Origin of the sequence: Pseudooceanicola nanhaiensis (genome assembly GCF_020171315.1) — a bacterium.
GTDB classification, from domain to species: Bacteria; Pseudomonadota; Alphaproteobacteria; order Rhodobacterales; family Rhodobacteraceae; genus Pseudooceanicola; species Pseudooceanicola nanhaiensis_A.
The window spans coordinates 226973-282061 of the sequence record NZ_JAIUZP010000001.1; the positions used below are offsets into that span (position 1 = coordinate 226973).

Annotated in this window: 55 protein-coding genes and 1 other RNA gene (2 of these 56 only partly in view); 28 read left to right on the top strand and 28 right to left on the bottom strand. The window is 67.3% G+C overall.

Translation table 11 applies throughout. From position 1 onward, the window contains the following. The 7 genes from LCM32_RS01005 to LCM32_RS01035 all read right to left on the bottom strand — a co-directional run. A protein-coding gene (locus LCM32_RS01005; RefSeq protein ID WP_224819199.1) for a TFIIB-type zinc finger domain-containing protein crosses the window boundary here: on the bottom strand, window positions 1–375 show its 5' end (the start). 759 nt of this gene lie to the left of the window's left edge; the window shows 375 of its 1134 coding nt (coding positions 1–375); it begins with the start codon at window positions 373–375; its stop codon lies beyond the left edge, outside the window. A gap of 4 nt (window positions 376–379) precedes the next feature. Then, complete coding sequence (locus tag LCM32_RS01010) at window positions 380–1498, bottom strand: SPFH domain-containing protein (protein WP_224819200.1); 1119 nt, start codon at window positions 1496–1498, stop codon at window positions 380–382. Between the two features lie 134 nt (window positions 1499–1632). Beyond that, the gene (locus LCM32_RS01015; RefSeq protein WP_224819201.1) at window positions 1633–2595 is read right to left on the bottom strand and encodes a DUF2927 domain-containing protein; all 963 of its coding nucleotides are present in this window, start codon (window positions 2593–2595) and stop codon (window positions 1633–1635) included. Window positions 2596–2601: 6 nt separating this feature from the next. Beyond that, on the bottom strand, window positions 2602–3795 hold the full coding sequence (locus LCM32_RS01020; protein ID WP_224819202.1) for a toxic anion resistance protein: 1194 nt from the start codon (window positions 3793–3795) through the stop codon (window positions 2602–2604). A 7-nt stretch (window positions 3796–3802) separates the two neighbouring features. Then, window positions 3803–4699, bottom strand: a complete 897-nt coding sequence (locus LCM32_RS01025) for a 5-bromo-4-chloroindolyl phosphate hydrolysis family protein (RefSeq protein ID WP_224819203.1) — start codon at window positions 4697–4699, stop codon at window positions 3803–3805. Window positions 4700–4842: 143 nt separating this feature from the next. Continuing rightward, the gene (locus LCM32_RS01030; RefSeq protein ID WP_224819204.1) at window positions 4843–5433 is read right to left on the bottom strand and encodes a hypothetical protein; all 591 of its coding nucleotides are present in this window, start codon (window positions 5431–5433) and stop codon (window positions 4843–4845) included. Between the two features lie 219 nt (window positions 5434–5652). After that, the gene (locus LCM32_RS01035) at window positions 5653–6135 is read right to left on the bottom strand and encodes a GNAT family N-acetyltransferase (RefSeq protein ID WP_224819205.1); all 483 of its coding nucleotides are present in this window, start codon (window positions 6133–6135) and stop codon (window positions 5653–5655) included. 204 nt (window positions 6136–6339) lie between these two features. On the opposite strand from LCM32_RS01035, the gene smc reads away from it, so the two are divergent. Next, window positions 6340–9795, top strand: coding sequence for a chromosome segregation protein SMC (gene smc / locus LCM32_RS01040; RefSeq protein WP_224819206.1), 3456 nt, complete (start codon window positions 6340–6342; stop codon window positions 9793–9795). Window positions 9796–9910: 115 nt separating this feature from the next. After that, complete coding sequence (gene hisC, locus LCM32_RS01045; RefSeq protein ID WP_224819207.1) at window positions 9911–10969, top strand: histidinol-phosphate transaminase; 1059 nt, start codon at window positions 9911–9913, stop codon at window positions 10967–10969. Window positions 10970–11281: 312 nt separating this feature from the next. Here the strand turns inward: hisC and LCM32_RS01050 are convergent, their stop codons facing one another. Further along, a complete protein-coding gene (locus LCM32_RS01050; RefSeq protein WP_224819208.1) occupies window positions 11282–12457 on the bottom strand; it encodes a lytic murein transglycosylase in 1176 nt (391 codons plus the stop codon). An 86-nt stretch (window positions 12458–12543) separates the two neighbouring features. Further along, window positions 12544–13452, bottom strand: a complete 909-nt coding sequence (gene cbiB / locus LCM32_RS01055) for an adenosylcobinamide-phosphate synthase CbiB (protein ID WP_224819867.1) — start codon at window positions 13450–13452, stop codon at window positions 12544–12546. A gap of 250 nt (window positions 13453–13702) precedes the next feature. Between cbiB and LCM32_RS01060 the strand changes: the two genes are divergently transcribed. Continuing rightward, window positions 13703–14065, top strand: coding sequence for a hypothetical protein (locus LCM32_RS01060; RefSeq protein ID WP_224819209.1), 363 nt, complete (start codon window positions 13703–13705; stop codon window positions 14063–14065). 43 nt (window positions 14066–14108) lie between these two features. Here LCM32_RS01060 and LCM32_RS01065 read toward each other — a convergent pair whose 3' ends face one another. After that, a complete protein-coding gene (locus LCM32_RS01065) occupies window positions 14109–15095 on the bottom strand; it encodes a glutathione S-transferase family protein (RefSeq protein ID WP_224819210.1) in 987 nt (328 codons plus the stop codon). A gap of 243 nt (window positions 15096–15338) precedes the next feature. On the opposite strand from LCM32_RS01065, the gene LCM32_RS01070 reads away from it, so the two are divergent. The 8 genes from LCM32_RS01070 (at window position 15339) to LCM32_RS01105 (ending at window position 23350) form a co-directional block, all read left to right on the top strand. Next, window positions 15339–15593 carry a DUF6732 family protein gene (locus LCM32_RS01070; protein ID WP_224819211.1) on the top strand — a complete coding sequence of 85 codons (255 nt, stop codon included), beginning with the start codon at window positions 15339–15341 and terminating at the stop codon, window positions 15591–15593. 178 nt (window positions 15594–15771) lie between these two features. Beyond that, window positions 15772–16128: a hypothetical protein gene (locus tag LCM32_RS01075; protein WP_224819212.1), complete on the top strand. Its 357-nt coding sequence runs from the start codon at window positions 15772–15774 to the stop codon at window positions 16126–16128. Between the two features lie 367 nt (window positions 16129–16495). After that, on the top strand, window positions 16496–17179 hold the full coding sequence (locus LCM32_RS01080) for an adenylate kinase (protein WP_224819213.1): 684 nt from the start codon (window positions 16496–16498) through the stop codon (window positions 17177–17179). A 113-nt stretch (window positions 17180–17292) separates the two neighbouring features. After that, on the top strand, window positions 17293–17553 hold the full coding sequence (locus LCM32_RS01085; RefSeq protein ID WP_222491691.1) for a DUF4212 domain-containing protein: 261 nt from the start codon (window positions 17293–17295) through the stop codon (window positions 17551–17553). A gap of 6 nt (window positions 17554–17559) precedes the next feature. Continuing rightward, window positions 17560–19329, top strand: a complete 1770-nt coding sequence (locus tag LCM32_RS01090; protein WP_224819214.1) for a sodium:solute symporter family protein — start codon at window positions 17560–17562, stop codon at window positions 19327–19329. Window positions 19330–19507: 178 nt separating this feature from the next. Then, window positions 19508–21328, top strand: a complete 1821-nt coding sequence (locus LCM32_RS01095) for a DUF294 nucleotidyltransferase-like domain-containing protein (RefSeq protein WP_224819215.1) — start codon at window positions 19508–19510, stop codon at window positions 21326–21328. A gap of 65 nt (window positions 21329–21393) precedes the next feature. Continuing rightward, the gene (locus tag LCM32_RS01100; RefSeq protein ID WP_224819216.1) at window positions 21394–21915 is read left to right on the top strand and encodes a hypothetical protein; all 522 of its coding nucleotides are present in this window, start codon (window positions 21394–21396) and stop codon (window positions 21913–21915) included. Between the two features lies 1 nt (window position 21916). After that, entirely contained in the window at window positions 21917–23350 is a 1434-nt protein-coding gene (locus LCM32_RS01105) for an exonuclease domain-containing protein (RefSeq protein ID WP_224819217.1), read from the top strand. 79 nt (window positions 23351–23429) lie between these two features. On the opposite strand, the gene LCM32_RS01110 is transcribed toward LCM32_RS01105, so the two are convergent. Together LCM32_RS01110 and LCM32_RS01115 are read right to left on the bottom strand one after the other, a co-directional pair. Next, complete coding sequence (locus LCM32_RS01110; protein ID WP_224819218.1) at window positions 23430–24260, bottom strand: 3-keto-5-aminohexanoate cleavage protein; 831 nt, start codon at window positions 24258–24260, stop codon at window positions 23430–23432. A 381-nt stretch (window positions 24261–24641) separates the two neighbouring features. After that, window positions 24642–26330 carry an acyl-CoA dehydrogenase family protein gene (locus LCM32_RS01115; protein ID WP_224819219.1) on the bottom strand — a complete coding sequence of 563 codons (1689 nt, stop codon included), beginning with the start codon at window positions 26328–26330 and terminating at the stop codon, window positions 24642–24644. A 146-nt stretch (window positions 26331–26476) separates the two neighbouring features. On the opposite strand from LCM32_RS01115, the gene LCM32_RS01120 reads away from it, so the two are divergent. Continuing rightward, a complete protein-coding gene (locus LCM32_RS01120) occupies window positions 26477–27247 on the top strand; it encodes a sulfite exporter TauE/SafE family protein (protein WP_224819220.1) in 771 nt (256 codons plus the stop codon). A gap of 22 nt (window positions 27248–27269) precedes the next feature. Here the strand turns inward: LCM32_RS01120 and LCM32_RS01125 are convergent, their stop codons facing one another. Together LCM32_RS01125 and LCM32_RS01130 are read right to left on the bottom strand one after the other, a co-directional pair. Further along, window positions 27270–27824 (bottom strand): DUF3859 domain-containing protein, encoded by a 555-nt coding sequence (locus tag LCM32_RS01125; RefSeq protein ID WP_224819221.1) that lies wholly within the window; start codon window positions 27822–27824, stop codon window positions 27270–27272. After that, the gene (locus LCM32_RS01130; RefSeq protein WP_224819222.1) at window positions 27824–29422 is read right to left on the bottom strand and encodes a phosphoenolpyruvate carboxykinase; all 1599 of its coding nucleotides are present in this window, start codon (window positions 29420–29422) and stop codon (window positions 27824–27826) included. The genes LCM32_RS01125 and LCM32_RS01130 overlap by 1 nt, the downstream gene beginning before the upstream one ends. 363 nt (window positions 29423–29785) lie before the next feature. On the opposite strand from LCM32_RS01130, the gene LCM32_RS01135 reads away from it, so the two are divergent. From LCM32_RS01135 to LCM32_RS01165, 7 genes are all read left to right on the top strand, one after another. Beyond that, complete coding sequence (locus tag LCM32_RS01135) at window positions 29786–30487, top strand: response regulator transcription factor (RefSeq protein ID WP_224819223.1); 702 nt, start codon at window positions 29786–29788, stop codon at window positions 30485–30487. Beyond that, window positions 30487–32199, top strand: a complete 1713-nt coding sequence (locus LCM32_RS01140) for a sensor histidine kinase (RefSeq protein ID WP_224819224.1) — start codon at window positions 30487–30489, stop codon at window positions 32197–32199. Before LCM32_RS01135 ends, LCM32_RS01140 begins: the two co-directional genes overlap by 1 nt. 7 nt (window positions 32200–32206) lie before the next feature. Further along, window positions 32207–32653: an HPr kinase/phosphorylase gene (locus tag LCM32_RS01145; protein WP_224819225.1), complete on the top strand. Its 447-nt coding sequence runs from the start codon at window positions 32207–32209 to the stop codon at window positions 32651–32653. Between the two features lie 30 nt (window positions 32654–32683). Next, the gene (rapZ, locus tag LCM32_RS01150) at window positions 32684–33637 is read left to right on the top strand and encodes an RNase adapter RapZ (RefSeq protein ID WP_224819226.1); all 954 of its coding nucleotides are present in this window, start codon (window positions 32684–32686) and stop codon (window positions 33635–33637) included. A gap of 31 nt (window positions 33638–33668) precedes the next feature. Beyond that, window positions 33669–34061 carry a PTS sugar transporter subunit IIA gene (locus LCM32_RS01155; protein ID WP_224819227.1) on the top strand — a complete coding sequence of 131 codons (393 nt, stop codon included), beginning with the start codon at window positions 33669–33671 and terminating at the stop codon, window positions 34059–34061. A 5-nt stretch (window positions 34062–34066) separates the two neighbouring features. After that, the gene (locus LCM32_RS01160; RefSeq protein WP_224819228.1) at window positions 34067–34345 is read left to right on the top strand and encodes an HPr family phosphocarrier protein; all 279 of its coding nucleotides are present in this window, start codon (window positions 34067–34069) and stop codon (window positions 34343–34345) included. A gap of 85 nt (window positions 34346–34430) precedes the next feature. After that, entirely contained in the window at window positions 34431–35291 is an 861-nt protein-coding gene (locus LCM32_RS01165) for a lysophospholipid acyltransferase family protein (RefSeq protein ID WP_224819229.1), read from the top strand. A 21-nt stretch (window positions 35292–35312) separates the two neighbouring features. Here LCM32_RS01165 and LCM32_RS01170 read toward each other — a convergent pair whose 3' ends face one another. The 10 genes from LCM32_RS01170 to LCM32_RS01215 form a co-directional block, all read right to left on the bottom strand. Continuing rightward, on the bottom strand, window positions 35313–36077 hold the full coding sequence (locus LCM32_RS01170) for a TIGR02186 family protein (protein WP_224819230.1): 765 nt from the start codon (window positions 36075–36077) through the stop codon (window positions 35313–35315). A 1-nt stretch (window position 36078) separates the two neighbouring features. Then, window positions 36079–36987, bottom strand: a complete 909-nt coding sequence (locus LCM32_RS01175; protein WP_224819231.1) for a sulfite exporter TauE/SafE family protein — start codon at window positions 36985–36987, stop codon at window positions 36079–36081. A gap of 89 nt (window positions 36988–37076) precedes the next feature. Continuing rightward, a complete protein-coding gene (locus LCM32_RS01180; RefSeq protein WP_224819232.1) occupies window positions 37077–38042 on the bottom strand; it encodes an ABC transporter permease in 966 nt (321 codons plus the stop codon). A 3-nt stretch (window positions 38043–38045) separates the two neighbouring features. Continuing rightward, window positions 38046–39143 carry an ABC transporter permease gene (locus tag LCM32_RS01185; RefSeq protein ID WP_224819233.1) on the bottom strand — a complete coding sequence of 366 codons (1098 nt, stop codon included), beginning with the start codon at window positions 39141–39143 and terminating at the stop codon, window positions 38046–38048. A 40-nt stretch (window positions 39144–39183) separates the two neighbouring features. Continuing rightward, window positions 39184–40821, bottom strand: a complete 1638-nt coding sequence (locus tag LCM32_RS01190) for an ABC transporter ATP-binding protein (RefSeq protein WP_224819234.1) — start codon at window positions 40819–40821, stop codon at window positions 39184–39186. 4 nt (window positions 40822–40825) lie between these two features. Beyond that, window positions 40826–41815 (bottom strand): BMP family lipoprotein, encoded by a 990-nt coding sequence (locus LCM32_RS01195; protein ID WP_224819235.1) that lies wholly within the window; start codon window positions 41813–41815, stop codon window positions 40826–40828. Window positions 41816–41973: 158 nt separating this feature from the next. Beyond that, a complete protein-coding gene (locus LCM32_RS01200; RefSeq protein WP_224819236.1) occupies window positions 41974–42390 on the bottom strand; it encodes a GNAT family N-acetyltransferase in 417 nt (138 codons plus the stop codon). 37 nt (window positions 42391–42427) lie between these two features. Continuing rightward, window positions 42428–43006: a tRNA (adenosine(37)-N6)-threonylcarbamoyltransferase complex dimerization subunit type 1 TsaB gene (gene tsaB / locus LCM32_RS01205; RefSeq protein ID WP_224819237.1), complete on the bottom strand. Its 579-nt coding sequence runs from the start codon at window positions 43004–43006 to the stop codon at window positions 42428–42430. 9 nt (window positions 43007–43015) lie between these two features. After that, entirely contained in the window at window positions 43016–43579 is a 564-nt protein-coding gene (locus tag LCM32_RS01210; protein WP_222491827.1) for a NifU family protein, read from the bottom strand. Between the two features lie 107 nt (window positions 43580–43686). After that, the gene (locus tag LCM32_RS01215; protein ID WP_224819238.1) at window positions 43687–44142 is read right to left on the bottom strand and encodes a universal stress protein; all 456 of its coding nucleotides are present in this window, start codon (window positions 44140–44142) and stop codon (window positions 43687–43689) included. A gap of 166 nt (window positions 44143–44308) precedes the next feature. Between LCM32_RS01215 and rnpB the strand changes: the two genes are divergently transcribed. The 4 genes from rnpB (at window position 44309) to LCM32_RS01235 (ending at window position 46745) form a co-directional block, all read left to right on the top strand. After that, an RNA gene (gene rnpB / locus LCM32_RS01220) (RNase P RNA component class A) lies at window positions 44309–44727 on the top strand. Between the two features lie 238 nt (window positions 44728–44965). Next, on the top strand, window positions 44966–45727 hold the full coding sequence (locus LCM32_RS01225) for a PRC-barrel domain-containing protein (RefSeq protein ID WP_224819239.1): 762 nt from the start codon (window positions 44966–44968) through the stop codon (window positions 45725–45727). A 236-nt stretch (window positions 45728–45963) separates the two neighbouring features. Beyond that, window positions 45964–46131 carry a 50S ribosomal protein L33 gene (gene rpmG / locus LCM32_RS01230; protein ID WP_008885060.1) on the top strand — a complete coding sequence of 56 codons (168 nt, stop codon included), beginning with the start codon at window positions 45964–45966 and terminating at the stop codon, window positions 46129–46131. Window positions 46132–46235: 104 nt separating this feature from the next. Continuing rightward, a complete protein-coding gene (locus tag LCM32_RS01235) occupies window positions 46236–46745 on the top strand; it encodes a GNAT family N-acetyltransferase (protein ID WP_224819240.1) in 510 nt (169 codons plus the stop codon). Window positions 46746–46951: 206 nt separating this feature from the next. Here LCM32_RS01235 and LCM32_RS01240 read toward each other — a convergent pair whose 3' ends face one another. Both LCM32_RS01240 and LCM32_RS01245 read right to left on the bottom strand, forming a co-directional pair. Then, complete coding sequence (locus tag LCM32_RS01240; protein WP_224819241.1) at window positions 46952–47689, bottom strand: Bax inhibitor-1 family protein; 738 nt, start codon at window positions 47687–47689, stop codon at window positions 46952–46954. Between the two features lie 265 nt (window positions 47690–47954). Next, a complete protein-coding gene (locus tag LCM32_RS01245) occupies window positions 47955–48173 on the bottom strand; it encodes a DUF1127 domain-containing protein (protein ID WP_224819242.1) in 219 nt (72 codons plus the stop codon). A 125-nt stretch (window positions 48174–48298) separates the two neighbouring features. On the opposite strand from LCM32_RS01245, the gene LCM32_RS01250 reads away from it, so the two are divergent. Beyond that, complete coding sequence (locus LCM32_RS01250; protein WP_224819868.1) at window positions 48299–49150, top strand: LysR family transcriptional regulator; 852 nt, start codon at window positions 48299–48301, stop codon at window positions 49148–49150. Between the two features lies 1 nt (window position 49151). Here LCM32_RS01250 and LCM32_RS01255 read toward each other — a convergent pair whose 3' ends face one another. Further along, window positions 49152–50111, bottom strand: coding sequence for an NADPH:quinone oxidoreductase family protein (locus LCM32_RS01255; RefSeq protein ID WP_224819243.1), 960 nt, complete (start codon window positions 50109–50111; stop codon window positions 49152–49154). Between the two features lie 326 nt (window positions 50112–50437). Here LCM32_RS01255 and LCM32_RS01260 point away from each other — a divergent pair, with 326 nt between their 5' ends. From LCM32_RS01260 to LCM32_RS01275, 4 genes are all read left to right on the top strand, one after another. Next, complete coding sequence (locus LCM32_RS01260; protein WP_224819244.1) at window positions 50438–50806, top strand: helix-turn-helix domain-containing protein; 369 nt, start codon at window positions 50438–50440, stop codon at window positions 50804–50806. Window positions 50807–50861: 55 nt separating this feature from the next. Beyond that, window positions 50862–51671 carry a histidinol-phosphatase gene (gene hisN, locus LCM32_RS01265; RefSeq protein ID WP_224819245.1) on the top strand — a complete coding sequence of 270 codons (810 nt, stop codon included), beginning with the start codon at window positions 50862–50864 and terminating at the stop codon, window positions 51669–51671. Between the two features lie 126 nt (window positions 51672–51797). Further along, the gene (locus tag LCM32_RS01270; RefSeq protein ID WP_224819246.1) at window positions 51798–53132 is read left to right on the top strand and encodes an 8-oxoguanine deaminase; all 1335 of its coding nucleotides are present in this window, start codon (window positions 51798–51800) and stop codon (window positions 53130–53132) included. Window positions 53133–53276: 144 nt separating this feature from the next. Next, on the top strand, window positions 53277–53717 hold the full coding sequence (locus tag LCM32_RS01275) for a CAP domain-containing protein (protein ID WP_224819869.1): 441 nt from the start codon (window positions 53277–53279) through the stop codon (window positions 53715–53717). 348 nt (window positions 53718–54065) lie between these two features. Here LCM32_RS01275 and LCM32_RS01280 read toward each other — a convergent pair whose 3' ends face one another. Beyond that, on the bottom strand, window positions 54066–55089 hold the 3' portion of the coding sequence (locus LCM32_RS01280; RefSeq protein WP_224819247.1) for a DNA polymerase III subunit gamma/tau. The gene runs 806 nt beyond the window's last position; only the last 1024 of its 1830 coding nucleotides appear in the window; its start codon lies beyond the right edge, outside the window — the gene reads right to left on this strand; the stop codon is at window positions 54066–54068.

The following is a 55089-nucleotide window of genomic DNA, read 5'->3' on the forward strand; positions in this document are numbered from 1 at the left end:
CGGCTTGATCACACGGGTGGTGCCGGTGTCCACCACCACGGGCGTGGCGCAGAAGGGGCAGTCCTTGGAATGGGTGTCGCCGTCGAATTCCAGCCGGGCGCCGCAGTTCGGACAGGAGGTGGTGCGGACCTCCTGCGTCTCGGCCTGCGGCAGGCGGGCCTCCAGCGCGGCGCGGAAATCCAGCTCGCGGATCGCCTGCGGATGGGTCGCGTGGGGCGCGGGCGCGCCCTCGATCGCCTCCGTGTGCCCGCAAAAGTCACAGACCAGGCGGCCCGCGGCGGGATCGAAGCGGTAATCGGCGCCGCATTGCGGACAGGGGAAGCGGTGCTCCTCCTCCGGGGTCGGAGGCGGCGGCGTGCCGTCGTAATCGCTCATGCCGTCAGATCCCGGGCGGCGGGGGCGGGGGCAGGATGGTGAAGAGCTGCGCCAGTTCGGTCACATCCCCGGCCTTGAGCCAGCCGTCCTGCCCGGCGGTCCAGACGTAGGTCTCCCGCGTCAGGGCGCCATCGGCGGCCATCCGGCCAAGCGTCGCGCGCGAGAAGGGGCCCTTTGTCTGCCCGTTCTCGGCAAGGTGCCAGACCTTCTCGACCGGGGGCGGGGGCGGCGCGGCCACAGGGGCGGCAGCGGCGGGGCGGGGGCCCCAGGGCCCGGCGGCGCCCGCCATCTGGCTGCCCATGGCCATGCCCATGCCTGCGCCCATTCCGGCCGCCATGCCGGAATTCGGCGTGGTGGCGGCGGCGGTCATGGCTTCTGCGGCGGAGAATTGCGTGTACTTGCCCAGATCGCCCGCCAGCCCGACCGAGGTGCGCTTGTCCAGCACCGCCTCGACCGCCTCGGGGAGCGAGATGTTCTCGATGTAGAGCTCGGGGATCTCCAGCCCGTAGTCGGTCAGCGTGGGCGCGATCTCCTTCGCCACCAGCTTGCCGAGGTCGGCGGTATTGGCGGCCATGTCCAGCACCGGGATACCCGAGGACGCGATGGCGCGGGAGAATTCCTGCACGATGATGTTGCGGATCTGGTAGCTGATCTCGTCCATCGTGAATTCGCCGTCGGTGCCCACGATCTCGCCGAGGAAGCGGGCGGGATCGGAGACCCGGATCGTATAGGTGCCATAGGCGCGCAGGCGCACCGGGCCGAACTCCGGATCACGCGCGATGATCGGGTTCTTGGTGCCCCACTTCAGGTCGGAGAACCGCGTCGTGTTGACGAAGTAGACCTCGGACTTGAAGGGCGACTGGAAGCCGTGATCCCAGTGCTGCAGCGAGGTCAGGATCGGCATGTTGTTGGTCTCGAGCATGTAGAGACCGGGGGTGAAGACATCGGCCAGCTGCCCCTCGTGCACGAAGACGGCGGCCTGCCCCTCGCGCACGGTCAGCTTGGCGCCGTACTTGATCTCGTGGCCTTCGCGCTCGAAGCGCCAGACCATCGTGTCGCGGGTGTCGTCCGTCCAGTGGATGACGTCGATGAACTGTCCGCTGAGAAAATCGAAGATGCCCATGGTGCTGTCCTGCTGGTCGTTCCTGTCAGAGCCGGCCCTCACGGTGCCGGCGTGCCGCCCCGTGGCGGCAGGCTAGCGCCAAGTCCTGCCGAAGGTAAGACCGGCGCGCATGTGTCGTGCAGCGGGGCGGGAGCTCAACCCTCGCCCTCGCCGGTCAGTTCCTTGGCCATCTGCTGTACCATCGGGCGGGCCTCCTCGGCGGTTTCCCCGATCGAGAGGCGCGGATCGTAGAGCATCCGCAGCAGCAACTCGTCATGGCTGGTCAGCAGGGCGAATTCATCGTCGTCGTTGAAGATCGAGGGCCGGGCCGAGAGGCTGTCATTCGCCAGCCCCAGCCCCTGCGCCAGTTCCTCGTGGACGCAGGCGCGCCGCATCAGCGGCGGATGTTCCGTCCGAACGAGGGCGATCGCCCGGCGGTAATCGTATTCGCTGTTGTCGCCCGAGAAGGCCAGCACGAGGCAATGGATCTCGCGGGGCAGGTCCCGGAAGATGTCGAGCGAGCTTTGCGAGATGTTCGGCACCAGCTGCTTGATCCGGCTGATCGCCTGCGGGCGGTCGTCCTCGCTCATGAAGAGCACGTGGAAGTTGCCGCCCCGGCTGACCATGCTGATCGGATGCGATGTCAGCGCGGCGAGGCGGTTCACGTAGGTGGCGACCTCCGCCGTGTCGGAGGCGCGTTCCTCGTCCGAGACGGAGGCGCCGAATTCCACCCGCATCCGCACCGGGCCGGACCAGCGGCGCAGCCCGCCGGGGGCGGCGCCTTCGCCACTGCGCAGACCGCCGCCCCGGGCGTATTCGTCATAGAAGACGATCCGCTCGAAGTTCCGCGCCACTTCCCGCGCGCCATAGGGCGTGTCGGGGCCGCCGCCATCCTGCCGCATCAGCCCCTGCGCCAGCAGGTCTGCCTGTAGCTGCGAATAATAGGTGCGCAGCGCCCGGCTGGCGGCCGAAGGCGCGGCCGGTTTGGCGGGCTTGGCCAGCCCGGCAGGGCGCGCCTGCGGCGGGGTGCTGGGCGTTTTGGGCGGCGTGGACAGGCAGCCCGCGGTGAGTGCCACCGCGGTCAGCCCGGCCATCAGCAGAGGGAGGCGAAAGCGCATCCGCGATCAGGCCTGCGGCACCGAGGTGGAGGCCGTGTCGCCCAGCCCGTCGGCGCGGGCCTTGGCCGCGGCGAGCGTATCGCGCAGCTCGGCCTCCATCTTCTTGAGGTCTTCCTCTGCGGCGGCGCGCTTGGCCTTGCCCTCGTCGGCGATCTGCAGGCTTTCCTGGATCGTGCCGATCAGGTCGGCATTGGCCTGTTTCACGGCCTCGATGTCGAAGACGCCGCGCTCCATCTCGGTGCGGATGACCTTGTTGCTGTCGCGCAGGTTCTTGGCGTTCGCGGTCAGCAGTTCGTTGGTCAGGTCGTTGGCCTCGCGCACGGCCGAGGCCGCCTCGGCGCTGCGTTGGATCGTGACCGCCTGCGCCAGCTGGGTTTCCCACAGCGGCACGGTGTTCACGAGGGTCGAGTTGATCTTGGTGACGAGGCTCTTGTCGTTTTCCTGCACCAGCCGGATCGAGGGCAGCGACTGCATCGTCACCTGCCGCGTCAGCTTGAGGTCATGCACCCGGCGCTCGAGGTCATCGCGGGCGGCGCGCAGGTCGCGCAGCTCCTGCGCCTTCATCACCTGCTCGCCCTCGGGCGCGGCCTGTACCTCGGCCTCCTTGGCGGGGATGTCGGTGCTGTCGAGCTCCGCGATCTTGGCCTCGCCGGCGGCGATGTAGAGCGCCAGTTCGTCGTAGAAGGCCAGCGTCTTCTCATAGAGCAGGTCGAGCGACTTGATGTCCTTGAGCAGCTTGTGCTCGTGGCCCAGCAGGTCCTCGGTCACCTTGTCGATCTGGTCCTGCACCTGTTCGAAACGGGCGGTGAACTGGGCGAAGGGCGCGGCGCGGCCCATGATCTTCTCCCAGAAGCTGCGCTCGCGGCGCACGTCCAGCTCGCTGACGGAAAAGCCGCGGATCGTGCTGACGATGTCGCGCAGGCTGTCGCCCGCCGGGCCCACATCCTTGTTGCGCACCTCGGCCAGCATCGACTGGCTGATCTCCTGCAGCTCCGCCTGCGCGGCCGAGCCGAAGCGCACGATGGAACCGGTGTCGCCCATGTCGAGCTCTGCCATGCGGGCACGGATCGCCTCGCTCTGGGGCGCATCGGCGGCCTCCAGCGGGGTGATCTCGCCGCCGGGTTCAGGCAGGATGACCGCGGTCACCTCGTCGACTTCCTTCAGGCTGGCTTCGGCCTTCTGGCGGATGTTGTCGGTCATGTCGCTGTCACTCCGAGGTGGGGGCCATCGCCACGCCTTCGCGGGCAAGGCGTTCGCGCAATACGTCGATTTCGATATTCATGTCCGCACGGTCGTCGGACAAGAGCTTGCTGGTGCGGGCGGCGAAGTTCTGCTCCAGATCGTCGAGCAGGGCGATGAAGTCGGCACGGGCCGCGGGATCCGGGCGGCGCTGGTAGAGATCGGCGAACTTGATCGCCGCATCCTTGGCCCCCATCAGGTAGACGCTGAGGTAGCGCCGCGCGGCGGTCAGGTCGCGGGGATCGTTCTCCACCGTGCGGAAGAGCGCGCGGGCGGTGGTCTGGAACTGCTCGACCCTCGCGATGACGGTGCGGTCGCCTGCACGCTGGATCGCCTCGGACATGGCGACGAGGTGTTTCTCGGCCTGATCCACGGCCCGGGCGACGCGGTCGGTCTGGTGCAGGTCGACGCCGTCCATGCCCTTGTTGCGCATCGGATCGGGCCCGAAGGCCATGAGATGCAGCGCTGCCCCCACCACGGCATAGATCACCGGCGCGGCAAAGCCGCCGGTGCTGGCCCAGCCGGCGATGGCAAGGCCCGCGCCCGTCAGCAGGGAGCCCGCGATCTTGCGGGGAAAGGCAGGACGGCGGGCCACCTTGCGGGCCTCGTAGGCCTCTTCGGCCTTCAGCCCTTCGCGGGTGAGCCATGCGGAGAGCAGCAGCAGGCCGAGCGCCACGAGGTTCAGCGCCAGCCCGGCAGGGCCGGAGGTGAAGGCGCGCAGCGCCAGCGGCAGCGGCGCGAGGAAGAGCAGGTTGACCCGGCCACCGGCCCGGGTGCGGCGCGCCCCGTGATAGGCACCCGCGGGCGGCGTCATGTCATCCTTGGATGTGTCAGGGGAATAGGTGCCGCCGTAGCGCCGGGCCATCACACGCCTCCCGCAATGGAGACGAAGAGGATGAGGACGATCAGCAGGACGAATGCCAGCTTTTGTAACCCGGTTCCGGACAAGGTGTCCTCCGAACAGCGAAATAACTCTGTCCGAAACCTAAGTCATGGGGCGGCTCAGTACTAGTGGCTCTGCCGCTTTTGTTCCGCTGCGTCGGGCAGTTGCGGCTCCAGCCGCCGGGTTTCGGCCTGCGCGGCAGCGACCGGGCGGGCGGGCACGATGCGCGGCGGCGTCCGCAGGGCGGTCTCGCGGGCACAGGCGGCGCAGAAGGTGTCGAGCCGGTGGGCGAAATCCTCGCGCGCTTCCAGCGTGTTGGCGGCGCGCTGCCGGGCGGCGAAACGCTGCGTGCCTGCCACGGCGTCATCGAGTTGCCGGGCCAGCACGTTGAGCTGGGTCGCATCGTTGCGGATGGTGGAGAAGAGCGCCTCGACCTCTGAGCGGACGCGCTGCATCCGCTGGTTCAGGCCGGCATCGCGCATCGGCGTCAGCTGGCGCTGCATCTCGTCGAGCTTGTTGGCCGTCATCGCGGCCAGCTTGCGTTGGCGCAGGGCGTCGGGCACCGCCTCGTCGGCAGACAGCGTCCGGCTGCGGTGCCAGCTCAGTTTCCCGATCTCGCTTCCGGCGTCAGCATGGGCCTGTCGGCGCAGCTTGTGAACTGCGTACAGACCGGTCGTGCACAGCATGGCGATGGCCAGATGGCTGAGGGAAAACATTCTTCTCTACCCTTAAATTTTTTCTCTTATGCGATCAAAATCCCCGGGGATTGAGACATGAATGAGGCGTGCCGGGTGTAACTTTGGGGCCAATTCGGGCGCGATACTGCGCGGCGCCATCGGGGCGCGTATGGCGCGATCCGGTGCTCAACCTATTGGCGTTCATCGCGAAAACGCGCAGGCATCGCGGTGCCTGCGCGGGCTGCGGGGCGCGGCCCCTCAGGCCAGCCGCTTTTCCATGAACACCGAAACGCCGTTGTCGGGGTAGTCCCCGAAGGCCCCGCGCCGCACGAATCCATGCCGTTCGTAGAGACGGCAGGCCGCATCCAGCGCCTCGCCGGTTTCGAGCCGGAGAATCGTCAGACCGTTGGCCTTGGCCTCCGCCTCGACCCGGGCCACCAGCGTGGCGCCGATGCCCATGCCGCGGGCCTCGGGGGCGACGAAGAAGCTCTTTACCTCGCCATAGCCCTCCTTGATCTGGAGGGCGGCCACGCCGAGCGGTGCGCCCTCCGGTCCGGCGGCAAAGAACCGGATATCGGGCGCGCGCAACGCCTCGTGGGGCAGGAAGTGGTTTTCCTCGGGGTTGAACAGCGCCCGCATCAGCGCGTGGCTCGCATCCAGCAGCGCGGCGCAGCCCGGTTCTGTCGGATCGGCGGCGCGGACATGGGGGGCGGGGGGCGTGGTGCCAGTGGCAGTCGTCATGGGAAACCTCGAAACCTGTGGCTCCTTTCTGACGTGAAGCGGCCCGGGGCTCAAGCGGGGGGACGCAGGGTTCTTCCTCTGGGTGGCCGCAATATCTTGTGGAAAACTCCGCTCATCCTGCCAGATGCAGGGTTGAGGCGTTGACACGGCCCGCGCGGATGCCTCACCTTTTGGGGATGTAACGGAATCAGCGGGATTCTCTCATTGCGCTTCACGCGGCTCAGACTCCAAGGCTTCAAAAGCTTCGTCGACCCGACGGACCTGATCATCCATCAGGGCCTGACCGGCGTCGTCGGGCCCAATGGCTGTGGCAAGTCGAACCTGCTGGAGGCGCTGCGCTGGGTCATGGGCGAGAACCGCCCGACCGCCATGCGCGGCGGCGGCATGGAAGACGTGATCTTTGCCGGGGCCGCCACGCGGCCCGCCCGCAACTTCGCCGAAGTCACCCTGCACATCGACAACGCCGACCGTCTGGCGCCCGCGGGCTTCAATGACGAAGACCAGATCGAGATCGTGCGCCGGATCACCCGCGACGTGGGCTCTGCCTACAAGTCGAACGCGCGGGATGTGCGGGCGCGCGACGTGCAGATGCTCTTTGCGGATGCCTCCACCGGCTCGCATTCGCCGGCGCTGGTGCGGCAGGGGCAGATTTCCGAGCTGATCAACTCCAAGCCCAAGGCCCGGCGCCGCATCCTCGAAGAGGCGGCCGGGATCTCGGGCCTCTACGCCCGGCGCCACGAGGCGGAGCTGAAGCTGAAGGGCGCGGAGCAGAACCTGACCCGCGTCGATGACGTGATCGACCAGCTGGCAGGCCAGCTGGCCCAGCTGGAACGGCAGGCCCGTCAGGCACAGCGCTATCGCGCCATCGGGGCCGAGCTGCGCCAGTCCGAGGGCATGCTGCTCTGGCGGCGCTGGCGCGAGGCCGACGAGGCCCGGGCCAAGGCGCGTGACCAGCTGCGTGAACTGACCGTGGCCGCGAGTCAGGCGGAGGCCGCGGCGCGCAAGGCCGGCGAGGCCCGCGCCAAGATCGAGGAAAGCCTGCCGCCCCTGCGCGAGGAGGAGGCGATCGCCTCGGCCATCCTGCAGCGGCTTCAGGTCGAACGGGATTCCCTGAAGGACGAGGAAGGCCGCGCCCTTCAGGCCATCGAGACCCTGCGCAACCGGATCGATCAGCTGATCCGCGACATGGAGCGCGAGGCCGGGCTGAACCGCGACGCGGGCGACACGATCGCGCGGCTGGAGTGGGAACAGCGCGAGCTGATCAAGGCAAGCGAAGGCCACGCCGAGAAGCTGGAAGAGGCCGCCGAGGCCGCGCAGGAGGCAGGCGATGTCCTGACCGAGCGCGAGGCGGACCTGTCGCAGCTGACCGAGGACGTGGCCCGTCTGGCCGCCCGGCACCAGTCGGCGCAGCGCCTCCTGGAAGACAGCCGCCGCACGCTGGCCCGCGCCGAGGGCGAGGCTGCGAAGGCCCGCGAGGCGGTTCTGGCCAGCCGCGAGGCCGTGGAAGAGGCCGCCGAGGCCTACGAGGCCGCGGTGGAGGAAAGCGAGATTTCGCAGGCCACCGCCGAACGGGCCGAGGAAACCCTGCTGGCCGCCGAAGAGGCCCGCGCCATGACCCAGTCGCGCGAGGCGGATGCCCGCGCCGCGCGCTCCTCCGCCGAAGGCGAGGTGAATGCCCTGCGGGCCGAGGTGACGGCGCTGGCCAAGCTGGTCCAGCGCGACACCGCCGAGGGCGGGCAGATCCTCGACAGCGTGCGGGTCAAGCCGGGCTACGAGAAAGCGCTTGGCGCGGCACTGGCCGATGACCTGCGCGCGCCGGAAGTGGCCGGTGACGGGCCGTCCGGCTGGGTCACGCTCGACGCCTATCCGCAGGCGCAACCGCTGCCTGAGGGTGTGGCGGGGCTTGCGTCCTATGTCAGGGTGCCGGGCGTGCTGGCGCGCCGCATCGGCCAGATCGGCCTTGTCGACGCCGCCGAGGGCCCACGCCTTCAGGCGCTGCTGAAACCCGGCCAGCGGCTTGTGACGATCGAGGGCGACCTCTGGCGGTGGGATGGCTACCGCGCCTGGGCCGAGGATGCGCCCTCTGCCGCCGCGCTGCGGCTGCAACAGCTCAACCGGCTGGAAGAGCTGAAGCAGGAATTGGAGCGCGCCTCCGCCGAGGCCGACAGGGCGCGGGCCGCCCACGAGGCGCTGACCAAGCGGCTCTCCGACCTGACTGCCGCCGATCAGGCCGCCCGTCAGGCGCGCCGCGATGCCGACCGTCTGGTCGCCGAAGCCGCCCGCCGGGTGTCCAAGGCCGAAGCCGAACGCTCCATGGCGGAAAGCCGGCTGGAGAACCTCGGCCTCGCCGTGAAGCGGCACGAGGATGATGCGCTCGCCGCCCGCGCGCAGGTCGCCGAGGCCGAGCGGGGGCTGGAGGAACTGGGCGATCTGGACGCCGCGCGCCACGCCGCCGAGAACATCAAGATGACGGTCGAGGCCGCGCGGATGGCGATGATGGCGCGCCGCGCCGCCCATGACGAGTTGCGCCGCGAAGGCGATGCCCGGCTGCGCCGCACGCAGGAAGTGACCAAGGAACTTTCCGGCTGGCGGCTGCGGCTCGACAGCGCGGGCAAGCGGATCGCGGAACTGGAAGAGCGCAAGCTGGAGAGCCAGGAAGAGCTTTCAGAGGCGTCGGCCCAGCCGGAAGAGATCGCCGCCCGCCGCGAGGAGCTGAGCGCCTCGATCGAGGAGGCGGAGGAACGCCGCGCGGCCGCTGCCGATGCGCTGGCCGGGGCCGAGGCAGAGGCCCGCGAGGCCGTGGCCGCCGAGCGCGACGCCGAGCGCACCGCCTCGGAATCGCGCGAGGGCCGTGCCCGCGCCGAGGCCCGCGCCGATGCCGCGCAGGAGAACGTCGAACACGCCGCCGAGCGGATCGCCGAGGCGCAGGAGATGACGCCGAAGCAGCTGCTCGAAGGCCTCGACGTGGACCCGGACAACATGCCGCCCTCGGACGATATCGAGAACGACGTGAACCGGTTGAAGCGTCAGCGAGACGCCCTCGGTGCCGTGAACCTGCGCGCCGAGGAGGACGCCAAGGAAGTGGCGACCGAGCACATGCAGCTGGTGACCGAGAAGGAAGACCTCGAAAGCGCCATCCGCGAGCTGCGCAACGGGATCGCCAGCCTCAACCGCGAGGGGCGCGAGCGCCTGTTGACGGCCTTCGAGCAGGTGAACTCGAACTTCTCGCTGCTCTTCCGCCACCTCTTTGGCGGGGGCGAGGCGAACCTCGTGCTGGTGGAAAGCGACGACCCGCTGGAAGCGGGCCTCGAGATCATGTGCCAGCCGCCGGGCAAGAAGCTCTCGGTCCTCTCGCTGCTGTCGGGGGGCGAACAGACGCTGACCGCTCTGGCGCTGATCTTTGCCGTCTTCCTCGCCAACCCCGCGCCGATCTGCGTGCTGGATGAGGTCGACGCGCCGCTCGACGATGCCAACGTGACCCGCTTCTGCGACATGCTCGACGAGATGTGCCGCCGGACCGACACGCGGTTCCTGATCATCACCCACCACGCCGTGACCATGGCGCGGATGGATCGCCTGTTCGGTGTCACGATGCAGGAACAGGGCGTGAGCCAGCTGGTCTCTGTCGACCTGAAGAAGGCCGAGTCGCTGGTCGCCTGACCGGCGCGCATGCGGATCGCGGGGGCGCGTTCTGCACGCGGGCAGGGGCTCCCCTCTGGCGTATTCGCGCGCTCCGTGGCAGGACGGGCGCGATACAGCCCGAAAGGATCCCGCCATGAGCCGGTTCTGGAGCCCCCTCGTGTCCACCCTCGTGCCCTACACGCCCGGCGAACAGCCGCGCGATCGGGTGTTCATCAAGCTGAACACCAACGAGAACCCCCATGGGCCCTCGCCCAAGGCGGTGGAGGCGATCCATCAGGCCACGGGCGACGGGCTGCGGCTCTATCCCGATCCGCTGTCGGGCAACCTGCGCGCCTCGCTGGCCGCCGGCATGGGGCTGTCCCCGGATCAGGTCTTCGTCGGCAATGGCTCCGACGAGGTTCTGGCGCACGCCTTCAACGCCTTCTTCACCGGCAAGGCGCCGGTGGCCTTCGCGGATATCACCTATTCCTTCTACCGCACCTATTGCGAACTCTACGGCATCGAGAGCCGTCTGGTGCCGCTGACGGAAGGTTTCGGCATCGACGTGGCCGACTACGTGGGGGAGCAGGGCGGCGTGGTTCTGGCGAACCCCAATGCGCCCACGGGTATCGCCCTGTCGCTCGACGCGGTGGAGCGGGTCCTGAAACAGAACCCCGATTGCGTGGTTCTGGTGGACGAGGCCTATGTCGATTTCGGCGCGGAAAGCGCCGTCTCGCTGATCGATCGCTACGAGAACCTGCTGGTGGTTCAGACCTTCTCCAAGTCGCGGTCTCTGGCCGGGATGCGCGTGGGCTTCGCCATGGGACAGCGCCCGCTGATCGAGGGGCTCGAGCGGGTGAAGGACAGCTTCAACTCCTATCCGCTCGACCGGCTGGCGCAGGTCGGCGCGCAGGCGGCGTGGGAGGATGTCGCCTGGTTCGACGCCACCCGCTATGCCGTCATGGCCGAGCGGGAGCGTCTGACGGTGCGCCTGCGCGGGCTGGGGTTCAAGGTGCTGCCCTCAGCCACGAACTTCGTCTTCGTCTCGCACCCGGATCACGTGGCGGTCGAGCTTCAGGCGGCGCTGCGCGAGGCGGGTATCCTCGTGCGCCACTTCGGCGCCGAGCGGATCCGCGACTGGCTGCGCATCTCCATCGGCACTGCAGAGGAATGCGACGCGCTGGTCGCGGCACTGGACGAGACCCTCGCCTGACCGGCTAACGCCTGATTAACCATGCCCGCCTACCGTCCTTGCGTCGCGACATATCGCGGCGGAAGGAGGTGAGGGACTTTGAGCGATGACGCGTATCGTCGGTGGATGGTGCTGATCGCGGTCGTGACCTTGGTGCTGGCCATCATCCGGCTCTGGATCGGCCGCTAGGCTGAAACAGAAAGGCCCTGCGGAGCGGCAACTCCGCAGGGCCAGATTGTGAAGTGAGGTGATGAGCCCCGTATCGTCGTTGGCTGAGAGTATTCCCGAATCCCTAACGCCAAGTAAACGACGGCGCCGTCACCGCTCCCTGTCTTACATCCGTTGCAGCAGCGCGGGCGTCGGCCAGGCGTCGGCGGGCATGCCAAGCTGTTTCTGCACCGCCTGCACCGCCTCGCGGGTCTTCTCGCCCAGGATGCCGTCCACGCCTCCCACGTCATAGCCGCGGTTCACCAGCTTCTGCTGAAGCTGCTTCATCTGCGCCCCGCTGAGGCCCGCGTCAGGCGTGCCCGCGTTGAAGACCGGCGCGCCCTCCAGCCGGGTGCCGAAATAGGCCGCCGTCAGCACGTAGACGAAGCTTTTGTTCCACTCGAACAGCACGTTGTAGTTCGGGTAGACGAGGAAGGCGGGGCCGTGGCGGCCCTGCGGCAGCAGGATCGAGGCGGGCAGGTTCGGTGCCAGCATCGCGCCCGACCGCGGTTTGACCCCCATGGAAGCCCATTGTGAGGCGCGCAGTTGGGTCTGGAGCCCGGTCTGCGTCCAGTCGAGGTTTTGCGGGACGGTCACCTCCTGCAGCCAGGGCTCATTCGGGCGCCAGCCAAGGGAGTGGAGCATCTTGGCCCCCGACATCAGCGCGTCCGGGGCGCTTTCCTTCAGGCGCACGTGGCCGTCGCCATCGCCGTCGACGCCATTCTCGAGGATGTCCAGCGGCAGCATCTGCACTTGCCCGATCTCGCCCGCCCAGGCCCCGGTCGTCCCCGTGGGGGAGAAGTCGCCCTTCTCATAGAGCTTCAGCGCCGCGAAGACCTGCGGGCGGAACAACTCGGGGCGGCGGCAGTCATGGGCGAGGGTGATCAGCGCATTGCGCGTGTTGAAGTCGCCCTGGAAGCCGCCGAAATCGGTCTCGAAGGCCCAGAAGGCGCTGAGGATGCCGCGGGGCACGCCGTAGGTCTGCTCGATCCTCTGGAACGTGCTGGCGTATTGCTTGCCCTTGGCGGTCCCGTTCTGGATCCGGTTGGCCGAGATCAGGCGGCGCGAGAAGGTGGTGAAGTCGAGCTGGAAGACGCCCTGCGCCCGGTCCGCCTTCAGCACCGACGGGCTCTGCTGGGCGTTGGCGAAGAAGCGGTCGACGGTGGCGCGGTCGTGGCCGCGGCTGACGGCTTCGGACTTCAGCCCGTTCACGAAGCTGGAGAAGCTTCCGCCACATTGCTGCGCAAACGCGGGCGCGCTGCTGAGGGCAAGAGCCGTGAGGGCGGCGGGAAGAAAGCGCATGAAAGACCTCGTCATCAAATCTGGTCCTGAAAGGTTAGCGATCTGGGGACGCGGGGCAATGGCGGATCGGAGGTGACGGCGTGCGGTCAGATCAGCGCCAGCAGCAGGCAGGCTGCCAGCAGGACGGCCCAGACCCGCCAGAGCAGGCGCACCGCGCCTTCGATGGCCTGTGGCCCGGGCTGGCGGTTTCCGGCCGGGTGGACCCAGGGAAAGTCCCGCATCTTGCCGCCATAGGCGCGGGGGCCCGAGAGCGCGGTGTCCAGCGCCCGCGCCATGGCCGCCTCGGGCCAGCCGGCGTTGGGGGAGCGATGCTGCCGTGCCTCGGCCACGATGGCGGGCCAATGGCGCAGGCCCCCGGTCAGGGCGGCGAGGATCAGGGCGGTCAGCCGGGCGGGGATAAGGTTCAGCAGATCATCAGTGCGGGCCGCGGCCCAGCCGAAGCGTTCGTGCTGTTCGGTCCGGTAGCCGATCATGCTGTCGGCGGTGTTCACGGCCTTGTAGATCAGGATGCCCGGCAGCCCCCCGACGAGGAACCAGAAGGCGGGCGCCACGACGCCGTCGGACAGGTTCTCGGCCGCGCTTTCGATGGCGGCGCGGCTGATGGCGGGGCCATCCATCGCAGCGGTGTCGCGTCCGACGATCCGCGCCACGGCAAGCCGCCCGTCCGCAGGGCCCAGACGCAGCGCATCGGCCACCGCCTGCACATGATCGGCCAGCGAGCGCTGTGCCAGCAACACCGCGGCGCAGAGGACCTCGGCCCAGGAGCCGAGGCAGGCAAGCACGCTGCCGATCAGCCCGGCACCAAGGACGAGCGCGAGCAGAAGCGCCACGCCGCGGGCCCGGCGGGCCGCGCCGCGGTTGAAGTACCGGTCGGCCCGGGCGATGGCGCGCCCGATCAGCACCGCCGGATGAGGCAGGCGCGACCAGAGCCAGTCCGGCTCGCCGAAGAGCGCGTCGAGCAGGAGGGCAGGGATCAGCAGCAGAGCATGGGGCATCGGCACCTCGTGGGACGGATCGAGGCGGTTCAAGCGGATTTGCGCCGGTTCGGCAAGCTTCGTTGCCGCCGCACCAACGCGGTTAATGTTTTGTTAAGCATCCTGACCGAAAACTTGACGCAGCCAGCCAGAATGCGGCGTGCCATAAGAAACGACCGGGAACGGGAAGACAAAAGACGGGGGCGGGACATTGGAATGCCGGAGGCGGTCTGCGGGCCGTCCGGTCGTCCGTCAGAATGAGGACAAGAGCATGAGCAGGGTGCTGATCGTGGAAAGCGAGCCGGGCCTCGGAGAGGTGTGGCAACGCTACTTGGAAGCGGAGCATGTGACGGTGTCGCTGGCCCATGGCCAGTCCGAGGCCGTGACGCAGTTGCTCCTGAACGAATTCGACGTGATCGTGCTGGATCTCTTCCTCGCGGAAGGGTCGGCGCTTGCCGTCTCGGACTTTGCCTCCTACCGGCAGCCCGGGGCGCAGGTGATCGTCGTCAGCGGGGAGCCGGTCTTTGCCGACGGCTCGATCTTCCGCCATTGCGGCAATGCCCGCGCCATGCTGCGCAGCGACGCCCCGGTGGAGGACCTCGCCGCCATGGTCGAACATTTCGCCATGCATTAAACGGGCGCAGACCGGGGCACTGACCGGCCCGGTCGCGCGGGGCTCAGCCCCCGATGGCGGCGCGCCCGTGCGGTGCGTCGTAGTCCAGCACCGGGTTGATCGGAATGATCCGGTAGGGGTTAATCGTGTCGTGGCTGTAGTGGTAGTGGCGCACGAAGTGATCCACCTTCACCGTCTCCGCCACGCCGGGCCACTGGTAGAGCTCGCGCAGGTAGCCCCAGAGGTTCGGGTAATCAACGATCCGCCGCCGGTTGCACTTGAAGTGCAGGTGATAGACGGGATCGAAGCGGATCAGCGTGGGGAAAAGCCGCCAGTCGGCCTCGGTCACGCGATCCCCGGTGAGATAGCGCTTGCGGCCCAGCAGGTCCTCCAGCCAGTCGAGACTGTCGAAGAGCGGGCCGACGGCCTCGTCGTAGGCCTCCTGCGTCGTGGCGAAACCCGCCTTGTAGACGCCGTTGTTCACCGTGTCGTAAATCCGGTCATTGAGCGCCTCGATCTCTCCGTGCAGGTCCTGGGGCCAGAAATCCTGACCGTCTCCGGTGATCCCGTCGAAGGCCGTGTTGAACATGCGGATGATCTCGGCGCTTTCGTTCGAGACGATGGTCTCGCGCTGCTTGTCCCAGAGCACCGGCACCGTCACCCGGCCCGAGGTCTTGGGATCGGCCTTGAGGTAGATGTCGCGCAGGTAGGGCAGGCCGAAGAGGTCATCGCCCGTGGTGCCGGGGAAATCCGTGCGGAAGGTCCAGCCTTCGCCCAGCATCTCGGGGTGGACGACCGAGACGCTGATGTGATCCTCAAGGCCCTTCAGCGCACGGAAGATCAGGGTGCGGTGGGCCCATGGGCAGGCATAGGAGACATAGAGGTGATAGCGCCCGCTCTCGGCCTTGAAGCCTGACTCGCCGGAGGGACCGGCGCTGCCATCCGGGGTGACCCAGTTGCGCCACTGCGTCGTGGTGCGCACGAACTTGCCGCCCGTCTTGGCGGTGTCGTACCACTTGTCCTGCCAGATGCCGTCGACCAGAAGTCCCATGTCACGCTCCTTTGCTTGCAGGGCTGACGTAGCGGCGCCCCGGACGCCGGCAAACCCCGATGCGGGCGCAACCTGCGTGCAGGGATGCACAAGCGGCGGGCAGGGAAGGGGGGCGGGGCCCGGAAATGGGGGCGGGGCCGGAAAGTCGGGGTCGAAAGTCCGGGCCGGTGGTGGCGCCGCCGCACCCGAGCCGCTAGAGAGGAGGGGCGCCGGCCCCTTTGCCGGTGCAGGAGGACAGACGACATGCAGACCACCCTCACATCCCTTTTGCGCGGCAGCGCCATGATCGCCCCCGCCCCGCTGATCGCAGGCCCGGCCGCGGCGCACACTGGTCACCTTGCCGAAGCGGCGGGCCATGACCACTGGCTCGGGGCTGCCGCGCTGGGCGCGGCCATCGCCATCGGCCTGTGGCAGGCGCTCAAGCATCGCGACAAGAAGCGGGAGGCGGCAGAGGAGGCCGCCGAGGACGCGGGCGAGGAAGAATTGCAGGAAGCCTGATCTCCTGCCGGTTGTACGGTGTCAGGGTCTGGGCCCTGCGCTGATGCAGCCAGACCACAAGCCGCGCCGCAGCGAGAAACGACTCGGTGGAATTCTTGTGTGCTCCGGCTATCTTAGACGGGTTCACGGCAATTTAAGGATGCGTGAGGCATCCTCCGTGAGTGCCAGGAGGATGGCCATGGAAACCTATCTGCCGAAAGAGATCCGTGAAGGACTGGAGGCGGCCCGCCGCAAGGATGAGCGCCGCAAGAGCCGCCTGCGTGTGCACGTGGGCGAAGAGACGTTCCCGGTGCTGCGCCTGTGGCATGACGGGTTCGCCCTCGCGATCGAGGATGCGCCGCACCTGCGCGGGCTGGTCGATCTCTACGATGGCGGTCGCCACCTCTCGCAATGCCTGATCGTCGCCTCGGGAGAGGAAAACGGCGAGATGGTCTATGAATTCAAGCGTGCGACCGCCGCCGCCGATGCCCCGCCGCTGGACTTTGCCCGCGACGAGGATGCGCCGGTGGCCCTGATCGGCCGCAGCATGGCCTGACGGCACTCCACGACCGACTGCCCGGGTAGCCCCGTAGTCGGGGTGTTTCGGGCGGACGGCAAGGGGCCGGACCAATTTGTCGCAGGCCCCGCCGCGCCCCGTTGGCGCTCACATCCTGTAAAGCCCCGCAGCCCGCCTGCGGGGCTTTGTCTTTTCTGCGCGGAATTTACTTTGAAAAACGGGGGCTTTCGGGTGGAATTTACAAAAATTTGGCTGGTCCGAAAATTGATTGACAGAAAAAACGCAGCAATACCGAAGGTTATAGGATCGTTTTCACCTTGTGTTAATGTGGGGTCAGGAGAATCCGCCGGGGCACCTCGGCGGGGAGGGGCGGGCCATCGGCCCGGAAGGAACGAGGAGGAGTCTCATGGAGGCAGAAACCATGACGCGGCCCGCCGTGCTCATCCTGCTGGGCCCGCCGGGCGCCGGCAAGGGCACGCAGGCGCGGATGCTGGAGGAGCGTTTCGGCCTCGTCCAGCTCAGCACCGGCGATCTGCTGCGTGCCGCAGTGGCCGCGGGGACCGATGCCGGTCAGCGCGCCAAGGCGGTGATGGAAGCGGGCGGGCTGGTCAGCGACGAGATCGTGCTGGCGATCCTGAAGGACCGTCTGGCAGAGCCCGACGTGGCCAAGGGGGTCATCCTCGATGGCTTCCCGCGCACCGAAGGCCAGGCCGCAGCCCTGGATGACCTGCTGGAAAGCACCGGTCAGAAGGTCAACGCCGCCGTCTCGCTGGAGGTAGACGACGCCGCGATGGTCGACCGCGTGGCCGGGCGCTATACCTGCGCCGCCTGCGGCGAGGGCTATCACGACAGCTTCAAGCAGCCCGCCGTCGCCGGCACCTGCGACAAGTGCGGCGGGACCGAGATGAAGCGCCGCGCCGACGACAACCGCGAGACGGTTGGCTCGCGGCTGGCGGCCTACCACGAACAGACCGCGCCGCTGATCGGCTACTATGACGCCCGCGGCGTGCTCAGCCGCGTGGACGCCATGGGCGAGATCGGCGCCATCGCGCAGTCGCTTCAGGACATCGTCGCCGCAGCCACGCGCTGAGGCCCCGATAGATTTCACGACAGGACCGCAGGCCTTTCGGGGCCTGCGCAGGAGGAGGGTGCGCCGTTTGCGGCGTGCCTCGGGATATCACAGAGAGAGGGAGGGGGCCGCCAATGGCCGATAACTCATCCAAGAACAGCTACTGGTCGGCGAACCTGCGGCTGATCATCATCAGCCTCATCATCTGGGCCATCGTGCCCTTCGGCTTCGGCATCCTGCTGCGCCCGGCCTTGATGGGCATTTCCGTGGGCGGGGCCGACTTCGGCTTCTGGGTCGCGCAACAGGGGTCGATCCTCGTCTTCCTGGCGCTGATCTTCTTCTACGCCTGGCGGATGAACAAGCTCGACCGTGAACACGGCGTCGACGAGGAGTGATCGACCATGGACCAGTATACCCTTAACCTGCTGTTCGTGGGCGCCTCCTTCGCGCTCTACATCGGCATCGCGATCTGGGCCCGTGCGGGCTCGACCAGCGAATTCTATGCCGCCGGCCGGGGTGTCCACCCCGTCACCAACGGCATGGCCACCGCGGCGGACTGGATGTCCGCGGCCTCCTTCCTGTCCATGGCCGGCCTGATCGCCTTCGTGGGCTACGACAACTCGACCTTCCTGATGGGCTGGACCGGCGGCTACGTGCTGCTGGCGCTGATGCTCGCGCCCTACCTGCGCAAGTTCGGCAAGTTCACCGTGCCCGAGTTCATCGGCGACCGCTTCTACAGCCCGACCGCGCGCCTTGTGGCCGTGATCTGCCTGATCGTCGCCTCGGTCACCTACGTGATCGGCCAGATGACCGGCGTGGGCGTGGCCTTCTCGCGCTTCCTCGAAGTGTCGAACACCGCGGGCCTGCTGATCGGTGCCTGCGTCGTCTTCGCCTACGCCGTGTTCGGCGGCATGAAGGGCGTGACCTACACCCAGGTGGCGCAGTACTGCGTGCTGATCATGGCCTACACGATCCCGGCCATCTTCATCTCGCTGCAGCTGACCGGCAACCCGATCCCGCCGCTCGGCCTGCTGGGTGAGCATCAGGACTCCGGTCAGGCGCTGCTGAAGACGCTCGACCAGATCGTGACCGACCTCGGCTTCAACAGCTACACCGGCCACCACTCCAACACGCTGAACATGGTGCTCTTCACCCTGTCGCTGATGATCGGCACCGCGGGCCTGCCCCACGTCATCATCCGCTTCTTCACCGTGCCCAAGGTGGCCGACGCACGCTGGTCCGCCGGCTGGGCGCTGGTCTTCATCGCGCTGCTCTACCTGACGGCCCCGGCCGTGGGTGCCATGGCTCGCCTGAACATCATGACCACCGTCTACCCGAACGGCGTGGCCGAACAGCCCATCGCCTATGACTCGCGTCCGGACTGGATGAAGAACTGGGAAGTCACCGGCCTGCTGAAGTTCGAGGACAAGAACGGCGACGGCCTGATCCAGTTCTACAACGACAAGAACGCCGATTTCACCGCCACGGCAGAAGCCAACGGCTGGACCGGTTCGGAACTGGTGGTCAACAACGACATCCTCGTGCTGGCCAACCCCGAGATCGCACAGCTGCCCGGCTGGGTCATCGCCCTGGTCGCCGCAGGCGGTCTGGCGGCGGCCCTCTCCACCGCGGCAGGCCTCCTGCTCGCCATCTCGTCCTCGGTCAGCCACGACCTGATCAAGGGTCAGCTGAACCCGAACATCTCGGAAAAGGGTGAACTGATGTCGGCGCGGGTCGCCATGGCCGTGGCCATCGCGGTTGCGACCTACCTCGGCCTCAACCCCCCGGGCTTTGCCGCACAGACCGTGGCACTGGCCTTCGGGATCGCCGCGGCCTCGATCTTCCCGGTGCTGATGATGGGCATCTTCTCGACCCGGGTGAACAACAAGGGCGCCGTGGCAGGCATGCTGACCGGCCTGATCTTCACCGTGGTCTACATCTTCCTGCACAAGGGCTGGCTGTTCATCCCGGGCACCAACTCGTTCCCCGACACCGTCGATGGCTCGCTTCTGGGCATCACCTCGGTCTCGATCGGTTCGATCGGTGCGATCCTCAACTTCGCGGTTGCCTTCATCGTGTCCAACATGACCGAAGACACCCCGCAGGAGATCAAGGACCTCGTGGAAAGCGTGCGCATCCCCCGCGGGGCAGGTGCGGCCACGGATCACTGATGATCCTCCCCGGTGCGCGGCCTGAATGAGGGCGGGCCGCGCATCGGACAGCCCGGTCCTTCCTCCTGTGGGGATCGGGCGCCGACGGGGGGACTTCGTCATCCCCCTTGTCAGGGACGGCGCGGGCAGTCTTCATGACCCCGCGCCGTTTCCGTCTCTGTAGCTTGGGGAGGGGCTCATGCCCGAGGACACCCAGACATTCCTTGCGGGGATACATCCCTACGACACGCTGCCCGCCGAGGAGCGCGCGCAGCTGTGCGGCATGTTCCGGCGGCTGGACGTTCCGGCAGGGAAGGTGATCTTCCGCTTCGGCGAGCGGCTGGACGGTCTCTACGTCGTGCGCGCCGGTCACGTCCGGATCGAGGGCGAACAGGGCGAGGTCCTTTCGCATCTCATGGCCCGGAACTCTTTCGGCGAACGCGGGCTGATGCGCGACGGGTTCGCCGCCTCCACCGCCATTGCCGAGGAGGACTGCACGCTCTTCCTGCTGCCCGCGGGCCGGTTCGTCGCGCTGATCGAGGCGCACGAGGCCTTCCGCCGCTTCTTCTCGCGCGGGAAGGGGGATGCATCCGCGCCGCGCCGCCCCGCGCTGACCGACATGCGCGTGGCCGAACTGATGGCCGCAGGGCCCACGACCTGCGATGCCGACACGCCGATCCGCGATGCCGCCGCCCTGATGCGCGAGCGCCGCGTCTCCTCTCTGCCGGTGCTGGAAAAGGGCGAGCTGGCCGGGATCGTCACGATCCGCGACATGTCCAACAAGGTCGTCGCCGGGGGCATTGATCCCTCCGGCCCCGTGGCCGGGATCATGACGCGCAACCCTCTGGTGCTTGCGCCCTCCGCCATCGGCTCGGACGTGCTGCACGCGATGATGGAGCACCGGATCGGCCACATTCCGGTGGTCGAGGCTGGCAAGCTCGTCGGCATCGTCACACAGACCAACCTCACCCGGGCGCAGGCCGAAAGCTCGGCCCACCTCGTGCGCGATCTGGCGCAGGCGCAGGATGTGGCCGGGCTGGCGGCCGTCACCGCCAAGATCCCCGCGCTGCTGCGGCAGCTGGTGGGCGCGGGCAACCGGCATGACGTGGTGACGCGGCTGATCACCGACATCGCCGACACGGTCACCCGCCGGCTGCTGGCCATGGCCGAGGCAGAGCTGGGCCCGGCGCCCGTGCCCTACCTCTGGGCTGCCTGCGGATCGCAGGGCAGGCAGGAGCAGACCGGCGTGTCGGATCAGGACAATTGCCTGATCCTCGACGATGCCGCGAGCGAGGCCGACATGGCCTATTTCACCCGGCTGGCGCGGATCGTCAGCGACGGGCTGAATGCCTGCGGCTACGTCTATTGCCCCGGCGACATGATGGCGACCAACCCCCGCTGGTGTCAGCCGCTGGCCACGTGGCGGCGCTACTTCGCGGGCTGGATCGCCAAGGCGGACCCGGAATCGCAGATGCTCTCCTCGGTCATGTTCGACCTGCGCGGGATCGGCGGGCAGGGCGCCCTGCTGACCCGCCTGCAGGAAGAGACGCTGGGTGCTGCTGCCCAGAACACGATCTTCGTGGCGCAGATGGTGGCCAATTCGCTCAAGCATACGCCGCCGCTGGGGCTGCTGAGGGGCTTTGCCACCTTCCGCTCGGGCGAGCACAAGGACACGATCGACCTCAAGCACAACGGCGTGGTGCCGGTGACGGACCTTGGCCGGGTCTATGCGTTGCAGGCGCGGCTGGCCGCGGTGAACACCCGGGCGCGGTTGCAGGGCGCCATGGCGGCGGGCATCGTCAGCCCGGGCGGCGGGCAGGACCTGCTGGACGCCTACGACCTGATTGCCCAGACCCGGCTGGAACATCAGGCGCGACAGGTCGCCGCCGGGGAGGCGGTTGACAATTTCATGGCCCCGGCCCGAGTGTCGGACTTCGAACGCAGCCATCTGCGCGACGCCTTCGTGGTGGTGCGGCGGATGCAATCGGCGGCCGGGTCTGGCCGCGGGGTGCCGGGGTAATGGCCGGGGGAATAACCGGCGAATAACGCGGAAGACCCGGGTCACCGGGGGAGGAGAAGACAGGCATGTTTCTGGAACTGATCGCCACATTCGTGGCCGGGCTTGCCGCGGCGGGTGTCGTGCTGCTGGTGAACCGGATCGCCGGCGGGCGGCTGCCCAAGTGGATGATGCCGGTGGTGGCGGGGCTGGTGATGATCGGCATGACGGTGTCGAACGAATACACCTGGGCGCCGCGCACCAAGGCGACGCTGCCCGACACCGCCGAGATCGTGACCGAGGTGGAGACGCAGGTCTTCTACCGGCCCTGGACCTATGTCAGGCCCTATGTCAGCCGCTTTGCCGTGGTCGATCACGCGGCCACCCTGCGCAACCCCGAACAGCCCGCGCTGCGGATCACCGACGTGGTCTTCTACCAGCGGTGGGGCGCGGTGCAGCGCCTGCGGGTGCTGGTGGATTGCGACGGCCACCGCCGTGCGGCGCTGGAGGACGGTGTGACCTTCGGCGCGGGCGGTGCCGTGGAGGGCGCCGGCTGGATCGACGCCGGGGCAGAGGATCCCGTCACACAGGCGGTTTGCGCGGAGGGCTGAGATGACGCAGCGCTGGGTCGAGAGGATGTCACTGCGCCAGCGGGTGCTGCTCTTCTTCGCCGCGCTCGGCGTCGGTGGGCTGGCCCTGATCGCGCTTGGCCTGTGGTTCGGATGGCGGCATGGGGGCGGGGCCTCGGGCTACGTGATCGCGGGGCTGGTGGCGGGGTTCGGCCTCGCCGGGCTGGTGGCCGGTGTCTGGCTGCTCTTCGACGAGAACGTCGCCAAGCCGATCGAGAGGCTGGCCGCGGACATGCGCACCCGCGCGGTGGCGGGGGTGCGCTCGGACCTCGACGCGGGGCCTGCGCGCTATCTCGGCGATCTGGGGCCCGCGGCATCGGCGCTGACGGCGCAGCTTGGCACGGCAGACCTGCAGGCGGCCGAGACGCTGGCCCGGCACACCTCGCGGCTGGAGACCGAGAAGAACCAGCTTGCCGCCGTCCTCTCCGAGATCCAGCTGGCGGTGCTAATCGTGGCCCCGGACCACCGGATCACGCTCTACGACGGCCACGCCGCCGCCTCGCTGGACGCGATGGGGCCGCTCGCGCTTGGCCAGTCGGTCTTTGACTATTTCGACGAGGCGGCGCTGCGGGCCGCCGTGGCGGACCTCGACAGCCGGGGCTATCGCCGCGACCGGGTGGTGACCCTGCCGCTGGCGGGCAATGCCTCGGGCTGGCGGGTCACGCTGCATCCGCTGAAGGCGGGGGGATACGTGCTCTCCTTCCCGCCGGAGGACGGCATTCATGCGGAGCGCCCGATGGCCTTCGACTTCTCCGCCACGCTGGGGGAGGTTCCAGCCACGATCAGCGACACGCCGCTGCGGCAGCTGATCTACGTGGTGATGGACACCGAGACGACTGGGCTGATCCCGATGCGCGACGACATCGTTCAGATCGGCGCGATCCGCATCGTCAACGGCCAGTGCGTGCCCGGCGAGGTGGTGGATACGCTCGTCGATCCCGCCCGGCCGATCCCACCGGGGGCGACGCGGGTGCACGGGATTTCCAACGCCATGGTGCATGGCGCGCCCACGATCCCCGAGGCGGTGGCCCGTCTACACCGCTTCTGCCGCGGCGCGGTGATCGTGGCCCACAACGCGCCCTTCGACATGGCCTTCCTGCACCGCTACGGCGCGCGGCAGGACCTGAAATTCGACCACCCGGTGCTGGACACGGTGCTGCTCTCGGCGATCCTCTTCGGGGCCTCGGCGACCCATACGCTCGACGCGCTCGCCGGGCGGCTGGATATCGAGATCCTTGACCGCGACCGGCACACTGCCATGGGCGATGCCCGGGCGACGTCGGAGGTGCTCTTGAAGATGATCCCGCTGCTGGAGGCGCGGGGCCTCACGACCTTCGGGCAGGTGCGGGCCGAGATGCGCAAGCATCGCCGCCTGCTGGCCGACGCCAACGACGTGCACGACGCGGGCGAGAGCTGAAGAAAGGGCGCCCCGGGGGCGCCCTTCGCGTGGGTCGATCCGGCGGACGATCCGGCGCTGACGCCGGATATGCCCCCTGTCAGGCCGGGCGCAGGCCCAGCATCTCGCGCGCCTGCGTCGTGGTGGCTACGGGGCGCTCGTACTTCTCGCACAGGTCGGTGATCCGCTTGATCAGCGCCGCATTGGAGGGGGCCAGCGTATCGCGGTCGAGGCGGATGTTGTCCTCCAGCCCCGCGCGGGCATGGCCGCCCGAGGAGACGGCCCAGTCGTTCAGGGTGATCTGGTCCTTGCCGATGCCGGCCGCGCACCATTCGCTGTCGGGCAGCAGGCGCTTCATCGTGGCGATGTAGTAGTCAAAGACATCGCGGTCGACGGGCATGGCGTTCTTCACCCCCATGACGAACTGGACATAGGGGCTGTCGGGCAGGCGGCCGTCCTTGAACATCTTCGCTGCCTGATGGATGTGCGAGAGGTCGAAGGCCTCCACCTCGGGGCGGATGCCGTAGGTCTTCATCTCGGAGGCGAGCCAGTCCACGAGATCCGGCGGGTTCTCGTAGACCCGGGTCGGGAAGTTGTTCGAGCCGACCGAGAGCGAGGCCATGTCGGGTTTCAGCGGCAGCATCCCGCCCCGCGTCTGGCCCGCGCCGGAGCGCCCGCCGGTGGAGAACTGGATGATCAGCCCGGGGCAGTGCTTTTCCAGCCCTTCCTTGAGGGCGGCGAACTTCTCGGGGTCGGAGGAGGTGGTGCCGTCGTCGTTACGCACGTGGGCGTGGCAGATCGCGGCGCCTGCCTCCCAGGCCTCCTGCATGCTTTCCACCTGTTCGGGGACGGTGATCGGCACGGCGGGGTTGTCGGATTTCTGCGGCAGCGAGCCGGTGATGGCACAGCAGATGATGCAGGGTTTGGTCATGGGGCCTCCTCGAAGCTGACCTGTCCTTTATCGGGGCTGTCGGGGCGTTTGCCAAGCATCGGGCCGCCCTCGGCGGAGCTGGAAAATTCTTCGAAGAATTTTCCCAAGAATTTTCGAAAATTCTTGGTCGCGGGGGGAGGGAGTTTGGGCGATCTCGGGGCTGGTCACCCGGCCTCGGCGGTCTCCGTTTTCTTGCAAGAAAACGGGTCGGAATTTTCGAAAACTCGCGGTCACGGGGCGGCGGGGGTGGATTGGCGCCGGTCGTGGTGCGGAGTTGGGGGAGGGGGCTGTCTGCCCCCCTTGGCCCGCTGGTGCGGGCCAATTCCCCCCGAGGATATTTGGGAAACGGAAAGCGGGGCGGCGCCGCTCTCCGGTCCGGGGTCAGGCCAGCAGGCGGCGGGCGATGACCTGTGCCTGGATCTCGGCTGCGCCCTCGAAGATGTTCAGGATCCGCGCGTCGCAGAGGATGCGGCTGATCTTGTACTCCAGCGCGAAGCCGTTGCCGCCGTGGATTTGCAGCGCGTTGTCCGCCGCCGCCCAGGCCACGCGGGCGCCGAGCAGCTTGGCCATCCCGGCCTCGAGGTCGCAGCGGCGGTCGTGGTCCTTTTCCCAGGCGGAGAAATAGGTGAGCTGGCGGGCCACCATGATTTCCACCGCCATCATGGCGAGCTTGGAGGCCACGCGGGGGAAGCTGACCAGCGGCGCGCCGAACTGCTTGCGGTCCTGGGCATATTGCAGCCCGGTGTCCAGCGCCGCCTGGGCCACGCCGATGGCGCGGGCGGCGGTCTGGATGCGGGCGCTCTCGAAGGTCTGCATGAGCTGCTTGAAGCCCTTGCCCTCTTCGCCGCCGAGCAGGTTCTCACCCTTCACCTTGAAGCCGTCGAAGCCGAGTTCGTATTCCTTCATGCCACGGTAGCCGAGCACCTCGATCTCGCCGCCGGTCATGCCGGGGGTGGGGAAGGGATCGTCATCGGTGCCGGGCGTCTTCTCGGCCAGGAACATCGACAGGCCCTTGTAGTCCGACGTCTCCGGGTCGGTCCGGGCCAGCAGGGTCATCACATGGGTGCGCGCCGCGTGGGTGATCCATGTCTTGTTGCCGGTCACCGTGTAATCGCCATCCTCGCCCTTCACCGCGCGGGTGCGCAGCGAGCCGAGGTCGGAGCCGGTGTTGGGCTCGGTGAAGACGGCGGTGGGCAAGATTTCCCCGCTGGCGATGCGGGGCAGCCAGCTGGCCTTCTGCTCCTCGGTGCCGCCGGCGAGGATCAGCTCGGCCGCGATCTCGGACCGGGTGCCGAGCGAGCCGACACCGATATAGCCGCGCGAGAGCTCTTCGGAGACCACGACCATCGAGGCCTTGGTCAGGCCGAAGCCGCCGAATTCCTCGGGTATGGTCAGGCCGAAGACGCCCATCTCGGCCAGTTCCTCGATGATCTCCATCGGGATCAGCTCATCCTTCAGGTGCCATTCGTGGGCGTTCGGCTCCACCCGGTCGAGGGCGTAGCGGCGGAACTGCTCGCGGATCATCTCCAGTTCCTCGTCGAGGCCGGAGGCGCCGACGGTGATATTGGCGGATTGCTCGATCATCAGCTCCACGAGGCGCAGCCGCGCGGCCTGGGTGTTGGCCACGTGCATCAGCATCCGCGTCTCGGCGGTGAAGAGACCGGAGATCTCCTCGCCGCTCAGCCCGAGGTCGGGCAGGCGCATGATCTCGCCCTGGCTCATGGGGATGCCGCCAGCGAGCTGGTTGAGGTATTCACCGAAGGCGATCTGCAGGATCAGCTGTTCGATCTCGCCCAGCTTGCCGGCCTCCTGAAGGCGCAGGGCCCAGGCCTGCATCTGGCGCAGCGCCTCGACATAGGTGGCGAGCCACGCCAGACCGTGGGTCGCGCCCTGCGCGGCCTCCACGGCGCGCGAGGAAATCCGGCCATCCACGCTGAGCTCCGCCGAGAGGCGGGCGCGGGCGGCGTCGAGAAGCGCTTCTGCCGGGGCCACGGAGGCCGCGGTGAGCGAAAGAAGATCGGGAAGAAGTACCGGTCCAGCCATCGGGACCTCCTGTCCATCATGTGCCATGAATCATACCTTTCCTTGGTCGATCTGCACATAGATCATTTTGCAACCGCAGCGCAATATAATTTCTTTGGTGCGCAACATTTGATCGCTTTCTTGCGTGTCGGATTTGCGGTGTCTCCTGCTCCGGGCAGTGATATGAGGCAGGCATGGATATGCTGACCGAACTCATGTCGCCGGGGGCGCTGGCCCTCTGTCTTGCCATCGCGCTGCTGGCGGGGGTGATCAAGGGCATGGTGGGCTTTGCCATGCCGATGATCATGATCTCGGGCCTGTCGTCGGTCGTGGGGCCAGAACTGGCCCTTGCGGGGCTGATCCTGCCGACGCTGGTCACCAACGGCTGGCAGGCGCTGCGGCAGGGGCCGGGGGCGGCCTGGGAGTCCGTGAAGCGGTTCCGGCTCTTCCTGCTGGTGGGGGGCTGCGCGCTGATCGTCTCGGCGCAGCTGGTGCGGCTGATCCCGGCCAACGTGCTGCTGCTGATCATCGGTGCGCCGATCGTGGTCTTTGCGCTCACCCAGCTGATGGGCAAGGCGCTGCGGCTGTCGGGATATCCCTCGCACCGGGTGGAGGCGCTGGTGGGCGGGCTGGCAGGCTTCATCGGCGGCATGTCCGGCGTCTGGGGGCCGCCGACGGTGGCCTATCTGACGGCGATGGAAACCCCCAAGAAGGACCAGATCCGCATCCAGGGCGTGATCTACGGGCTGGGGGCGCTGCTGCTGGCGGTGTCCCACGTGGGCTCGGGCGTGCTGAACCTCAAGACGCTGCCCTTCTCGGTCGCGCTGTTGCCGCTTGCGCTGGTGGGCATGTGGATGGGCTTCCAGGTCCAGGACCGGATCGACGCGGCGGCCTTCCGCAAGGCGACGCTGGTGGTGCTGCTGGTGGCGGGCGCGAATCTGGTGCGCCGGGCGCTGATGGGCTGAGGTCCGCGCGGGGCAGGGGCGCTCAGGACAGCAGCGACGGCCCTTCGCACATCTTGACCGAGATCAGAGTGTCGCCGGCCGGCACGACGGTGAAGCTCTGCCGGAGCAGGGTCTCGTCCTCCGTGACGATCTCCATCACCCAGAGCCCGGTCTGGATCTCGTAATCCTCGGAGAAGACGAACTGCGACAGGGAGGGCGTGGTGTCGAGCGTCACCACCCAGCTTTCGCGGGTGACCTGCGCGGGCCCGATGGGGGGATGGGTGATCACGATCCGGGCCCGCCGGGGCGCTGCGCCCTCGGCCAGCTGGAAACGGATGCCGAAGCCCATGCCCAGCTCTCCCGGCGCGACATGGGTGGCGAAATCGACCCGCGTGCCGGCCGGCACGAGGTTGATATAGCCCAGCTCCGTATCCGGGGCCTCGGCACGGCCATGGCTGTCATGGGGGCAGAAGAGGCCCGATTCGATCAGCTCGAGAGGGGCAGAGACGAAATCGCCGGCCTCGCTCTGTGCGGGGCCGGCGAGCCAGCCCAGAAGGGCTGGCAGGATCAGTACTGGTTGGACGATCCGGGGCAGCATCAGCCGATGGCTGCCGCTTTCACGTCGTCGTCGATGTAGGGCACGTACTGCTCGAAGTTGTCGGCGAACATCTTCACCAGCTTCGCGGCCTGTGCGTCGTAGGCTTCCGGGTCGGCCCAGGTCTGGCGCGGGTCCAGCAGCTGGGTCTTCACGCCGGTCACGGCCACGGGCACGTCGAAGCCGAAGTTCGCGTCCTTGCGGAATTCCGCATCGTTCAGCGAGCCGTCGAGCGCCGCGGTCAGCAGGGCGCGGGTGGCCTTGATCGGCATCCGCGAGCCGGTGCCGAAGCCGCCGCCGGTCCAGCCGGTGTTCACCAGCCAGCAGGTTGCGCCGTGCTTGGCGATCTTCTCGCGCAGCAGGTTGCCATAGGCTTCCGGGCGACGCGGCATGAAGGGCGCGCCGAAGCAGGTCGAGAAGGTCGGGAGCGGTTCCACGACGCCGCGCTCGGTGCCCGGGGTCTTGGAGGTGAAGCCCGACAGGAAGTGGTACATCGCCTGCGCCGGGGTCAGCCGCGAGATCGGCGGCAGGACGCCATAGGCGTCACAGGTCAGCAGGATGATGTTCTTCGGGTGGCCGCCAAGCGCGGTGTCCGACGCGTTCGAGATGTACTCGAGCGGGTAGGCGCAGCGCATGTTCTCGGTCAGCGAGCTGTCTTCGAAGTCCAGCTCGAAGGTCTCGGGATCGTAGACCATGTTCTCGATCACGGTGCCGAACTTCGAGGTCGTGGCGTAGATCTCGGGCTCTGCCTCGGCGCTGAGGTTGATGGTCTTGGCGTAGCAGCCGCCTTCGAAGTTGAAGGTGCCGCGGTCCGACCAGCCGTGCTCGTCATCGCCGATCAGCGTGCGCGAGGGGTCTGCCGAGAGGGTCGTCTTGCCGGTGCCCGACAGGCCGAAGAAGATCGCGGTGTCGACCGGGTTGCCGACGGCGTGGTTGGCCGAGCAGTGCATCGGCATCACGCCTTTCTCGGGCAGCAGGTAGTTCAGCAGGGTGAAGACCGACTTCTTGTTCTCGCCAGCGTATTCGGTGCCGCCGATCAGGATCAGCTTCTTGTCGAAGTTGAGCGCGATCACGGTGTCCGAACGGCAGCCGTGCTTCTCGGGGGTGGCCTTGAAGCTGGGGCAGTTGATGATCGTGAAGTCGGCCATGTAGCCGTCCAGCTCATCGCGCGCCGGGCGGCGCAGCAGGTGCCGGATGAAGAGGTTGTGCCAGGCCAGTTCCGACACGACGCGGACGTTGATCGCATAGGCCGGGTCGGCACCGCCGACGAGGTCCTGCACGTAGTAGTCCTTGCCCTTCATGTGCTCGATCATGTCGGCGTAGAGCGCATCGAAGCCCTCGGGCGACATTTCGGCGTTGTTGTCCCACCAGATCGTGTCCTTGACCGAGTCGGTCTTGACCACGTGTTTGTCCTTGGGGGACCGGCCGGTGTACTTGCCGGTGGTGACGAGGAAGGTCCCGCCGTTACCCAACGTGCCTTCGCCGTTCTTGATGGCGGCCTCGATCAGCGCGGGCTCGACCAGGTTGTAATAGACATCGCCCAGGCCGTTGATCCCCTGATCTTCAAGCCGGAATGCCGGGTTTACCCGTCCAAATGCCATTATCAATGCTCCTGTAGCCGCAGCGCGGGCGGCAGTGTCCGTTCCAGCGGAGCGCGCCCGCCGATCAGCGTCGACGGCGCCGATGAGGGGCCTCATAACATGTCGTTTATAAAAAGGAACAGGACGGTTTTGCGCAGTTAGCGCAACCAAGTTCGGTTTAGCGCAATCACCCGCCGACGCCCTGCTACACCCTGCCGCAGGGGAAGGCGCAGCAGGGCCCGTTCAACCTTGTGTAAGACCTTTTTGCCACATTTTCGCCACGCTCGCAGGGCCGATTCGTGTTTTGGGATTGATCGGGCGTCGCGAAAGGGCGCATATTGAAAGAAAAAATCAGGCAATTAGAGCAGCACGAGGAAATCTTTCATGTCGAAGATCGCTCTGGTCGACGATGACAGGAACATCCTGACATCCGTCGCCATGACCCTTGAGGCGGAAGGGTTCGAGGTAGAGACTTACAACGATGGCCAGGCCGCCCTGGACGCGTTCAACAAGAAACTCCCGGACATGGCTGTCCTGGACATCAAGATGCCCCGCATGGATGGAATGGACCTGCTGCAGCGTCTGCGGCAGAAAACCACCATGCCGGTGATCTTCCTGACGTCCAAGGACGATGAAATCGATGAGGTTCTCGGCCTGCGCATGGGCGCGGACGACTACGTTAAGAAGCCCTTCTCCCAGCGTCTGCTGGTGGAACGCATCCGCGCGCTGCTGCGCCGTCAGGATGCCGTCTCGGGCGAGGTCGTGGCCGAAACCGAGGACACCAAGGTCATGGTCCGCGGGGAGCTGCGGATGGACCCGCTGCGCCACTCCGTCGCCTGGAAGGGCAAGGACGTGTCGCTGACGGTGACCGAGTTCCTGCTGCTTCAGGCATTGGCCCAGCGTCCCGGCTTCGTCAAAAGCCGCGACCAGCTGATGGATGTGGCCTACGACGATCAGGTCTACGTGGATGACCGCACGATCGACAGCCACATCAAGCGCCTGCGGAAGAAGATGCGGACGGCGGATCCCGATTTCTCGGCGATTGAGACGCTGTACGGCATCGGATACAGATACAACGAAGAGTAATGGCACTCGTCGAGAGGTTCAGCTTGCGCGATGTTGCGTCCGAACGCAGCGGCGATGTCGTGCTGGGCGACGATTACGTTGCCCCCAACGCATCCGCCGAAGAGTCCCTGCGCAGCCGTCGTGAGCGGCGCAGTGCCTTTTCGCTGCGGGCGTCCCCGCTCACGCGGAAGATCATCATCTTCAACCTGATCGCGCTCAACGTTCTGGTTGCGGGTATCCTCTATCTCAACGCCTCGCGCGATTCCCTCGTGCAGCAGCGGGTCTCTTCGCTGGTGAGCGAGGCGGAATTGCTCTCGAACATCTTCGAGGCGCAGCTGCCGATCGCCACCGGCGCGCCGAAGCTCAGCGACGGGGCCGACATCACCCGCACCCTGGCCGGGCTCGACCTGCGCCCGGGGCTGGAGCTCTATGTCTTCGACGCCGAGGGCGCGCTGATCGGCAAGACCGCCGGCAACATGCTGCCCGCGACCGCCACGCAGGGCCGCACGGTGATCACCGATTTCCTGTCTTTCCTCTGGAACGGCATGACCTCGGTCTTCTCTTCCGGCCGCCGCGAGATCACGCCGCCCGCGCTGACCGACCAACTGCGCGCGCTCTCCAACGCGGCCCTGACGCAGGGCACGGTGGTGGAACGCGAGGCGCGCACCGGGGATGGCTCCACCACGCTCTTTGCCGCCGCCTCGCCGATCCGGCAGGACAGCCAGTCCGTCGGCTCCGTCGCCCTGGCCTCCACCGGTGGGGAGATCGACGCGCTTGTCCGGTCCGAACGCGAACGCGTGCTGCAGATGTTCGTGATCGCGACGCTGGTCTCGATCGGGCTCTCCATCGTGCTGGCCTCGACCATCGCCAACCCGCTCTCGGACCTTGCCGCCGCGGCGGAAGTGGGCCGCGACCGCGACACCCGCAAGAAGGCCCCGAGCCGGGTGCGCATTCCCGACCTGACGGCCCGCCCGGACGAGATCGGGCGCCTGTCGGGGGCCCTGCGCGGTATGGTCTCGGCGCTTTATGACCGGATCGACGCGAACGAACAGTTCGCCGCCGACGTGGCGCATGAGATCAAAAACCCGCTGGCCTCGCTGCGCTCTGCCGTGGGCTCGCTCCGCTTCGTCAAGAAGGACGAACAGCGTGAGAAGCTCCTCGACGTGATCGACCACGACGTGCGGCGTCTCGACCGGCTGGTCAGCGACATTTCCAACGCCTCCCGCCTCGACAGCGAGCTGGTGAAGGAAGAGGAAGAACCCTTCGACCTGCTCAAGATGCTGGGCAACTTGAACCAGTACCTTGGCGATCAGGCCGCCGAGAAGGGAATCGACTTCATCTCGGACCTGCCGGACGACAAGATCGTCATCAACGGCCTCGAGGCCCGTCTGGCGCAGGTCTTCGTCAACCTGATCACGAACGCCACCTCCTTCTGCGAAGAAGGCGACGCGATCCGGGTCTGGGCCCGGCGCCGCGAAAACCGGGTGCTGGTGGTGGTCGAGGATACCGGCCCGGGCATCCCGGACCAGTCCCTGACGAAGATCTTCAAGCGGTTCTACTCGCACCGGCCCGAGACCGATTTCGGCAACAACTCCGGCCTCGGCCTCGCGATCTCCAAGCAGATCGTCGAAGCCCATGGCGGCGTGATCTGGGCCGAGAACATCCGCCCGACGGATGCGGACATCACCTCGGAGCCTCTCGGCGCGCGGTTCGTCGTCGGTCTGCCGGTCTGATCCCGTGATGATGCGCGAGATCGCGCAGGCGGGCGATGCGCCGCTCATCCTCCATGCCAGCAGCGTGGCCCTCGCGGGCCGCGCTGTTCTCGTTCTGGGGGCGGCGGGGCGGGGCAAATCCGGCCTCGCGCTGGAGTTGATGGCAATGGGGGCGGGCCTCGTTGCCGACGACCGGACCTGCCTCACGGCGCGGGACGGGCAGGTCTGGCTCGACGTGCCCGAGACGATCCGCGGCCGGATCGAGGCCCGGCAGGTCGGTATCCTGAACGCTGAGGCCTGCGGCCCTGCGCGGCTGGCGCTGGTGGTCGATCTGGACCGTCCCGAAGGCGAACGGCTGCCGCCGCAGCGCCGGGTAAAAGTGCTGGGGTCCGAGTACCCTTTGCTTCACAATAGTCCCGCGCGGCATTTCCCGGCCGCGATTCTGCAATATCTCAAGGCCGGCCGCCACGCCTGATGGCGAGGCTGGCGCGGAGCCCGGACGACGATGAGTGATCACCCCCCTGCAGACGATCCGACCGCAGCCCGCACAGGTCTCACCCCCGCGGGCGACGCCGTTCAGGGCCGCTCCGCAGGGCCGCGCCTCGTTCTCGTGACCGGGCCCTCCGGGGCCGGGCGGTCCACCGCGCTGCGGGCGCTGGAGGACCTCGACTACGAGACCATCGACAACCTGCCGCTGTCGCTTCTGCCGCGCCTTCTGACGGGGCCGCTGCCCCGGTCGCTGGTGCTGGGCATCGACGTGCGCAACCGGGATTTCTCGCCGCAGAAGATGGTCGAGATCATCGACGAACTGGGCCGCGATACCGTCGTGCCGATGGAGGTGCTCTATCTCGACGCCCGCGCCGACGTGCTGCTGCGGCGCTACTCCGAGACGCGGCGGCGCCACCCGCTCTCCTCCGAGGAGACGGCAGAGGCGGCGATCGAGATGGAGCTGGACCTGCTGGGCCGCATCCGGGCCCGGGCCGACGTGCTGATCGACACCTCGGAGCTGACGGTCCACGATCTCCGGGACGAGATCGGCCGCTGGTTTGCCAGCGACGGAGAGCAGACGCTTGCGATCTCGGTCGAGAGCTTCAGCTACAAGCGCGGGCTGCCCCGGGGTGGCGACATGCTGCTGGACACCCGCTTCCTGCGCAACCCGCACTGGGACCGCGCGCTCAGGCCGCTCGACGGGCGGGATGCGGCGGTGCAGGACTACGTGAAGGCCGATCCGCGCTTCGCCCCGTTCTTCGACAAGCTGCTGGATCTGACCGAGATGCTGCTGCCGGCCTACGTGGCGGAAGGCAAGAGCTACTTCACCATCGGATTCGGGTGTACCGGCGGGCAACACCGCTCGGTTACCTTGGCGGAAACGCTGGCGAAGACCCTTGCGGAAAAGGGCTGGCAGGTGTCAATTAGACACCGAGAACTCGAACGGCGTCAGACCGCCGCCACGACGTGAGATGCTCAGGCGAGCGGAAGGAAACCCGGCTTTGATCGGAATAGTCATCGTCGCACATGGAGGGCTGGCCACGGAATACCTGGCCGCCATGGAGCACGTTGTCGGCCACCTGCCGGGCGTCAAGGCGATTGCCATCGAACCCAACCATGACCGTGGCACCAAGCAGGCGGAAATCTGCGCCGCCGCCGATGCCGTCGATCAGGGCGGGGGCGTCGTCATGGTGACGGACATGTTCGGCGGCTCGCCCTCGAACCTGTCGCTGCGCGCCTGCCAGCCCGAAAACCGCCGGATCCTTTACGGGGCCAACCTGCCGATGCTGATCAAGCTGGCGAAATCCCGCCATCTTGCGCTGTCCGATGCTGTTCGGGCTGCCACCGAGGCCGGTAGAAAATATATCGACAGTCAGAACGTCAGCGGAACCTGAGGCATATGAGCACGACCATCACCCGTAAGCTGAAGATCATCAACGAGAAGGGACTGCACGCCCGCGCTTCGGCGAAGCTGGTGGAAGTGGCCGAAGGCTTCGACGCGCGCGCCGAGATCTCGCGCGACGGCATGTCGGCCTCGGGCGACAGCATCATGGGGCTTTTGATGTTGGCAGCCTCGAAGGGAACCACTATTGAGGTCGAAACCTCCGGATCCGATGCCGAGGCCCTTGCCGATGCGCTTGAGGCGCTCGTGGCCGACCGGTTCGGCGAGGAGATGTAACGGCGCCCCTTGGGGCTGACGGGGAAGAGCAGGTAGCGGCCAAGTGGTAGATTCGTATCATGGCAACCGGCGCGGTGCGGGCAACATGGTGAGGCCCGAAACCTCTGCCGAGACGAGCGGTCAGACGAAGTATGACCGCCGCAGCCTGACCTATTCCAACACCTTCGAGGATCCGCTGCCGCGCAACCTGATCCGCGCGATGGAGTGGATGACCGGCAAGCTGACGATCCTGCGGCTGATCCGCAAGTTCGAGAAGCAGGGCGCGCCGCAGGGGCAGGCCTTCTGGCGGGCCTGTCTGGATGTCATGGGCATCCCGCTGACCACCCCGCAGGCGCAGATCGACCTGATCCCCGAAACCGGGCCCGTGGTGCTGGTGGCGAACCATCCGCACGGCATGGTCGACGGCATGATCCTTGCCGATCTCGTGGGTCGCCGCCGTCTGGATTACAAGATCCTCACCCGCTCGGTCCTGACGGGGATCGACGAGGTGGCCTCGTCCTACATGATCCCGGTGCCCTTCCCCCATGACGTGGACGTGCAGCGCAAGTCGGTCGAGATGCGGGCCAATGCCATGGCGCACCTGAAGGAGGGCGGGCTGATCAGCCTCTTCCCCTCGGGCGTGGTGGCGTCTTCCGAGACGATGTTCGGCCCGGCCATCGAGGCAGAGTGGAACGTCTTCACCGCGCAGATGATCCGCCGCTCGGGCGCGCGGGTGGTGCCGGTCTTCTTCCCCGGGTCCAATTCGCGCTGGTACCAGATCGCCACCCGGCTGTCGCCGATCCTGCGGCAGGGCCTGCTGCTGCACGAGATCGTCCATGCGCTGAACAAGCCGCAGGCGCCGGTCGTGGGCGCGCCGCTGACCGATGCTCAGATGGAACGGCTGCAGAGCGATCCGCGCGGCTTCATGGCCTGGCTGCGGCAGCACACGCTCGACCTCGGGGCCTAAGGAGGCCCGCGCCAGCCGTCCTCAGCTGCGGAACCAGCGGAAGACGGCAGAGGCCAGCCAGCCCGCCACCACCGCGATGACCAGCGACAGGATGCCGTAGACAACCGGCTGGTTCTTGGACAGCGCGAAGAGCCACCGCTCCAGCCCCACCTTGCGCACGTCGATGACCGTCTCGAAGTGAGAGACGACGCGGCCGTCGCGGGTCAGGAAGATCCGGGTGGGATAGGAGCCTTCGGTCAGGTTCGACGGCAGGGTGATCTTGGTGCGGAACAGGGTCTGCTGGTCGAAGGTGACCGCCCCTTCAAGCTGCTGGTAGACGCCCTCGTCCTCGCGGATGCGGATCAGCGCCTCGGTGAAATTGCCGGGATCGGCGACGAACTCGCTCACGCCGACGGAGCGGACCGCGCGGGGGATCGACACCTCGTGGCGCAGGTCCTCCGTCTGGGAGAGGATTTTGCCCAGCGGCCCCGTGGTGGCCACGGCATAGAAACTGGGCGCGCGGTCGATGCGCACCGTGTCGGCGTTCACCCAGATACCGGCCTTGCGGGCCTTGCGGTGCAGGGTGACCGGGCCATCCGGGCCGGCAACGGTGATGATCACCTCCATCGGCGTTTCCGGGATCGGCGTCTGCCGTTTCACCGCGCCGAAGACAAGGATCTCTGACCCGTCGAAACTGGCGGTGATCGCCACCCGGTTCTGGGACAGGCCAAGGACGACTTCCTCGTCTTGCGCGCGCAGGGGCAGGGCGCTGATCAGGAGAAGCAGGAGGAGGGCCGCGATCCGCATCTCAATCCCCGATCGTATAGAGTTCGGAGGGGGTGAGCAGCAGGTCGAGGGCAATCTTGCCGCAGACCAGCAGCACGAGGGCCGCCAGCAGGATGCGCAGTTGCTCGGCCTTCATGCGGGCGCCGATCCATGTGCCGGCCTGCGCCCCGATGACACCGCCAAGCAGCAGCAGCACGGCCAGCGCCATGTCCACCGTCTGGTTCGTGATCGCGTGCAGCATCGTGGTGAAGGCAGCCACGAAGATGATCTGGAAGAGCGAGGTGCCCACGACGACCTTGGTGGGCATGTGCAGCAGGTAGATCATGGCGGGCACCATGATGAAGCCGCCGCCGACACCCATGATCGCGCCCAGCATCCCCACCGCCGCGCCCACGAGGAAGGGCGGAATGACCGAGATGTAGAGGCCGGAGACCCGGAACCGCATCTTGAAGGGCATCTTGTGCGCCCAGTTGCGGTGCCTTGTGCGCGGCGTCGCAGGGCCTGCACGCTTGGCCCGGCGGATGGCGTTCAGGCTCTCGACGAACATCAGGGCGCCGATGATCCCGAGGAAGATCACGTAGCAGAGCTGCACCAGCAGATCGACCTGCCCGATGGCCTTGAGCATGTTGAAGATGAAGATGCCGAGCGCCGATCCGACAAGGCCGCCGATCAGCAGGACGCTGCCCATCTGGAAGTCCACGGACTTGCGCCTGAGATGGGCGAAGAGCGCTGAGACCGAGGAGGCGACGATCTGGTTGGCCGAGGTCGCCACCGCGACCGCCGGGGGAATGCCCACGAAGAAGAGCAGCGGCGTGATCAGGAAGCCGCCGCCCACGCCGAACATCCCCGACAACACGCCGACCAGCCCGCCGATCCCCAGAAGGAGATAGGCGTTCACCGAGACCTCAGCGATGGGAAGGTAGATCGTCATGATCTTTCCTAGCCGGTATTGCCGCGTCGTCGCAACGGGCGATGATTTATGGGCCCCATAGAAGAACGCGCCCCATGGGGCGCGTCCGGTCAGCGTTCCTTGACGTAGGGCTGCCCGCCAGCCCGGGGCGGGATCGCCTTGCCGACGAAGCCGGCGAGGATCACCACGGTCAGGATATAGGGCAGCACGTCCATCACCTGCACCGGGATCACGACGCCGCCGATGTTGATGTTCTGGTAACGCAGCGCCACCGCCTGCAGCAGCCCGAAGAGCAGCGTGGCGTAGAGCGCGTACCACGGCCGCCACTTGGCAAAGATCAGCGCGGCAAGGGCGATGTAGCCCCGGCCGGCCGTCATGTCCTTGGTGAAGCCCGCCTGCAGCCCGGTGGCGAGGTAGGCGCCCGCCAGCCCGCAGAGCACGCCGCAGATGACGATGGCCGCATAGCGCAGCCGCACGACCGAGACACCGGCCGTGTCCACGGCGGCGGGGTTTTCACCCACCGCGCGCAGGCGTAGACCGAAGCGGGTGCGGTAGAGCAGCCACCACGTGGCGGGCACGCAGAGGAAGCCGATGTAGACCAGCGCCGAGTGGCCCGAGATCAGCTCGTAATAGAGCGGGCCGAGGATCGGCACCGGCTGCAGCGTTTCGGCGAAGGGCAGGGTGATCGGCGTGAAGCGGGCCCCGCCGAAGAGCGAGGGCGTGCGGCCACCCTGCTGGAACCAGTCCTGCGCGATCAGCACCGTGATGCCCTGTGCGAACATGGTGATCGCCACGCCCGAGATCAGCTGGTTGCCGCGGAAGGTGATCGAGGCCAGCCCGTGCACCAGCGACAGCAGCGTCGAGGAGACCACCGCCGCCAGCACGCCCAGCCAGACCGAGCCGGTGACATAGGCGATGGCGCCCGAGAAGAGCGCGGCGATGAGCATCTTGCCCTCAAGCCCGATGTCCACCACGCCCGCGCGCTCGGAGTAGAGCCCGGCGAGGCAGGCCAGCAGCAGCGGCGTGGCCAGGCGGACGGTCGAATCGAGGACCTGTAGCAGCGTCATGTAATCCATGGCTCAGCCCTCCTGCCGGCGGCGCAGCGCGAGGAACAGCCGTTCCAGCGGCAGGCGCACCATGTTGTCGAGCGCCCCGGTGAAGAGGATCACCAGCGCCTGGATCACCACGATCAGCTCGCGCGGGATCTTGGTCCAGAGTGCCAGTTCGGCGCCGCCCTGGTAGAGGAAGCCGAAGAGGATCGCGGCCAGCAGCACGCCGAAGGGATGGTTGCGCCCCATCAGCGCCACGGCGATGCCGATGAAGCCCGCGCCCTCGGTCGAGTTCAGCACGAGGCGCTCTGCCTCGCCCATGACGTTGTTGACCGCCATCATGCCCGCCAGACCGCCCGAGATCAGCATGGCGATCATGATGATCTTGACCGGCGAGATCCCGGCATAGACTGCCGCGCTCTCGCTCTTGCCATAGGCGCGGATCTCGTAGCCCAGCTTGGTGCGCCAGATCAGCAGCCAGACCGCGACACAGGCCACGAGGCCGATCAGGAAGGCCACGTTGGCCGGGGCCGCCTTAGAGAAGTTGATGCCGATGGGCGCGAGGATCTCGTGCAGGGTCGGCAGGTTGGTCGCCTCGGGGAAGCGCGCGGTGGCCGGGTCCATCGAGCCCATGGGCTTGAGGATGTTCACCAGCAGGTAGTTCAGCAGCGCGCCCGCGATGAAGTTGAACATGATCGTGGTGATCACGATGTGGCTGCCGCGCTTGGCCTGCAGGTAGGCCGGGATCGCGGCCCAGAGGGCGCCGAAGGCCGCCGCGGCAAGACCTGCGCCAAGTACCGCCAGCGTCCAGTGCGGCCACGGGATGAAAAGACACATCAGCGCCACGCCAAGGCCCCCCAGCGTCGCCTGACCTTCACCGCCGATGTTGAACAGCTGCGCATGGTAGGCGACCGAGACGGCCAGCCCGGTGAAGATGAAGTTGGTCGCGTAATAGAGCGTGTAGCCCCAGCCGTAGGTGGAGCCGAGCGCCCCGTCGACCATCAGCTTGAGCGCCGCGAGGGGGTCTTCGCCGATGGCGAGGATCACCAGCGCCGAGATCAGCGCCGCCAGCAGCAGCGAGATGAGCGGGATCAGGACGATATCCGCCCATGCCGGCATCTTGTCCATGGATCAGGTCTCCGTTCCGGTGGAGGGGCAGGGGGGCGTCTCAGCCATTGGGCGGCGTCTCCCCCTGTTCCACGGCTTCCATGTTTTCCTCGATCGCCTTCCAGGCGGGCTGGTCGGGTTCGCCCTCGATGCCTGCCATCAGCAGGCCCAGTTCCCGTTCGTCGGTCTGTGCCGGATCGCGGAAGCCCATGATCCGGCCGTCGAACATGACCGCGACCCGGTCCGAGAGCGACATGATCTCGTCCAGCTCGACCGAGACGAGGAGGATCGCCTTGCCCTGGTCGCGCAGGCGCACGATTTCCTGGTGGATGAACTCGATCGCGCCGATGTCCACGCCGCGGGTGGGCTGGCCCACCAGCAGCAGGTCGGGATTGCGCTCGATCTCGCGGGCGACGACGATCTTCTGCTGGTTCCCGCCCGAGAAGTTCTTGGCCGCGAGGCGCGGGTTGGGCGGGCGCACGTCGAAGCGTTCCATCTTGCCCTCGGTCTCGCGCAGGAGGCCCGCGTTATCCATCAGCGGGCCCTTCTGGTAGGCGGGATCGCGGTGATAGCCGAAGGCCACGTTCTCCCACGCGGCAAAGTCCATGATCAAGCCTTCGCGCTGCCGGTCTTCCGGCACATGGGCGATGCCCGCCGCGCGCCGGGCCATGCCGTCGGCGCTGGGGCCGGACAGGGCCAGCGGCTGGCCGTTCAGGGTGATCTCGCCCTTGGCGTTCAGGATCTGGCCGCCCAGAACCTGCATCAGCTCGGACTGGCCGTTGCCCGCCACCCCCGCGATGCCGAGGATCTCGCCCGCGCGGATGTCGAGGGAGATGCCGCGCAGACGCTCCACCCCCTGTTCGTCGGTGACCTGCAGGTTCTTGACCGACAGGATCGTCCCGCCGGGTGTCGCGGGTTTCTTGTCCACGCGCAGCAGGACCTTGCGGCCCACCATCAGCTCGGCCAACTCCTCGGGGCTGGTCTCGGCGGTCTTCACGGTCGCCGTCATCTCGCCGCGGCGCATGACGCTCACCGTGTCGGTGATCTCCATGATCTCGCGCAGCTTGTGGGTGATCAGGATGACCGTCTTGCCCTCCTTGCGGAGGTTGTCGAGGATGCGGAACAGGTGGTCGGCCTCGGCCGGCGTGAGCACGCCGGTGGGCTCGTCCAGGATCAGGATCTCGGCCTGCCGGTAGAGCGCCTTGAGGATCTCGACACGCTGCTGGTGCCCGACGGAAAGCTGCTCGATCACCGCGTCGGGATCGACGTTCAGCTCGTACTCGCGCGACAGGTCCGTCAGCGAGCGCCGCGCTTTGGCCAGCGAGGGGCGCAGGAGCGGGCCATCCTCGGCGCCGAGGATGACATTCTCGAGGACGGTGAAATTCTCGACCAGCTTGAAGTGCTGGAACACCATGCCGATGCCCGCCGCGATGGCGGCCTGGCTGTCGGGGATGGACGTGGGCTTGCCGTCGATCAGGATCTCGCCGCGGTCGGCCTTGTAGAACCCGTAGAGGATCGACATGAGCGTGGATTTACCGGCGCCGTTTTCGCCGATGATCCCGTGGATCGTGCCCTTCTTGACCGAGATCGAGATGTCCTTGTTGGCCTGGACGGGTCCGAAGGCCTTGGAAATCCCTCTCAGTTCAATGGCTGGAGCGGCAGTTGCCTGCCGCTCCTGTGTCGTCGTTGCGCCGGTCACGGGATTACTGGACCGGGCAGGTGCTGTCGGTCATGTAGTCGTGCACCGCGATCTCGCCCGAGGCGATCTTGGTGGCGGCGTCGTCCACGGCGGCCTTCATCTCGTCGGTGATCAGCTCTGCGTTGAACTCGTCGAGGGCATAGCCCACGCCGCCGTTCGACAGGCCCATCACGTTGATGCCGACCTCGAGGTCGGTACCGGCCTTCATCGCGTCATAAACCGCGTTGTCGACGCGCTTCATCATCGAGGTCAGGACCGAGCCGGGGTGCATGTAGTTCTGGTTGCTGTCCACGCCGATGGAGTAGATGCCTTCGTCCGCAGCGGTCTGCAGCACGCCCACGCCCGAACCGCCGGCGGCGGCATAGACCACGTCCGCGCCCTGGCTGATCTGCGCCTTGGTCAGCTCCGAGCCCTTCACCGGGTCACCCCATGCGGCGGGGGTGGTGCCGATCATGTTCTGGATCACGGTCGCATCGGGGTTGGCCGCCTTGACGCCCTGCGCATAGCCGCAGGCGAACTTGCGGATCAGCGGGATGTCCATGCCGCCGACGAAGCCCACGGTGCCAGACTTGGACGCCATCGCGGCCATCATGCCGACGAGGTAGGAGCCTTCGTGCTCGTTGAAGACGACCGAGCGGACGTTGGGCTGGTCGACGACCATGTCGACGATGGCGAACTTGGTGTCGGGGTAGTCGGGGGCGACTTCACCCAGCACGTCGCCGAAGGCGAAGCCGGTCATGATGATCGGGTTGGCGCCCGATTCGGCGAAACGACGCAGCGCCTGTTCGCGCATCGCTTCCGAGGTCATCTCGATCTCGCGGAAGCTCTCACCGGATTCTTCGGCCCAGCGGGTCGCGCCGTTGAAGGCGGCTTCGTTGAAGCTCTTGTCGAACTTGCCGCCCAGATCGTAGATCAGCGCAGGTTCGGCGGCGACGGCACCGGCGGTCAGGGCGAGGCCCGCGGCCGCGCCGAGGAATTTCGTCATCAGGGTCATTGTCGTCTCCCGGTTGGTAGAGGCGCCCGGTGCACTTGTCCGGCCCGGTCGCGCCTTCGGATCTTGGTTGATCAGACACGATTTAGGACTGACGGCCCTTTGGGGGTCAATAGCAAACTGGCCCGCCCCGGCGTTGGATTGCCTAACGGAACCGGGGGTTACGTCAATTGCTTGCTCAGGATTTCAGCATCCACGGGATCGCCTTGCGGCGTGTGGTAGTAGCCCCGGCGCCGTCCGGTAAGCTGCCAGCCCGCGCCGGTATAGAGGCCGCGCGCCGCTTCGTTCGTCACCGCCACCTCGAGGAAGGCCGTCGCCGCCCCCCGTGTCCGCGCCGTCGCCTCGAAGGCGGCCAGCAGGCGGGCCCCGCTGCCTTGGCGGCGCGCGGTGGGGGCGACGGCGATGGTCAGCAGTTCGGCCTCATCCGCGATGACGCGGCCAAGGATGAACCCCGCCGCGCCGTCTGTCTCGACAAAGCAGAGCGGCGAGGCGAGGAAATCCGCGAAATCCCGGGCCGGCCATGGCGCAGGCATGACGAAGCTCGCCCCGTGGATGCGGGCGAGGTCCTCGGGGGTCATGTCAGAACCCAGTTCTGGCCCCAGTTCAGGCCCCTGTTCAGGCATCATCGAGGATACGCGGTGCCGGGTCGCGCGGCGGGGCGGCATCGGCTGGCTTGAGGTAGAGCGGCGCGGGGGCGGCCAGCCCTTCTGTCGCGGCCTGTGCGGCGACGCGGGCGATGGCCTCGGCCAGCGCCGGGCCTGCGGGGGGCAGGGCGGGATCGCCGGCCTCTGCCGCGGGCAGCAACTCGGGCGTGCCGCCGGGGGCGAAGACATAGAGATGATCGCGCGGCGCGGGAACGGCGGCGCTGCGCCAGGGGGCCAGCAGTGCGATGGCCTCGAAGGTGCTGACCCCGACGGCGGGGATGGCGAGCGAGAGCGCCAGCCCGCGCGCGGCAGAGACAGAGATGCGGATGCCGGTGAAATTGCCCGGGCCCACGCCCACGCCGATGCGGTCAAGCTCGGCCCAGGTGACGCCGCCCTCGGCCAGCACCTCCTCCAGCAGGGGGAAGAGCCGTTCGGCCTGGCCGCGGGTCATCTCTTCGGCGCGGGCCACCAGCAGGGTGTCACCCCGCAGCAAAGCGGCCGCGCAATGCGCGGCCGATGTGTCGAACCCGAGGGTCAGAAGATCGGACATGAGACCGGGTCAGACCGCCACGGGGCGGACTTCGGTCACTTCCGGGATGTAGTGCCGCAGCAGGTTCTCGATCCCCATCTTCAGCGTCAGCGTGGACGAGGGGCAGCCTGCGCAGGCGCCCTGCATGTGCAGGTAGACAACGCCGCGGTCGAAGCCGTGGAAGGTGATGTCGCCACCGTCCTGCGCCACGGCGGGCCGCACGCGGGTGTCGAGCAGTTCCTTGATCTGGCCCACCACTTCGCCGTCGGGGCCGTCATGCTCGGCATGGCCGGCCGGGGCGACGCCCTCGCCTGCCATCACGGGCTGGCCGGACTGGTAGTGTTCCATGATCGCGCCGAGGATCGCCGGCTTGATATGGTCCCATTCCGTTGCTTCGGTCTTCGTCACGGTGACGAAGTCATTGCCGAAGAAGACACCGGCAACGCCGGGCACGGAGAAGATGCGGGTCGCGAGCGGCGACGCGGAAGCGCCCTCGGCGGTGGGGAAATCGGCTGTGCCGGTGTCCAGCACGGTCTGACCGGGCAGGAACTTCAGCGTGGCGGGATTCGGGGTGGATTCGGTCTGAATGAACATCTGTGGCCCCTGTTTTGCTGTGGAACCCTATATGCGCCTCGTCCTGCGCCGGGTCAAGGTTTGGAACGATTCTAAATTGGCGGCCTGAGTGTCTGCCAGTGCCCGGGTCAGGTGATGGCTTCGAGCCGTTCCTTGGACATGTCGCCGGGCACGATGGTGACAGGCACCGGCAGGCTGCCTGAGTTGCGCGACATCTGGGTGACGAGCGGCCCGGGCCCGGCCTTTTCCGTCCCCGCCCCAAGGACCAGAACGCCGATCTCGGGGTCTTCCTTGATCTGGGCGAGGATCTCGGGCACGGCCTCGCCTTCGCGGATCACCAGTTCCGGGTCGATGCCCTGCCGGTCACGCATCCATTTCGCGAAGACCTCGAAATGCGCCACGATCCGCTCGCGGGCCTCCTCGCGCATGATGTCGCCCACGCCGAGCCAGTGGTTGAATTCCTCCGGCGCGATGACCGAGAGAATCGCCACGCCGCCGCCGGTGTTGGCGGCCCGCATGGCGGCAAAGCGCATGGCGTTCAGGCATTCACGGCTGTCATCGAGGACGACGAGAAACTTGCGCATGGTGATAGACCCCTCTTCGGCGCGGATCATGACAGCCGGGCGGGGGGCAGGCAATGGGCTAGCGCCACGGGGGGACGGCAAGCCGCGCCCGGGTGGGGCGGCTGGCCCCAGGGCCGCGCCAACAGGGCTTGCACGAACGCCTCCTTCCGCTATACCCCGCCCTCGCGCGGAGGGCCGGATGGCCGCGGCAGCCTGCTGTCGAGGAAAGTCCGGACTCCACAAGGCAACGGTGCCGGGTAACGCCCGGCGGGGGCAACCCCAGGGAAAGCGCCACAGAAAACAGACCGCCCTGGCCGGACCATCGGGTCCGCCTTCGCGAGAAGGGGCAGGGTAAGGGTGAAACGGTGGGGTAAGAGCCCACCGCGGGACGGGCAACCGGACCGGCACGGCAAGCCCCACCGGGAGCAATGCCAAATAGGGACCCCGTCGCGGGCCGGTCGCGCAAGCGATACCGCCGCAGGATCGCCTTGGTTCGAGGGTCCGGGTTGGCAGCTATAGGCGCGGGGGCGATCCCGCGTTCAGATGAATGGTCATCCAGGGGATTTTTTCCCCGGACAGAATCCGGCTTACAGGCCCTCCGCGCAAAAAATCACAGCCCCGAGGGAACCCGTTGCAGGCGTTCCGGAATTTCACGCCAGCGAGAGGCCGCGGGCGGCGGCGTGATCATTTTTCCGCCGATGATTTCCGGGCTTGGCGGCGCTAACATGCCAATGTTCAATGATTTTTTCCGGGAACCCTCGGTGAGGCGGCGGGTTGTGCTGCCGATGACAACGCGGCCTGCCACATCCCTCGAACGGCGGGCCTTCCTGAGGAGGACGAAGTTATGAAAACCATGTTCCAGACCACCAGCCGCGCTGCCCTGATCGCCCTGATTGCTGCCGCACCGATCTCTGCCGCATATGCCCAGACGGCATCCGAAGAAGCCCCCGCCGACGCCCAGATCATGCCCGAAGCCGATGCCTCTGCCTCGGCTGATGTGACCGCGCCGGAGACCGGTGCCGCCGACGAAGTGGCCGCAGAAGAAACGATGCCCGCCGATCCGTCCACCGACATGGCGTCGGACGACATGATCCCGGCAGACGGTTCCACCGACATGGCCGCCGACAGCACGATGCCGGCCGACAGCGCCACCGGCATGGGCGCCGATGTGGGCACCGACATGTCCGCCGACACGGATATGGCCGCCGCCGAAGAGCCCGCCAAGCCGGTCGATGGCCAGATCACCATGCAGGACGGCGACACGATCCTTGCGCAGGACCTGCTGGGCGCCACCGTCTACAACGACATGGACGAGAACGTCGGTGACATCTCCGACTTCATCATCTCCATGGACGGCAACGTTGAAGGCGTCGTGATCGGTGTCGGCGGCTTCCTCGGCCTCGGCGAGAAATCGGTCGCCATCGAGATGGCCGCCCTCGACGTGGTGGCAGATGATGCGGGCAACCCGCGCCTCGTGACCTCGGCCACCCAGGCCGATCTGGAAGCCGCGCCCGAGTTCGTCACTGCCGATGAACAGGCCGCTCAGGCCGACAACGATGCCATGATGAACTCCGGTTCGGCTGGTACCACGGCCCCGGTGGAATAATCCGGCCCGATCTCCGGGGCCGCATGACAGGTCCCATGCAGGGGGTGGCTTCGGCTGCCCCCTTTTTCGGTCCGCCCCGCGTCCTGGGGGGAGGGGCCGTTTTTCTGCCTATTCCGCCAAAAACCTCTCCGATGGTGGTTGACTCATCGTCGGGCATCGGTAAAAGGCGGGCTTCATGAGATTTCACGGGCGACGTGCACCCTTCAGGGTGCCGCACCCCGCGCAGGAGAAGACAAATGGCGAAGCCGACCACCATTAAGATCCGCCTGAACTCGTCCGCGGGCACGGGCCACTTTTACGTGACCAAGAAGAACGCTCGCACGATGACCGAGAAGATGACCGTACGCAAGTACGACCCGGTCGCGCGGAAGCACGTCGAGTACAAGGAAGGCAAGATCAAGTAAGCCCTCCGACGGACTGACAAGATGCAAAGCCGCGCCCTTCCAGAGCGCGGCTTTTCTCTTTCCGGGTCGCGCCCTGTCTCCCTCTTCCGACAGGACATGATCCCATGTGTGACACGCTCACGATCCGCCCCGCCGCGCCCCCGGATGCCGAGGCCCTCAGCCGGTTATTGAGCCGGTCCTACCGCGCGCTGCTGGCCACCGACTACGCCCCCGCGCTCCTCGCCGAGGCGCTGCCCTACATCGGGCAGGCCCGGCCCGCACTGCTGGGCTGTGGCACCTACTTCCTCACCCAGGACAGCGATGGCCGCCTGATCGCGGCCGGTGGCTGGACGGACACCTCGCCCCACGGGCGGGCCGCCCGCACCGGCGAGGCCCACATCCGCCATGTGGCCGTCGATCCCGACGCCATCCGGCAGGGCCATGGCCAGCGGCTGCTGGGCCATATCTTGGCCCATGCCCGTCACGCCGGGGTCACGCGGCTGCATTGCCTCTCAACGCTCACCGCCGCCCCGTTCTACCGGGCGCAGGGCTTCGAAACGCTGGCCAAGGTCGAAACCCGCCTCGTGCCGGGCCTCTATTTCCCGGTGGTCCAGATGCAGCGCAGCCTCGCCTGACGTCTTCATCCACTGTTCGCAAATATCCTCGGGGGGAGGGGCCGCAGGCCCCGGGGGGCAGACAGCCCCCCCCCTCACACGCCGGAGGCCCGCGCAGCCGATTGCCCAGGGGCCGCAACTCCAGATGCGGTCCCGCCCGGGGGCGGGGCAAAGAAAAAGGGCCGGTCCCGCAGGACCGGCCCCCGAAAGGCATCAGGCTGGAGGGCTTACTCGCGGTTGCCCATCAGCTGCAGCAGGAACATGAACATGTTGATGAAGTCCATGTAGAGGTTCAGCGCGCCCATGATGGCGGCCTTGCCCAGCCATTCGCTGTCGCCGGTGTGGGCGTGCTGCAGGTAGGTCACCTTGATGTTCTGGGTGTCATAGGCGGTCAGGCCGGCGAAGATCAGCAGGCCGAGGATGGTGATCCCGAAGGCCAGTGCGCCCGAGCCGATGAAGATGTTCAGGATCGAGGCCACGACGAGGCCGATCACACCCATGATCAGGAAGGAGCCCCAGCCGGAGATGTCCTTCTTGGTGGTGTAGCCCCAGAGCGACAGGCCCGCGAAGGAGATCGAGGTCACGAGGAAGACCTGGGCGATCGACATGCCGGTGAAGGCCACGAAGATCCAGCTCAGCGACAGGCCCATGACGGCGGCGAAGGCATAGAAGAAGAGCTGTGCGCCGGCGGCGGACAGGCGATTGATGGCCGCGCCGAAGGCGAAGATCATGCCCAGCGGGGCGAACATGATGATCCAGCCGAGGATGTTTGGCTGCAGGGTCATCGGATCGCGGAAGATGCTCAGAAGCTCGGGGCTGGAGCCGACGGCCCATGCCACGAGGAAGGTCAGGAACATGCCCACGGACATGGTGCCGTAGACCTTGTTCATGTGGGCGCGCAGGCCCTCGTCAATCGCGGCGCTGCGCGTGCCGGCAGCAGTGCGCATCGTGTTGAATTCAGCCATTCAAGCCTCCCGAAAACAGGTACGCGTCCCGATTGGGACAGTTCGCTTGGAAATATCGGGAAGGAAGGCGCGTATTTCAAGAACTTGTGTTCCCGAAATAGATGCATCTGTCTGACATTTACGTCAGCGCCCGCCGGTTTGGCCAAATGGGCCGTTCCGACGGGCGCAGGGCCCGTGCATCGGGCCGGCGAACCGGAGGGTGGGCACCCGCGGACGCTGCGAGGGGGCGCAGTCTGCGGGCGGTCCGGTCCGTATCAGGGCTGGGTCAGCCGCGCAGGCCGCGCAGGTCCCAGGCCGGGCGCTGCGATTCCTTGAGCGCCTGGGCACGGGTGACCCCGATGTCGTTGAGCAGGGCGTCGTCCAGCTCAGCCAGCTTGCTGCGGCTGCGGGACACGGCCATGAGGGTGAACAACCAACCCAGGATCGCAAATTGCGGCCGGGGGGTCGTCACGGTGCGGGTGTTGAGTTGCGTGAAGGTCGCCATCTTCCATCCTTTCCGTTTGCTGATAAGTCCGGCGTCTTGAATTATTTCTGTTGATGGATATGGCCCAGTATGATCAATATTGAAAATGAATGTTCCTTCGGTCTGACATCAAGAACGGTGATGTAATGCGAAATCTGGATATGACCGCACTGCGCAGCTTCGTGGCGGTGGCCGACCACGGCGGCGTCACCCGGGCGGCCGGCGTTTTGAACTTCACCCAGTCGGCGGTCTCCATGCAGCTGAAAAGGCTGGAGGATCTGCTGGGCCTCGCGCTGCTGGACCGGGCCAACCGCAAGGTGGCCCTTACCGCGGAGGGCGAGCAGCTGCTGGGCTATGCGCGGCGCATGGTCGAGATGAACGATGAGGCCATGTCGCGTCTGACCAGCAAGGTTTTCGAGGGCGAAGTCCGACTCGGGGTGCCCCATGACATCGTCTACCCGGTGCTGCCCCGGGTCCTGCAGCGCTTCAACGCCGAGTTCCCGCGCATGAAGGTGCATCTGGTCTCGGCCTATACCACCTCTCTCAAGGAAGACTTCGCGCGCGGAGAGCTGGACATCATCCTCACCACCGAGGTCGCGGTGGGCGAGGGGGGCGAGACGTTGGACCAGCGCCCGCTGGTCTGGATCGGCGCGCCTGATGGCACGGCGTGGCGGCAGCGGCCTCTGCGGTTCGCCTCCGGCCGGCACTGCCTGTTCCGCCCGCGTGCGATTCGCGCCCTCGAAGAGGCCGGCGTCGACTGGGAGAATGCCGTCGAGACCGACAGCGATCGCACCGTCGAGGCCACGATTTCCGCCGACCTTGCCGTCGGTGCGATGATCGAGGGCACCGAGGCCTCCTATCTCTCGACCATCGAACATGGGGGCGACCTGCCGCAGCTGCCGGCGCAGAACATCAACATGTATCTCCAGCCCCGCACCGCGGGCGAGGTGACGGAGCGCATGGCCGACATGCTGCGCAACGGCTTCCGCTGCAAATAGGTCAGATCGTGATCACCACCTTGCCGGTGGAGCGGCGGCTGCGCAGCAGCTCCAGCCCTTCCTCGGCGCGGTCCAGCGGAAGGAGGTGGCTGATGTGGGGGCGAATCTTGCCCTCCTGATGCCAGGCGACCAGCTTGGCGAGGCTCTCGGTCAGGACCTCGGGGCGGAACTTCAGGTAGCCGCCCCAGTAAAATCCCATCAGGTCGATGTTCTTCACCAGCATGTGGTTCGGCTTCACCTCGGGCAGCGTGCCGCTGGCAAAGCCGATCAGCAGGATGCGGGCCTCGGGCTTGCAGGCGCGGAAGGCGGCGGTGAAGAGGTCTCCGCCCACCGGATCATAGACCACATCCGCCCCGCCGAGCGCCTTGACCTCGTCCCGCAGGTCCTGCGTGCCGCTGTCGATCAGGTGGTCGGCCCCCGCCTTGCGGGCAATCTCCAGCTTGTCGGCGCCGCGTGCGCAGGCGATCACCCGGGCGCCCATCAGCTTGCCGATCTCCACCGCCGTCAGCCCCACGCCGCCCGCGGCCCCCAGCACCAGAAGGGTCTCGCCGGGGGCGAGTCGTGCTTTGTGCGCCAAAGCAACGTGACTCGTGCCATAGGCGATCTGCAGCGCCGCCGCGTCTTCGAAACTCATTGTTTCAGGAAGCGGGACAGCCCGGTCGACTGCAAAGCACCCGTACTCGGCGAGTCCGCCGGACCCGCCGAAGATCGCCACCCGGGTTCCGTCCGGTGGCGCGCTGGTGTCTGGCCCGGATTTGATCACGGTCCCCGACACCTCCATACCCATGGTAAACGGAAGCGCGGGCATATCCTGATATTTTCCGTCGATCATCAACGTATCGGCGAAATTCAGCCCGCAAGCCTTTATTCTGACGAGTATTTCGCCGGGCCCCGGTTCCGGGATCGGCGTGTCCGTCCAAACCGGGCCTGCGCCGAAAGACGTGATTTGCAGTGATTTCATCCGCGCCTCATCTGATAGAGCGGGCACAGGTTAGGGGCGATTGGTCACGGCGTGCAATCTTTTGCAGTGGCAAAGGCGCTCGTGCCCCTGTCGCGGGGTTGCGTAGCTGGCCACAGCTATGCAGCTTACCCGCTAGAATTGTTGCTGCCGCGCGGAAGTACTCGCGTGTCGTGTGTATCTTTCTTGATTTGAAGGTCAAAGCTGTTACGATCAACGCCACGCTGAAGGGATGCACGGCGTAATTTAACTAGGGTCTGGGTTGGGGCGGCGTTTTGGCGCTCCTCTTCTTGTGCCCATACTAGTAAGGTAGTTGAAGGAGCCGCCATATGACTCACCCTGTCGATGTTCATGTTGGTAAACGCATCCGTCATCGTCGCTGGCTTGTCGGTATGACCCAGCAACAACTGGCAGAGCGTGTTGGGATCAAGTTTCAGCAGATCCAGAAGTACGAGACCGGTGCCAACCGTGTCAGCGCCTCCCGCCTTTGGGACATCGCGGATGCGCTCGACGTGCAGGTCAGTTTCTTCTTCGAAGGGCTGGAAGATGGTCAAGCCGAACGTGAGCAGGGCAATGTGCCCGCCGATCTGATGGGCGACAAGGAAGCCCTGGACCTCATCCGGTCCTATTACTCCATCCCGGAGAATCAGCGTCGTCGCCTGTTCGAACTCGCCCGCGTCCTGTCCGACGTGGCTTGAGCGAACGGCTCTGCTGCGGTAGCCCTGCCCTCTGTAGCACAGAGGCGGGGCCGACATGACACCTGAGCAGATCGCAGACATCATAGACACGGCCCATGCGTTGGCAGATGCCGCACGCAGGGCCGTGTTGCCCCATTTCCGGCGTACGGATCTGACGGCGGACAACAAGGATGCCGCGGCCTTCGATCCCGTCACCGTGGCCGACCGCGCCGCCGAGGCCGCCATGCGCGACATCCTCGCCGCCCGCCGTCCCGAGGATGGCATCCTCGGAGAGGAGATGGGCAACGTCGAGGGGACCAGCGGCCTGACATGGGTGCTCGACCCGATTGACGGCACCCGCAGTTTCATCAGTGGCACACCCACCTGGGGCGTCCTCATCGCCCTCTCGGACGAGAGCGGCCCGATCTTCGGCATCATTGACCAGCCCTACACCGGCGAACGTTTCGTCGGCGGCCTCGGCCTGTCCGAGATGACCGGCCCGCTTGGCAAGGTGGCCCTCGGGGCGCGCCCCGCGCGTGCGCTTTCAGAGGCGACGCTCTTCTCCACCTTCCCCGAGGTCGGCACCCCCGCCGAGGGCGCCGCCTTCCGCGAGGTGGCCAAGGCGGTGCGACTGGTGCGCTATGGCACCGATTGCTACGCCTATGCGCTGCTGGCGGCAGGCCAGATCGACCTCGTGATCGAGGCCGGTCTGCATCCCTATGACGTGGGCGGCCCGATCGCGGTGATCGAGGCCGCGGGCGGCATCGTGACCAACTGGGCGGGCGGTAAGGCCCATGGCGGGGGTCGGGTTCTGGCGGCTGCCAATGCCGAGGTCCACGCCGCGGCGCTTGAGATCCTGTCCGAAGCCGGGCTCGACCGATCGTAGGTCGGGTGGGCTAACGGCAGGCGCCAACAACCGGGGGCAGTGAGAGGGGCGAGCGCCCCGTCACGCTGGCGCGACGGGGCCGCTTCTGCGTAACTGGGGGAAGAGACCCAGCCGCCGGAGGCCCCCATGACCGAGACCCTGATCCGCGGTGCGGACCGCATCCTGACCATGGACGACGCGCGCCTCGAACTGTCGGGCGCCGACATCCTGATCCGGGATGGCAAGATCGTGGCGCTGGGGCAGGGGCTGGACACCACGGGCGAGGTCGTCTCGGCCACGGGCTGCGTCGTCACGCCGGGCCTCGTGAATACCCACCACCACCTCTACCAGAGCCTCACCCGCGCGGTGCCCGGCGGGCAGGATGCGCTGCTCTTCGGCTGGCTGCGCACGCTCTACCCGATCTGGGAGCGCTTCGGTCCCGAGGAGGTCTATGTCTCCGCCCTCACCGGGCTGGCCGAGCTTGCGCTGTCGGGCTGCACGATGACCTCGGACCATCTCTACCTCTATCCGAACGGTGCGCGGCTCGATGACACGATCGCCGCCGCGCGCGAGATCGGCCTGCGCTTCCATCCCACCCGCGGTGCCATGAGCATCGGCGAAAGCGCGGGCGGCCTGCCGCCGGACAGCCTCGTGGAGCGGGAGCCCGCCATCCTCGAGGATATGATCCGCGTGGTCGATGCCTTCCACGATCCCTCCGAGGGTGCCATGGTCCGCGTCGGCCTCGCGCCCTGTTCGCCCTTCTCGGTCAGCCGCGAACTGATGCGCGACGCCGCGCTGCTGGCCCGCGACAAGGGCGTCATGCTGCACACCCATCTGGCCGAGAACGACGAGGACGTGGCCTATTCGCTGGCCACCTTCGGATGTCGCCCCGGTCAATATGCCGAAGACCTCGGCTGGACCGGCGCGGACGTCTGGCACGCCCATTGCGTCAAGCTCGACGGGCAGGAGATCGACCTCTTCGCCCGCAGCGGCACCGGCGTCGCCCATTGCCCCTGTTCCAACTGCCGTCTCGGCTCGGGCATCGCGCCGGTGCGCGCCATGCGCGATGCGGGGGTGAAGGTGGGCCTCGGCGTCGATGGCTCGGCCTCGAACGATTCCGGCAACCTCGTGCTCGAGGCCCGGCAGGCGATGCTGCTGCAGCGTGTCGCCCGCGGGGCCGATGCCATGTCCGCCCGCGAGGCGCTGGAGATCGCGACGCGGGGCGGGGCGGATGTACTGGGCCGTCCTGACTGCGGCCGCCTCGCGCCGGGCAAACGCGCCGATATCGCCGTCTGGGATGTCTCGGGGGTGGAAAGCGCGGGCAGCTGGGATCCGGCCGCGCTGCTTCTGGCCGGTCCCACGCGGGTGCGCGATCTCTTCGTTGACGGCCGCGCGGTGGTCCGGGATCATCAGATGGCGACGGTTAGCCTTTCCTCAATCCTCGCGCGACAGACTGCCCTTGCCACGGCCCTCATGGGCTGACCCTTGCCCGGAAGGCATGTCATGATCCAAAGGACCTCCCGCATTCTTCACCGCGGACAGACCCCGCGACACGCCCTCTGCATTCTTCGGCGATGGGGCAGGGCGCTTGGCGCTTGCCTCATCGGCCTCTGCCTCGCGTTGCCCGTGGCGGCCTCCTCGATCCCCAACGGGCTCCGCTTCACGGTCGATCCGCGCGCTCAGGGGCAGGCCAGCGCCTCCCTCGCCGGGGAGGTGAACGAGATGCGCCGCCAGCAGGGGCTGCCCCTGCTGCGCAGCCTCGGAGAGCTGGACCGCATCGCCGCCGCCCGCGCCGCCGACATGGCCCGGAACGGCTATTTCAGCCACTACGACGCCCGTGGGGAAACGGTGATCAAGCGGGTGCGCGAGTCCGGCCTCTCCTCCTGCCGGACATCTGAGAACATCGCCTTCGGACAGGACACGCCGCTGCAGACCGCGATCGAATGGATGCGCAGCCCGGGCCACCGCAAGGCCATGCTCGACAGCAAGGTGGACTACATCGGTACGGCCCGCGCCGTCGCACAGGGCCGCGCCTACTGGGTCGCGGTCTTCTCCCGCCTCTGCTGATCCCGCCTGCGCCGCGTCAGCGCGCAAGCCGTGGCTGACCGGGGCCACTCGCGCCCCGCGCCAATGGAGCCACTCAGCCCCTCTCATCCACTGTTCCCAAATATCCTCGGGGGAGTCGCGTCAGCGACGGGGGCAGACAGCCCCCTCTGCGTCCTCACCGTGCATCTCACGATACAGAAGTGCGCCGACCACCTGACCCCGCGCGGGACGCCTCGGCTCCTGCGTGAGTGTCGCCATGATCCCGGGGACGGTCGCGGTGATACGGGCGCCCCCAACTGACGTTCGGCTCCGGCACCCTCGCGGACGTGTATCCGGCCCTCTCCAACAGGCGGCGAGGCTACCCGACCGTCAGTCTTCCTCGAAGGGGTCCCACTCGTCCTCGACCTCGGGCAGGGCCTGCGCCTCGGCCTCGGCGGCGAGGGCCTCGGGCGTCCGCACCTCGAGGATCTTCGCCTTCGGGAAGGCGGAGAAGAGCGCCTGCACCAGCGGATGGGCGGAGGCCTCGGCCTCGATCGCCAGCCGCTGCGCATCGCGCTTCTGGGCGATGGTTTCCTCACCCGGCTCATTGCTGACGATGACGGCCCAGCGGTTGCCGGTCCAGCGCTGCAGCGCGCTGCCCAGCTTCTGGGCGATGTCCTTGGGCGCATCGTCCGTCGGGCGGAACTCGATCCGTCCGGGGCGATAGCTCACCAGCCGGATGAAGGTTTCCGCCTCCCATTGCAGCTTGGCGTCGCGGTGGGCGCGGATCAGTTCGATGACATGGTCGTAGGTCGGGTAGCGGGCCAGCGCCGCCTCGGCCTCCTGCGCGCGCAGGGCGACAGGGCCGCCGCCGCCACCACCGCCCGCGGGACGGCCATAGGCCATGGTCGCGCCCGCGCTCCCGGCCGGACCACCCGTCGCTCCCCCGTTCGGCCCCCCGTAGGCGCCTCCATTCGGGCCCCCGTTCTGGCCCCCATCGGGGGCCGCGCCCGGTCCGCCTGCGGGCCCGGAGGGCATCGGCGGCGGCGGGCTGTCCTGCAGCCGCCGGATTAGGTCCTCGGGCGAGGGCAGCTCGGCCACGTGGGTCAGCCGGATCACCGCCATCTCGGCGGCCATCATCGCGTTCGGCGCGACCGAGACCTCCTCCAGCGCCTTCAGCAGCATCTGCCACATCCGCGTCATGGCCCGCATCGGCAGCCGGTCCGCCAGTGCCAGCCCGCGTTCGCGCTCGTCAGGGCTGACGGTCGGGTCCTCGGCGGCATCGGGGGTGATCTTCACCACCGAGATCCAATGGGTGATCTCGGCCAGGTCGCGCAGCACCGCCATCGGGTCGGCGCCATCGGCATATTGCGCGGAAAGCTCGGCCAATGCCGCGGCCGTATCGCCGCGCATG

Excerpts from the sequence above, each read along its gene's own strand:
- LCM32_RS01175 (WP_224819231.1), bottom strand. The coding sequence starts at position 36,987 with ATGACGATCTACCTTCCCATCGCTGAGGTCTCGGTGAACGCCTATCTC.
- LCM32_RS01120 (WP_224819220.1), top strand. The coding sequence starts at position 26,477 with ATGGATATGCTGACCGAACTCATGTCGCCGGGGGCGCTGGCCCTCTGT.
- LCM32_RS01215 (WP_224819238.1), bottom strand. The coding sequence starts at position 44,142 with ATGCGCAAGTTTCTCGTCGTCCTCGATGACAGCCGTGAATGCCTGAAC.
- LCM32_RS01035 (WP_224819205.1), bottom strand. The coding sequence starts at position 6,135 with ATGACGACTGCCACTGGCACCACGCCCCCCGCCCCCCATGTCCGCGCC.
- LCM32_RS01245 (WP_224819242.1), bottom strand. The coding sequence starts at position 48,173 with ATGGCGACCTTCACGCAACTCAACACCCGCACCGTGACGACCCCCCGG.
- LCM32_RS01160 (WP_224819228.1), top strand. The coding sequence starts at position 34,067 with ATGAGCACGACCATCACCCGTAAGCTGAAGATCATCAACGAGAAGGGA.
- LCM32_RS01270 (WP_224819246.1), top strand. The coding sequence starts at position 51,798 with ATGACCGAGACCCTGATCCGCGGTGCGGACCGCATCCTGACCATGGAC.
- LCM32_RS01185 (WP_224819233.1), bottom strand. The coding sequence starts at position 39,143 with ATGGACAAGATGCCGGCATGGGCGGATATCGTCCTGATCCCGCTCATC.
- LCM32_RS01260 (WP_224819244.1), top strand. The coding sequence starts at position 50,438 with ATGACTCACCCTGTCGATGTTCATGTTGGTAAACGCATCCGTCATCGT.
- LCM32_RS01110 (WP_224819218.1), bottom strand. The coding sequence starts at position 24,260 with ATGACCAAACCCTGCATCATCTGCTGTGCCATCACCGGCTCGCTGCCG.
- LCM32_RS01210 (WP_222491827.1), bottom strand. The coding sequence starts at position 43,579 with ATGTTCATTCAGACCGAATCCACCCCGAATCCCGCCACGCTGAAGTTC.
- LCM32_RS01200 (WP_224819236.1), bottom strand. The coding sequence starts at position 42,390 with ATGACCCCCGAGGACCTCGCCCGCATCCACGGGGCGAGCTTCGTCATG.
- LCM32_RS01170 (WP_224819230.1), bottom strand. The coding sequence starts at position 36,077 with ATGCGGATCGCGGCCCTCCTCCTGCTTCTCCTGATCAGCGCCCTGCCC.
- hisN (WP_224819245.1), top strand. The coding sequence starts at position 50,862 with ATGACACCTGAGCAGATCGCAGACATCATAGACACGGCCCATGCGTTG.
- LCM32_RS01195 (WP_224819235.1), bottom strand. The coding sequence starts at position 41,815 with ATGACCCTGATGACGAAATTCCTCGGCGCGGCCGCGGGCCTCGCCCTG.
- LCM32_RS01090 (WP_224819214.1), top strand. The coding sequence starts at position 17,560 with ATGGACCAGTATACCCTTAACCTGCTGTTCGTGGGCGCCTCCTTCGCG.
- tsaB (WP_224819237.1), bottom strand. The coding sequence starts at position 43,006 with ATGTCCGATCTTCTGACCCTCGGGTTCGACACATCGGCCGCGCATTGC.
- LCM32_RS01075 (WP_224819212.1), top strand. The coding sequence starts at position 15,772 with ATGGAAACCTATCTGCCGAAAGAGATCCGTGAAGGACTGGAGGCGGCC.
- LCM32_RS01085 (WP_222491691.1), top strand. The coding sequence starts at position 17,293 with ATGGCCGATAACTCATCCAAGAACAGCTACTGGTCGGCGAACCTGCGG.
- LCM32_RS01010 (WP_224819200.1), bottom strand. The coding sequence starts at position 1,498 with ATGGGCATCTTCGATTTTCTCAGCGGACAGTTCATCGACGTCATCCAC.
- LCM32_RS01100 (WP_224819216.1), top strand. The coding sequence starts at position 21,394 with ATGTTTCTGGAACTGATCGCCACATTCGTGGCCGGGCTTGCCGCGGCG.
- LCM32_RS01180 (WP_224819232.1), bottom strand. The coding sequence starts at position 38,042 with ATGGATTACATGACGCTGCTACAGGTCCTCGATTCGACCGTCCGCCTG.
- LCM32_RS01030 (WP_224819204.1), bottom strand. The coding sequence starts at position 5,433 with ATGTTTTCCCTCAGCCATCTGGCCATCGCCATGCTGTGCACGACCGGT.
- LCM32_RS01225 (WP_224819239.1), top strand. The coding sequence starts at position 44,966 with ATGAAAACCATGTTCCAGACCACCAGCCGCGCTGCCCTGATCGCCCTG.
- hisC (WP_224819207.1), top strand. The coding sequence starts at position 9,911 with ATGAGCCGGTTCTGGAGCCCCCTCGTGTCCACCCTCGTGCCCTACACG.
- LCM32_RS01060 (WP_224819209.1), top strand. The coding sequence starts at position 13,703 with ATGAGCAGGGTGCTGATCGTGGAAAGCGAGCCGGGCCTCGGAGAGGTG.
- LCM32_RS01115 (WP_224819219.1), bottom strand. The coding sequence starts at position 26,330 with ATGGCACATGATGGACAGGAGGTCCCGATGGCTGGACCGGTACTTCTT.
- LCM32_RS01145 (WP_224819225.1), top strand. The coding sequence starts at position 32,207 with ATGATGCGCGAGATCGCGCAGGCGGGCGATGCGCCGCTCATCCTCCAT.
- LCM32_RS01080 (WP_224819213.1), top strand. The coding sequence starts at position 16,496 with ATGGAGGCAGAAACCATGACGCGGCCCGCCGTGCTCATCCTGCTGGGC.
- LCM32_RS01165 (WP_224819229.1), top strand. The coding sequence starts at position 34,431 with ATGGTGAGGCCCGAAACCTCTGCCGAGACGAGCGGTCAGACGAAGTAT.
- LCM32_RS01020 (WP_224819202.1), bottom strand. The coding sequence starts at position 3,795 with ATGACCGACAACATCCGCCAGAAGGCCGAAGCCAGCCTGAAGGAAGTC.
- LCM32_RS01140 (WP_224819224.1), top strand. The coding sequence starts at position 30,487 with ATGGCACTCGTCGAGAGGTTCAGCTTGCGCGATGTTGCGTCCGAACGC.
- LCM32_RS01025 (WP_224819203.1), bottom strand. The coding sequence starts at position 4,699 with ATGGCCCGGCGCTACGGCGGCACCTATTCCCCTGACACATCCAAGGAT.
- LCM32_RS01125 (WP_224819221.1), bottom strand. The coding sequence starts at position 27,824 with ATGCTGCCCCGGATCGTCCAACCAGTACTGATCCTGCCAGCCCTTCTG.
- LCM32_RS01135 (WP_224819223.1), top strand. The coding sequence starts at position 29,786 with ATGTCGAAGATCGCTCTGGTCGACGATGACAGGAACATCCTGACATCC.
- LCM32_RS01015 (WP_224819201.1), bottom strand. The coding sequence starts at position 2,595 with ATGCGCTTTCGCCTCCCTCTGCTGATGGCCGGGCTGACCGCGGTGGCA.
- LCM32_RS01255 (WP_224819243.1), bottom strand. The coding sequence starts at position 50,111 with ATGAAATCACTGCAAATCACGTCTTTCGGCGCAGGCCCGGTTTGGACG.
- LCM32_RS01105 (WP_224819217.1), top strand. The coding sequence starts at position 21,917 with ATGACGCAGCGCTGGGTCGAGAGGATGTCACTGCGCCAGCGGGTGCTG.
- LCM32_RS01095 (WP_224819215.1), top strand. The coding sequence starts at position 19,508 with ATGCCCGAGGACACCCAGACATTCCTTGCGGGGATACATCCCTACGAC.
- LCM32_RS01050 (WP_224819208.1), bottom strand. The coding sequence starts at position 12,457 with ATGCGCTTTCTTCCCGCCGCCCTCACGGCTCTTGCCCTCAGCAGCGCG.
- rapZ (WP_224819226.1), top strand. The coding sequence starts at position 32,684 with ATGAGTGATCACCCCCCTGCAGACGATCCGACCGCAGCCCGCACAGGT.
- LCM32_RS01250 (WP_224819868.1), top strand. The coding sequence starts at position 48,299 with ATGCGAAATCTGGATATGACCGCACTGCGCAGCTTCGTGGCGGTGGCC.
- LCM32_RS01065 (WP_224819210.1), bottom strand. The coding sequence starts at position 15,095 with ATGGGACTTCTGGTCGACGGCATCTGGCAGGACAAGTGGTACGACACC.
- LCM32_RS01130 (WP_224819222.1), bottom strand. The coding sequence starts at position 29,422 with ATGGCATTTGGACGGGTAAACCCGGCATTCCGGCTTGAAGATCAGGGG.
- LCM32_RS01235 (WP_224819240.1), top strand. The coding sequence starts at position 46,236 with ATGTGTGACACGCTCACGATCCGCCCCGCCGCGCCCCCGGATGCCGAG.
- cbiB (WP_224819867.1), bottom strand. The coding sequence starts at position 13,452 with ATGCCCCATGCTCTGCTGCTGATCCCTGCCCTCCTGCTCGACGCGCTC.
- LCM32_RS01240 (WP_224819241.1), bottom strand. The coding sequence starts at position 47,689 with ATGGCTGAATTCAACACGATGCGCACTGCTGCCGGCACGCGCAGCGCC.
- LCM32_RS01070 (WP_224819211.1), top strand. The coding sequence starts at position 15,339 with ATGCAGACCACCCTCACATCCCTTTTGCGCGGCAGCGCCATGATCGCC.
- rpmG (WP_008885060.1), top strand. The coding sequence starts at position 45,964 with ATGGCGAAGCCGACCACCATTAAGATCCGCCTGAACTCGTCCGCGGGC.